Raw genomic sequence first — 57,671 nt, 5'->3', positions numbered from 1 at the left:
CCAAAGCATCGCGATTCTGTTCGATGAAGCGCTGCCGCGCTTCGTTCGCTTCGATCGCGATCGCGCGACACGTGGGATGCGCGCGCATCCATTCGATTCCGATCGAACCGCTGCCCGCGCCGACGTCCCACAGCAACTCGCCGGGCGCGGGCGCGAGGCGCGCGAGCGTGATGACGCGCACGTCGCGCTTGGTCAACTGGCCGTCGTGGATAAAGGCGTCGTCGGGCAAGCCGCAGGTCAGCGGCAGACGCGGCGCATGCGCCGACGCGCGGCACGCGAGCGCGATCAGATTGAGCGCGGCCATCTCGCCGGCCGGCCATTGATCCGCGCGGCCATCGACACGCCGTTCGCGTGCACCGCCCAGATGTTCGAGCACGGTCATGGCAGTCGCGCCGAAACCGCGCGCATCGAGCGAGGCCGCCAGTGCCGCGGGCGTGCGCCCGTCCGCGCTCAGCACGAACAGGCGCGCGCCGTCACGCAGATGCGCATTCAGCGCGGCAAGCGGTCGGCCGACCAGCGAGACGGTCGCGACATCCTGCAACGGCCAGCCGAGCCGCGCGGCCGCGAGCGACAACGACGACGGCGCCGGCAGCACGCGCAACTCGCCGGCCGGCAACTGCCGCGCGAGCGTCGCGCCGACGCCGAACAGCATCGGGTCGCCGCTCGCGAGCACGCACACCGGGTGCGGACGCTCGGCGAGCAACGGCGCGAGATCGAACGGACGCGGCCACGCGGCACGGCGCGCGGCGAGCCGCGCGGGCAGCATCGCCAGATGGCGCTCGCCGCCGTACACGACCGACGCGCCCAGCAACGCACGCCGCGCGGGCCGCCCCAAACCGGCGAAGCCGTCGTCGCCAATGCCCACTACGGTCAGCCATGCCGGCATGCATCCATCCTCATCAGTTGCGTCGATTCTTTAGCGATTGCACCGGCTCACGCATGCGGCTTTGCACAGGCTCGGAGCGCGGGTTGCGAAAGTCCGCATGATACCGCCGCCATGCGGCCCGCGGCTTCGCGGCGGAGCGCCATGCTGCCGGGATCACCGGCATCGCGCGATGGCCGGCAAACAGGCGCTGCGGCCACAGCGTAAAGATATAATGGCCGCTTTCATTGCCCACGGTCGGCCCGAAGCGCCTTTCGGCCGCACAGTTCACGCCGGCCCTCGTCGGGCAGCATGCAGCGAGGCCGCAGCCATGCCGTCGCGCGACGCTAAACCCGGTGCCCCTTTGAATCGAGCTTCGCCTCCCACCGTTTCGTCCCACGCGGTCACGACACCGCGGTCGTCGGCATGTCCGGGGTTGCTGCGCATCGTCCCCGCGCGCGACGGCGGCATCTGCCGCATCAAACTGCCCGGCGGCGTGCTGAGCGCGGCGCAGGCACGCGCGATCGCCGATGCCAGCACGCGGCACGCGAACGGCGTCGCCGAGCTGACCAATCGCGCGAATCTGCAACTGCGCGGCGTGCGTAACGGACACGAAGCGGCGCTGAGCGCGGCGCTGATCGGCGCGGGGCTTGGACCGGCCGGCGCGCTCAGTTCCGCCGACGACGTCCGCAACGTGATGATCAGCCCCGCCGCCGGCCGCGATCCGCACGCGCTGATCGACACGACGCCGCTGTGCGGAGAACTGCTGACGCTGCTGCAAGGCGATGCGCGCTTGGTAGCGTTGTCGCCGAAATTCGCGCTGCTGCTCGACGGCGGCGAACAGCTTGCGCGGGTCGATCATCCGCATGACGTGTGGCTCGCGGCGTCGGCTGACGAAGAAGGCGTGCGCTTCGTGTTCGGCCTCGCGGGGTGCCCGGCTCCGGCAGGCGAGAACTCGAACCGGCGCGACCATCGCGATTCCAACGGCACGGGCGCGCTCGCGGCGGTGCCGGCGTCGCGCGTGCCCGCGCTCCTGCGCGCCTTGCTGCACACGTTCCTCGACCTCGCCGCAGCCGACGCGACCCGCATGCGCGACCTGCTCGCCACGCATTGCGCCGACGCGCTGCTGCGGCACGCGCAGCGCTACGTCGATTTCCCGCTCGCGCGCGACGCATCGCTGAGCCACTGGCAACGACACATCGCCGCCGACCCATCGCTGCGGCTCGGCGCGCACGCGCAGCGCGGCGACGGCACGTCGCATGTCGGCGGCCAACCACCGCTCGGCCGGATCGATGCGGCCACGCTGCGCGCCCTGGCTGCGCTCGCGCAAAAACACGGCAACGGCAGGTTGCACGCGACGCCATGGCAAAGCGTGCTGCTGCCCGACATCGCGACGGCGGCGGTGCCCGCCGTGCTCGCGAAGCTGATCGCACTCGGTCTCGCGTGCGATCCCGCGCAGGCCATCACGCACGTGATCGCCTGCACCGGTTCGGCCGGCTGCGCGAAGGGCCTCGCCGACACCAAGACCGACGCGCTACAACTCGCCGAGCGCTTACCCGCCGGCGTCGACGTGCATCTGACGGGCTGTCCGCGCTCCTGCGCGGCCGCCCATCGCGCGCCTTACACGCTGCTCGCCGCCGCGCCCGGCCTCTACGACCTTTATCGACGCGACGGCCGCCCCGGCTTCGGCCAATGCGTCGCGCCCCAACTGACGATCGACGAGGCCGCCGCGCTGCTCGCGCGCCTCGCCCGGAGTACTCCACATGCTTGATTACATTCGCGACGCTCAGGAGATCTATCGCCAATCGTTCGCGACGATCCGCGCGGAGGCCGACCTCGCGCGCATCCCCGCCGACCTCGAAAAGCTCGCGGTGCGCGTGATCCACGCGTGCGGCATGGTCGACGTGATCGACGACCTCGCGTTCTCCGACGGCGCCGGCAGCGCGGGCCGCCTCGCGCTCGCGCAAGGCGCGCCGATCCTGTGCGATGCGGGCATGGTCGCGCAAGGCATCACGCGCGCGCGGCTGGCCGCGAACAACGAAGTGATCTGCACGCTCACGCACCCGGACGTGCCCGCGCTCGCGCGCGAAATCGGCAACACGCGCTCGGCCGCCGCGCTCGAATTGTGGCGCCCGCATCTGGCGGGCAGCGTCGTCGTGATCGGCAATGCACCGACCGCGCTGTTTCATCTGCTCGACATGCTCGATGCCGGCGCGCAGAAGCCGGCGCTGATTCTCGGCTTTCCGGTCGGCTTCGTCGGCGCGGCGGAATCGAAAGCGGCACTCGCGCAAAACAGCCGCGGCGTCCCCTATGTGGTCGTGCACGGACGGCGCGGCGGCAGCGCGATGGCCGCCGCCGCGGTCAACGCGCTTGCGACGGAGGTCGAATAAATGGCGAGCCAGCTAACGAGTCGCGGACGGCTGTACGGCATCGGCGTCGGTCCCGGTGACCCGGAATTGCTGACGTTGAAGGCACTGCGGCTGCTCAAAGCGGCGCCGGTGGTCGCGTATTTCGTCGCGAAGGGCAAGAAGGGCAACGCGTTCGGCATCATCGAGGCGCATCTGCACGACGCGCAGCAGCATCTGCCGCTCGTCTATCCGGTCACCACCGAAGCACTCGAACCGCCGCTGTCGTACGAAGCGATCATCGCGGACTTCTATGACACCGCCGCCGAAATCGTCGCGGGCCATCTCGACGCGGGCCGCGACGTCGCGGTGATCTGCGAAGGCGATCCGTTCTTCTATGGCTCGTACATGTATCTGCACGACCGGCTCGCGGCGCGCTACGACAGTGAGGTAGTGCCCGGCGTGTGCTCGATGCTCGGCGGCGCGGCGGTGCTCGGCGTGCCGCTCGTCTATCGCAACCAGAGCTTGTCGGTGCTGTCGGGCGTGCTGCCCGAAGATGAATTGCGCCGCCGTCTGGCCGACGCCGACGCGGCGGTCATCATGAAACTCGGCCGCAATTTCGACAAGGTACGGCGCGTGCTCGACGAACTCGGACTCGCGCAGCGCGCGCTGTACGTCGAACGCGCGACGATGCGAAATCAGCGCATCGTGCCGCTCGCGGAAGTCGATCCGATGGCGTCGCCGTATTTCTCACTGCTGGTCGTGCCGGGGCAAAAATGGCAAGGATGAACGCGCCCGCCATCGTGATTCTCGGTACGGGCGCGCTTGCGACCGCGCGGCGGATTCAGGCGTCGTATGTCGAGCGTGGCGCGCATGCCGCGGCCGGCGTTGCCACGGACTGCCAGGTCCATGCGCTGCAAGGGCGCGTCGACGCCGACGTCTCGTACAGCGAACTCGGCGCGCATCTGCGCGAGCTGTATGCGCGCGGCACGCCGATCGTCGCGCTGTGCGCGGCCGGCATCGTGATTCGCTGCCTCGCGCCGCTGCTGTCGAACAAAGGCGCCGAGCCGCCGGTCCTCGCGGTCGCCGAGGACGGCAGCGCGGTCGTGCCGCTGCTCGGCGGCCTCGCGGGCGTCAACGTGATGGCGCGCGACATCGCCGCGGCGTTGGCCGTGCAGCCCGCGATCACGACGAGCGGCGAGCTGCGCTTCGGCACCTGCGTGCTCAATCCGCCCGATGGCTATGCGCTCGCCGACCTGGGCCTCGGCAAGCGCTTCGTGTCGGATCTGCTCGCGGGCGAAAGCACGCGCATCGAAGGCGACGCGCCGTGGCTCGACGACGCGCAACTGCCGCGCTCGGCGTCGGCGCGTCTCGCGATTCGCGTGACGCCGCGCGCGTGGGATGGGCGTGAAGACGAGCTCGTGATTCATCCGCGCAGTGTGGTGGCGGCTGTCGCCAGCGACGATGCCGATGCCGCCGACGCGATCGTCGCACGCGTGCGCGCGGCACTGAACGCGCAGGGTCTCGCGATGCTTTCGCTTGCGGCCTTGCTCGCGCCATCGACGAGCATGGCCGACCCGGCGCTCGCGCAAGCGGCAAGGCTTCTCGAGGTGCCGCTGCGCTTCGCCGATGCCAGCGCCGAACCGGGCGAATCGAGTGCCGCAAGGTTGCTGCATACCGCACTACGCGTCCCCCACGAAACGCTGCACGACGACGCACACCCCGACGTTGCGCTCGCCCTCTCCCCGCTCGCTATCGACCCCGCGACGCTCGGCCGTGCCCGAGGCCGTCTGACCGTGATCGGCCTCGGCCCCGGCCGGGCCGAGCTGATGGTCCCGGCCGCGCGCACCGCGTTGAACGAAGCGACCGACATCCTCGGCTACGACACCTACGTGAAAATGGCCGGCCCGCTGCGCGCCGGTCAGCGCGTGCACGGCACCGACAATCGCGAGGAAATGCAGCGCGCGCGGCACGCGTTCGAGCTCGCGAGCGAAGGCCGCTCGGTCGTGATGGTGTCGTCGGGCGACCCCGGCGTGTTCGCGATGGCCGCCGCCGTGCTCGAAGCGCTCGAAGCTTCGCGGAACGACGCATGGGCGGCCGTCGAACTATCGATCGTGCCGGGCGTGTCGGCCGCGCTCGCGACCGCCGCGCAGGCCGGCGCGCCGCTCGGCCACGACTTCTGCATGCTGTCGCTGTCGGACAACCTGAAGCCGTGGACGATCATCGAAACCCGCCTGCGCCATGCGGCGCAAGCCGATCTCGTGATGGCGTTCTACAACCCGATTTCGCGCGCGCGTCCGTGGCAACTCGACAAGGCACTCGACATCGTGCGGGAGTATCGCGTGCCATCGACCCAGGTGGTGCTGGGTCGCGATATCGGCCGGCCCGGCGGCACGCTGCGCACGCTGACGCTCGGCGAGCTTCGCTCGGCCGATGTGGATATGCGCACGATGGTGATCGTCGGGTCGTCGCTGACGAGAAGATTCGCTTGCGGTCGTCACGGCGCGCAGTGGGTGTACACGCCGCGGTGGTACGAGTAAGCGGACCGTACCGGGTGGTACCGGCCCGCCCCGCTCACGCCACCTTCAGATCCTGCACCGCCCGCTGCCTGACGCCCAGGTCGTCCCACAACTCCGGATGGCACGTGAACACCAGAATCTGATGCCGCGTCGCCGCGTCGATCAACGCGCGTTTGAGCGCGTCGCGGCGCGCGGCATCGGTGTGTACCGCGGCATCGTCGAGCATCAGCAGAGTCGGCCGGCCTGAGGCCTGCAAGAGATCCGCATACGCGAGCCGCGTCAGGATGCCGAGTTGTTCGCGCGTGCCGAAGCTGAGCGCATCGAGCAGTTCCGCGCGGCCGTCGCGATCGAGCATCGCCGGAATCAGATCGTCGCCGAGCGCGAGGCTCGACTGCGGAAAAAGCCGCTTCAGGTAGTGACCGACCCGCTCGGTCAACGGCGCACGCAGTTGGGCGAGCGCGGCGTCGCGTTCGTCGACCAGCACTTCGTCGAGCAGACTCAGCGCGCTCGCGCGCAGGCGCAGTTCGTCGTTGCGACGCGTGGCCTGCTCAACCTGGGCTTCGAGCGCGGCAAGCCGTTCGCCGAGGCCCGATGCGCCCATCGTTTCGAGCTGGCTACGCAGCTCCGCGATCCGCAGTTGACGCTCGTGCTGCTCGTTGCGCGCGAGGTCCGCCGATGCGCGATAGCGCTTCGCCTCCGCCACGGGGTCGTCCAGACGCGCCGCATCGAGTTCGCGCTCGCGCTCGCCGCGCTGGTTCTTCAGCGCATCGACCTTGATGCGTTGCTCGACGATATGCGCCTGCCATTGCGCGCGGTTGCGCCGAAACGCCTCGTCGTGCAGCTGCGCTTCTTTGCGCTGCAACTGCGCCGTGAGCGAATCGGCCTTCGCAACGCCGCTGGATTGCGCGCCCGCCGCCTGCGCGAGCACCTTGCGCGCGATCTCCAACGCGTCGCGCGCGATGTCGGCGTTGCGGCGCGCGTCGTCGAGCGGTGGCGCCGCGGACACGTCGGGCAGACTGGCAAGGCGCTCGCTCGACGCCTGCAAGCGCGCCGCCGTCGATGCCAGCGCCGCACGCAACGCATCGATGCCTTGCGGCGCATGGACCTCGAGAATCCTCGCCTGGCTCTTCTGTTGCGCGACCAGCGTTTTCCATTGCTCGTGACGCGCCTGCGCATCGCCCACCGACGCGACGCCGAGCGAGCGCAGCAACTGCGCGTGCTTCGCCTCGAGCGACGCCAGCTCCGACAACCGCGCCGACAGATCGGACACGCCCGGAATCACGCGCAATTCGCCGAGCTTGCCGAGGCCGATGCGCTTTTCATCGTCGACATGCAGCACTCCCGTGCCGCTGATCGTCTGATCGCCGACGCTCAACTCGCCATTCAAGCTGTACTCGATGCGCGTCATCGCCGCTTCGGTCCGCGCGCGCAACACGGTCAATTCGCCGTCGAGCGCGACGAGGCGCTTGAACTGCGCGTCGTCGAGTTCGAGCGCCGCCGCCTCGCGCGCGGCCTGCAACACCGCCGCGTTCGCCTTGTCCGCCTCGCCGATCGACGCTTCGAGCCGCTGGCCCTCCGCCCGATAGAAATCGACCTGGCTGCGCAGATCGGCGGCGGTCACGGCCGCGTTCGCGAGTTCGAGCGCGCGGTTCGCCTCGGCCGATGCCTGCTCGAATTGCGCCACACGGCTTTGCGCCTGTATATGCGCGGTTTGCGCGGCCGCGACCTCGACGCGCGCCGCGTCGAGCTGCTCGCGTTCGCGCGCGATGGCCGCCTCCAGTTCGAGCGCGCCCTGCTCCTGCTGCACCGACAACGCGAGTTCGGCCTCGCCGATCTTCAGCGACTGCGCGAGCCCTTCGAGACCGCGTTCGAGTTGTTCGACCGCCGCGGCACGTTGCTGCGCGAGCGCGGCCTTCTGCTCGTGAAGCTCCCACGGACGCCTGCGCTCGGCGTCGTCGAATGCCTGCTGTTGGGCGGCGAGGCGCGCGATGTTGTCGTCGAACTGCTGGCGCTGCTGTTGCAGCTCGTCGCGGCTCGCGATCAGCGAGGCGAGCTTCTGCTCCGCCTCGGCGAGCGGCCCGGTCGACTTCTGCGTGCGCGCGGTCAGCAGTTGCCGCAGCTCGCGCTGCACGGCCGCGATCAGCGCGTCCTCGCCGCCCGCTTCGCGGCCGCCCGACAGTTGCGTGAGCGCGTCGCGCAGATACTGTGCCGCGTGCCCGGTCGAATCGCGCACCTCCTGCGTGCCGCCTTGCTGCACCCACAACAGACCCGGCACGCCGGCATTTTCGGCTTTCATCGGACCGCGCGCCGCGCGCGAGAAGCCGAGCAGCGCGGCGAGCTTGTCTTCGGCTTCGTCCTCGCTATACACGGCCTGGCCGATCCTCAGCTCGCAACGCTGACGCGACACGAACTGCTTCGACAGACGGCACGCCACACCATCGAGCTCGAAGCTGACCTCGACCGACGGCTGCCCGCTCGCGAGCCCCCACGGCAACAGGTCTTTCAGATGCGACGCCTTGTAGCGTTCGAGGAACACCGTGCGCACCGCCTCGGCAATCGTGCTTTTGCCGGCCTCGTTCGGGCCGATGAACAGATTGAGACCGGGCTGCAGATCGTCGATCACGATCTGCCCGCCGAACTGCCTGAATTCCTGAATCGCGATACGTTGCAGCTTCATGCGGGGGCTCCTTCACGCGGCGCTTCAGGTTGCTGCCGCTCGCGCGTCTGCGCGGGTGGTGCGGCCTGCGAATCGCGTTGCCGCTGGTCGCGCTGAAAACGCGCCAGCAGCAGCAACGCCTCGGCCGCGCGCCGCGCCTCTTGCGGATCGGCCTGCGCGTCTTCCTGCAGGCCGCGCAGCCGCGCCACCACCTTCGCGAGATAGCCGCTTTGCGCGCCGAGTTCGGCGAGATCGTCGGCGGTCGGCAGCACGTGCAGACTGCCCAGATCGGCACGCAACGCGCGCACACGCGCGCGCGCCTGTTCGACCGCGACATGCAGCGCCTCCGCATCGGCGAGCGCCGCGGTGCCGCCGACCTCGATGCGCAGCACGTCATTCGCGCCGAGTTCGGCGAGGCGGGTTTTCAATGCATCGACATCGGTCGGCACCGAAATCGTCTCGTCCCAGCGATGCCACTGGTATTGCCCGACCCGCACCGCGTCGACCTGCGGCACCGCGCCGGGATCGCTGACGGTAACGTCGAGCACGAAGCCCGGCTCGTTCGCGCGGAAACGGTCCTGCTCGTGCGTGCCCGCGTACCACGTGCGTTCGTCGACGCGCAGATGGCCGTGCCAGTCGCCGAGCGCCAGATAGTCGAGCCGCGCACTGGCGGCGCGCGTCGGCGCGATCGGATTCGACGAATCGATGCCGTCTTGCAGAATGCCGCCGACGCTGCCATGCGCAAGCCCCACGCGGTGATAGCCGGGCGGAGTAGCGGTGGAATCGAACAACGCGGTGGTGTCGTCGTAGGTGATGCGCTGCGTGAGCGGCGCGCACAGCAGCGCGCAACGGCACGCGTCGAGCAGCACGACGCCGGCTTCGAGCACGAGGCGCACGTTCGGCGGCACGCAATCGAGCCGCTGCGCGCGGGTCCACACGCTTTCGACGAGCGCCGCGTCGTGATTGCCCGGCAGCATGATCCACGCTCCGGAAAACGCTTGCAGCGCGGCGAACAAACGTCGGATCACGGTGTCCGACACCGTCTGCAGATCGAACACGTCGCCCGCGACGAGCACCGCGTCGACGTTGCGCGCGGCCGCTTCTTCGGCGATGCGGCGCACCGTGTCGAAGCGCGCCTGGGCGAGATGCGCGGCCTCGTCCGGTTCGAACTGACCGAATTGCGTGCCGATCTGCCAGTCCGCGGTGTGCAGAAACCTGATCACTGTGCCTCCATTGCGATTGCGATTGCGTTGCGTCCTCTTGCGTTGATTTCGCCGAGGAGCCCGATCGCGAATGTTACCTTGCCGAAGCGCCGGCGCGTATTGCGCGCGCGTATCCAGGCTGGACGCGCGCGCGGGCCGTACCGCATCATTGCAACCGAACCGGCTGAGCCCGCCGACTTTCCAGCCCCCGCCCGACACGATCAACCGCGCCCGATGGACAAGATCACCGAACTGAAGAAGGCCAAGCGCACGCCTTTACTGCTGCTGCTCGCGGCCGCCTGCGTTTTCGTCGTCGCCGCATTCCTGCCGCGCGGCCTGTGGGTCGACGGCATCAAGGCCGTCGCCGAAGCGGCGATGGTCGGCGCGCTCGCCGACTGGTTCGCGGTCGCGGCGCTGTTTCGCCGTGTGCCGATTCCCCTCGTGTCCGCGCACACCGCGATCATCCCGCGCAACAAGCACAAGATCGCCGACAACCTCGCGCACTTCGTGCAGGACAAGTTTCTCGACGTGCCGTCGCTGGTCGGTCTGATCCGCCGGCATGATCCGGCGCAGACCATCACCGCGTGGCTCAGCGAATCGGCCAACTCCGCGCGCCTCGGCGACTACGTGGTGCGGCTCACCGGCGGCATCCTCGACGTGGCCGACGACGCGCGCATTCAGAACTTCATCAGGGACGGGTTGCGCGACGTGCTCGCGAAGGTCGATCTGTCGCAATCGCTCGGCGCGATTCTCGACACGCTGACGCGCGACGGCCGCCATCAGGAACTGCTCGACACCGCGATCGATCAGGTGATCGCGGTGCTGCGCGAGGCGCCGGCGCGCGAATTCATTGCCGCGCGCATCGTCGATTGGGTGAAAAGCGAGTATCCGACGATGGAGAAGTTTCTGCCGTCGGTATGGCTCGGCGACAAGGGAGCGGAGGCGATCGCGAGCGCCGCGAACCGTATGCTCGAACAGATCGCGCAGAACCCCACGCACGAGCTGCGCGACAAGTTCGACCACGCGGTGCAGAAGCTGATCGTGCGGCTGAAGACCGATCCCGTGTTCCTGCAGCAAGGCGAAGCACTGAAGCGCTATCTGGTCGAAGGCGAGGCTTTCGGCAGCTACGTGAAGGACATGTGGGGCGAGCTGCGTGCGTGGCTCAAGCGCGATCTGCAAAGCGCCGATTCGGCACTGCATGCGCGTGTCGCCGCGATGGGCGCGTGGGTCGGCCGCGAACTCGCGCGCGATCCAGCGCTGCGGCAATCGCTGAACGATCACCTCGAGGAAGCGGCGCGCGCGATGGCGCCGGACTTCGCGCGGTTCCTCACGCGCCATATCAGCGATACGGTGAAGAACTGGCCCGCGCACGAGATGTCGCACCAGGTCGAGATGAATATCGGCAAGGATCTGCAGTACATCCGCATCAATGGGACGATCGTCGGCGGATTTATCGGCTTGTTGCTGTATGTGAGTTCGCTGTGGCTGGAGATGCTGCGGGTGCATGTCGGCTAGCATGCGGATTGGCGGCCCCTACCGGTAGTCTTCCATGCCGTCGATCGGCCGAAGGACGTCGCACTTTTTGACTGATGCGGTTTCGATCGCAGTTTTGATCAAGGAGTGCGCGTCGAGCAATTCTCTGACTCGTGCATGCCGCGTTCGCCAATCACTTCGCATTTCGTCACGCGCAAATCGGACAATGGTCTGTACAAAACGGAAAGTCGAACCAACCGGCGTCCATGTATTCGGGGCCACGTTCCCTCGCCGCTTGCCCGATGTATTATTAGCCATCCTACTTACGTCGACTGGCTATGTCCGAGAAGCTGACACGCAGTGTCGAGGGGAGAGTTGGAGCCACCGGGCTCCTCTTCGTCGTCGCGTATGCGGCGCTTTCGTTGACAGCGATAGCGCTGGTCGGCCCTTATGGCTGGGACGACGGCGCCATCACTATTGCCTATGCGCATACACTCGGGCGACACGGGGTATTCGCGTTGACATCAGCTTCGGCGCCGGCCGAAGGTACGTCAACTTTGCTCATGACGGCAATGTTGGCGATAGGGCAGTGGATGATGCATCCAGGCTTTCTGGATGCGATCATGACGGCGCAGTTGCTCTCCTTCATCGCACTGAGCGCTACTCTGGTGCTCGTGTGGCGCGCACTTGAACCGTGCCTGCCGAGCCCAACGCATCGCCTCATTGTGGTGTGCTTGCTGGGGCTGCTGCCAGCCTGCCAGGCCGAGATCATCAATGGCGTGGAAATGCCGGTCTTTGCGTTGCTGCTGTTTGCGTTCGTGCTCTCCTGGCGCGCGCGATCGACACTCGCCTATGCACTGTTGCCGCTTCTGATGCTGACTCGCTTCGAGGCGGTGTTCTATCTGGGATTCGCGCTTGGCTGGATGGTCGTGTTTTGCCCGCAGGATAGGCCGCATGCCATTCGAATGTGCGTCTGGCTCATGCTTTGCTTTCTGCTGATGACAATCTGGAGGTATCGTGTCTTCGGCACGCTATTGCCGAATACCATCCTGGCCAAGCTGCAAATGCCCTACAGTAAAAAAGGCTGGGACGGCGTATTGGTAAAGCTGCGCGGTCTCAAGGATTTCCTTTTCGTGAATGCCGCGTTTCTGGCTGGCATGTACCTGAGCCGGAAGGGAGAGAAAAAGCGGCGTCTGGATCCGATGCCTGTACTTCTAATATTTTCTTTTGCCGTATTCGCGCTCGTATCGGGAAAAAATTGGGGGTATACCGGGCGGATGTTCATGGCCGTGGTTCCCCTTTTCGTCCTTTCTCTCGCAGAACGTTTTGCGAATATGCGTCAACCATATGTATTTCGTGGGCTTTTGCTGTGCCTTTCTGGAACTTTCCTGTTCAACATTGCGTTGCTGCGCGACAACGTCGACACGGTAATCCTTGGTGCGGCGATGCGTGGCGTGCTGCCCGCTGCGCTGAATGCGGCGGGAGACGCGGCCCGAAAAAGAGCGTGGCACGATTTCCCCGGTGACTGGCGCGGAATTACGCCAGCGAACTACGCGATGACGGGTGCTTCGGTTGATCATCTGCGCGAGTATCTGGGGCAACCGACACTCAAGTTCATGACGCCAGACGTTGGTGGCGCCGCACTGTGCTGCGAACATCTGGACATTCTGGATTCGGCGCTGTTGACCAACCCATCGCTGGCGCGTCGCGGGTATGCAGGGTTTGCGGACTATCTGAGCAAGGAACGTCCGGAAGTCATCGAAACACATGGCCTTTGGAGCAGCAACAGCGGGATATACTCCGTCGCCGAATTCCAGACGGACTATCTGCCCGCGATTTACAATGGGACGCTTTTCTGGCTGCGTCATGACGTTTTGGAGCGTCTGGTTGCTCGCGGCGTGGCGGCCGATCCTGTTCGCCCGGGGAGGTTGCTTGATATTCGCTATGTGGGAGACAGTCGAGACGCCTGGTATCTGATGCGATTTCCCGCTGTGACGGTACTCAGTCGGTGAACTTCTGTCGGCTTGGAAGCTGTTGCGAGCGCCCCCACGGGTAGCAACGGTTCGACGAGGGACCACAGTTCGTCGGGTATGCATTCTCTGAGCTTCGCCTCATATCGCAACAAACCGAGACAGAATAGTACGGAAGGTCTGCTGAACCCGTTTCCTGACCACTCGGATGCTGTTCAGCAGCTTCCCGCCAATGCGCGCTCTACACAACTAGAGGCTCGGTTATCAATAAAGTGAGCGCACCGGACCTATCTGTCTCTTGATAGCGATCTCATGCGATTCGCCTGATTGATTTCCTGAAGCGTGAGCGATCGAGCGGTCGCGACCTTTACCTGTGCACGGCAGGCGATCAACGCTTTGCAGAACAGATCGCTTCGCATTTCGGCTTCTTCAAAGGCGTGATGGCGAGCAACGAGCTCCGAAATCTATCAGGCGCTAGCAAAGCCGGCGCCTTGACGGCCGAGTTCGGCGTACAGGGTTTCGACTATTGCGGCGATTCCCGCGCTGACGTGCCCGTGTGGAAGCAGGCCCGCAAGGCAATCGTCGTTGGAGGAAAAAGCATCCAGGCTGCGGCCTCCAAAGGCAATCACGCAACGGTCGTGTTTGATAGCAAAAAACCGCTCCTTTGGCTCGTCATCAAAGAGATGCGCGTCTATCAATGGGTGAAGAATCTCCTTATCTTCGTGCCGCTTCTCGCCTCGCACCGGTTTGCCAATGTCGAGGCACTGAGCGCCGACGCAATAGCCTTTGTTTCTTTCTCTTTCTGTGCGTCGTCCGTGTACCTGCTAAATGACATGCTCGACCTCGATGCAGACCGGCGTCATAGCCGAAAGCGCGAGCGCCCCTTCGCATCCGGTGAACTGCCGCTTGCCGCGGGCATCTTTCTGATGTTCGTTCTGATGCTGGCATCGGCAGCCCTTGCCGCCCTGCTGCCGGTAGCGTTTCAACTCGTGCTGGTCGGCTATGTGGCGATGACGCTCGCGTATTCATTCCGCCTCAAGCGGATCATGCTGGTAGACGTGTTCGTGCTGGCTGCACTGTACACCACCCGTATCGTGGCTGGAGGAGCTGCCGTTGATGTCGTACTCTCCGACTGGTTGATCATGTTTTCGGTCATGATTTTCCTCAGTCTCGCCATGGTGAAGCGTTGTACAGAGTTCGACAAGATGCAGCGAGAGGGCAAGGGCTCCGCAGCGGGCCGGGGCTATCTGACTGCTGACATGAACATTCTTCGCTCATTCGGATCGGCCTCGGGCTATGTTGCAGTGCTAGTCCTTGCGCTTTACATGAAATCCACCGACGTGACGGTGCTGTACAGCCATCCCCATCGGCTGTGGATACTGTTTTGCCTGCTCCTGTACTGGATCAGCCGCGTCTGGATGGTTGCATTTCGCGGTGAGATGCACGACGACCCGATCGCCTACGCAATAAAAAACCGCTCCAGCCTTCTGACCATTGTGCTGTGCGTAGTTGCAGTGCTCATTGCGATCTAGCCCGCGACGCATGTTGCGTGACCGGCGCACGCGTTCATCGTGTCGCATGTCGGAATGTGTCGATAAGTTCGACAGCCGCTGACGCCATGTTGCCTTTGGTGACCCTGGCATGCGTCGCCCTTCGCTCACGGTCTCGCCGTTGGGTGTTGGCGTTCTCGAGTTCGAGCGTCAAACGGTAGCCAATCCTACTGTGCAGGCGGCGTACGTCGTACCAGCCCTCCTGGAACCAGACGATGCGCGGCCGGCGATCTGAATCGGCCTCTTACCGGTCGCCGCGACGTGGCAAAGCACCCCCACCCCATCAAACCACCTACAATTCGGGCATCTGTCTTGCTGAGGACCAGTGCTCCGCTCGGTCGTCAACGCGTCCCAACCGGAATTCTGCTTACATGAAAATATCGCTACCGCCACCGCAGGGGCGGCCCAACCGCGTTTACCCGCCGGGCACGCCGGGCCTGCATGGCCTCGTGTCGCTGATCACCGGCGTGGTGGTCGTGTGCGGGCTGTACTTCGGGCGGGAGGTACTGATTCCGATCACGTTATCGGTGCTGCTGAGCTTCCTGCTCGCGCCGCTCGTGCAGATGCTGCGGCGTCTGCACATGGGCCAGTTGCCGTCGATCTTCATCGCGGTGCTGTTCGCTCTCGCCTCGCTGCTCGCGATCGGCGCGCTGATCGGCGCGCAGCTCGTGCAGCTCGCGGACGCGCTGCCGCAGTACCAGGAAGCGATCGAGCAGAAGATCGAAACCGTGCAGGAAAAGACCGTGGGCCGCGCCGACGCCCTGATGAGCAGCGCTGCCAGCGCGCTGCAGCGCGTGGCGCCATCGCGCCCCGCGCCGCCGCGCCCGACCGGCCGCGCCGCGCGCAACGCGCCGCAGGTGCCGCAACAGGTCGAGGTGCACGAGCCCGCGCCGACGCCGGTGCAACTCGCGCAGCGCGCGCTGACGCCGGCCATCGCGCCGATCGAGACGACCTTCATCGTGCTCGTCGTGACCATCTTCATCCTGTTGCAGCGCGAGGATTTGCGCGACCGTCTGATCAGCCTGTTCGGTTCGCGCGACCTGCACCGCACGACTACCGCGATCAACGACGCCGCCGGGCGCCTGTCACGCTATTTCGTCGCGCAGCTCGGCGTGAATCTGAGCGCGGGCGGCATCATCGCGATCGGGCTCGCGATCATCGGCGTACCGGGGGCGCTGCTGTTCGGCGTGATCGCCGCGCTGCTGCGCTTCGTGCCGTACATCGGCATCTGGATCGCGGCGATCCTCGCATTCTTTCTCGCGGCCGCGATCCAGCCGCAATGGACGATGGCGGTCCTCACGCTGATCCTGTTCATCGTCGTCGACGTGGTCGCCGGGCAGATCGCCGAGCCGCTGCTGTACGGTCATCGCTCGGGCCTGTCGCCCCTCGCGGTGGTGGTCGCGGCGATTTTCTGGAGCTGGCTGTGGGGGCCGATCGGCCTCGTGCTGTCGACGCCGCTCACGCTGTGCGTCGTCACGCTCGGGCGCTACGCGGACCGGCTGAATTTCCTGACCGTGCTGCTCGGCGATCAGCCCGCGCTGACGCCCGCGCAGAACTTCTATCAGCGCCTGCTCGCCGACGATCCGCACGAGGCGATCGTGCAGGCCGAACGGCTGCTGCGCGAGATGTCGCTGATCGACTACTACGACAAGGTCGCGCTCGAAGGCCTGCGGCTCGCGCGCAACGACGCGCAGCGCGGCGTGCTGATGCCCGACCAGTTGCAGCGGATCAACGACGCGCTCGTCGATATCGTCGAGAACCTCGATATTGCCGAAGGGCTGCGCGATTCGCTGTCGCCCGCCGAACCGGCGGACGCGGGTAACGCGCTGCTTGCCGGGACGCCGGACCTGGCGTCGCCGGGCGCGGGTGCCACGGAGCGATACCGCAGCGATCTGCTCACGCGCTCGCAACAGCCGGACGGAGCGGGCAAGGCCGCGGTGTTGTGCGTGCCCGGCCGCGGCGCGTTCGACGAAGTGACGACCGCGATCGCTGTGCAACTGCTGAACCGCCAGGGCTTCGCGCCGCTGATGGCGACGCACTCGGGCTATCGCAGCGCACGCGCCGATGAGCCGAGCTTCAAGGACACGTCGATCATCTGCATCGTGTCGCTCGACGCGCCCGAGTCGCCGCTGTACCTGCGCAACATGCTGCGGCGCACGCGCGAATGGCGGCCACGCGCGACGCTGGTGGTCGGCGTCGGCGTCGGCGACGCGCCGGACGGCAGCGTCGAACTCGATGCGGGCGGGGAACTGCATGCGTCGCCGACGTTCCGCGCGATGATCGAGGCATGTCACGCGGCGACGGCTGGGCAGCCCGTGCGGCAGCCGTCGCAGACGGCCAGCGCCGGCTGAGGCTGGGTAGGCTGACGCCGTGACCGCAGTGGTGAAAATCTGCGTCGTGATCGCCATTTGCCGGTCACTGCGCTCGACGCTGATAACCGCTCTTCAATGCGTCCACCACAAGCTCGACTGCCCGGGATGATTTGCGGCGACTTGGATAATAGACGTGATGTCCGACGAACGTGGGAAACCAGTCTTCCAGCACCCAATTCAAGCGCCCGGCCCGGACATGCACCTCGGCCAGGTCTTTTGGCACGTACGCGAGCCCAAACCCGCCAAGCGCTGCGTCCATCATCTGGTAGACACTATTGAAGGTGAGCTGCCCTTCGACCCGCACCTGCAGTTCTCGCCGCCCCTTCCGTAGCTCCCACGGCAGCAGTGAATCTCGCGTTGGCAATCGGAGATTGATGCAGTTGTGCAGCGTTAGATCCTGCGGCGTCTTCGCCGGTGCGGTCGATTGCAGGTAGCCTGGAGAGCCCGCGATTGCCATCGTCATATCAGGCGCGATTCGCACCGCGATCATGTCTTTGGCCACCTGGTCGCCTAGCCGCACGCCGATGTCGTACCGATCCGCGACGATGTCGGCTAACCCGTAGTCATTGAGCAATTCAATCTTCAGGTCCGGATACTGGCGCAGCAACGGTTGCAGACGCGGCCAGACGTACGAGTTTGCCGCGTAGTCGGTGGTCGTGATCCGGACAGTTCCGCCTGGGCGGCTCGTCATCGCGCGCAAAGAATCGACCTCCGCTTCGATTTCCTGAAAGCGCGGTGCAATCGCCGCCAGTAGCCGTTCGCCTGCCGCCGTCAACGAGACACTCCGGGTAGTGCGCATCAGTAACTGAAGGCCCATCCGCTTTTCAAGGCCGGCAACCGTCCGGCTCAAGGCCGACTGCGAGACTCCCAGTTGCGCGGCCGCCCGCGTGAAGTTGCGCTCACGCGCGACGTTCATGAAGCCGACCAGATCGTTGAAATCCTCTTTCAATTAATGCTCCACAGCATAAGGGCATCCCGATATTGCGATCTAGTCGCATCAATTGCCAGGAGTTAGATTAACAGCAGTGGCATATCGCCCCGACGATACCGACGAGGAACAGTCATGGAATTGAAACGCGCGGGCTCCCAGCCCTCGAAGAAAGGCCCTGAAGAATGGTTGACGGGCACGGTGCGGCTCGACCCGCTGAACGCTCCGCCTCCGCCGGCACGCGTTTCGTGCGCGAGCGTCACTTTTGAGCCGGGAGCGCGGACTAACTGGCATACCCACCCGCTCGGCCAGACTTTGATCGTTACGGCCGGCTGTGGCTGGACCCAGTGCGAAGGCGAGCCGCGCGTCGAAATCCGGGCTGGTGACGTGATCTGGTGCCCGCCTGGCCACACGCATTGGCATGGCGCAACTTCGACGACCGCGATGACACATATCGCCATTCAGGAAGCGCTCGACGGCAAGAACGTCGAATGGCTGGAGAAGGTCACGGACGAGCAGTATGAAAAGGACTGGAAACATGCAAGATCCATTGTCACAAGTTGATCTCACTCCCGTTTCTCCGGCATTCGCGCGTTATACGAACCAGACCGTGCTCGGCGGCCTCTGGAAGAGGCCGCGACTGTCACCGCGAGACCGGAGCATCGTGACGCTGTCGGTGCTCATCGCCCGCAACCAGACCATCGAGATGCCTTTCTATCTCCGGTTAGCGCTGGATAGCGGTGTGAAGCCTGCCGAGATTTCGGAAATGATCACGCACCTCGCCTTCTATTCCGGCTGGGGAAATGCGACCGCGGCGGCTGTCGTCACGAAGCGTATCTTCGATGAACGTGACATCGGTATCGATCAGGTCCCTCGGGCCGACGTCGAGCCGCTACCACTGAACGAAGTCGCAGAGCAACAGCGTGCGCAGGCGGTCGAGCAAAGCTTCGGGTCGGTCGCTCCCGGCGTTGTTCAGTACACGACCGATGTGCTTTTCCGCGACCTTTGGCTGCGTCCAGGACTCGCTCCACGCGACCGGAGCCTGGTCACGGTGAGCGCCCTGGTTGCCAGCGGTCAGGTTGCGCAGATTCCGTATCACCTCGGCCGTGCCATGGACAACGGTCTGACGAAGGACGAGGCGTCCGAAATGCTGACGCAGCTCGCCTTTTACGCAGGCTGGCCGAACGTCTTTTCGGCGATGCCCGTGTTCAAGGATGTATTCGCGAAGCGAGCGGCATAAACGTCGATGCAGGATCGTCCACCGGTTGGGAAGCCGCGTTTTTCCAACCGAGGTGGAAGCTCGTCGGCCCGGATGCTGCACTGGCACCGCGGAAGCTCGAACAAACATCAGTTAGGGACCGCGTCTTCACTTCATACCGGTTCTCGAACATATTCGCAGACATGCTGATTCTGCTTTCGCATCGACCTGAAATCACCCCTTTTCAGTTTGCAGTTTGCGCCAGCCACTGGTCCAGGCTCACGCGGCCGATTCGCGCCTCGCCGAGCGGTACGAGTGACTGTTCCTCGACGCGGCCGCCGTAATAGCGCGCACCCTGATCCGTCACAACAGGGCGCGGGTCGCTGACGGACTTCAGATAACGTCTGATGATGGCGGCAAACGGTTCACGGTCCGGGCCCGCGATATCGACTGTGCCGTTCAGTGGCGTGGCGAGAGCGACCTGCGCGAGGATCGCTGCGACGTCGTCCGCGGCTATCGGCTGGAACAGTCCGTCCCCAACGCGCACCGTCCCGCCTTCTGCGCCGGAATCAGCAATCGCGCCGATGAATTCCATGAACTGGGTCGCGCGCACGATCGTATAGGGCACGCCCGCCGCTTCAATCGCCTCTTCCTGCGCGACCTTGGCAACGAAATACGCATTTTCCGGCGTGCGGTCGCAGCCGACGATGGAAAGCGCGACGTGATGGCGTACCCCTGCAGCCACTTCGGCTTTGCCGAGGTTGCGCGTCGAGGTGCGGAAAAAGTCGAGCACCGCCTGAGGCTCCCAGGAAGGGGCGTTCGCCACATCCACTACGACGTCCGCGCCCGCTAGCGCGTTGCTCAGACCTTCCCCCGTCACGGCGTTCACACCGGTACGCGGCGACGCAGCAAGGGCCTCATGACCCGCCTCGCCGAGCAGCGTGACGAGGCGCGAGCCGATCAGGCCGGAACCACCGATTACGACGATCTTCATGGCACATTCTCCAGATGAGAGTCAGTTGACACGGGCAGGCGGCTGGCGGCCGTTGCATCGCGGGAAAGAACTCGCCGCCGTCGCATCGTGTGAGGCTATTGTGAGAAGATCATGAACTATCGAAAAGTGCCAAGAATTGTCGATCGGACCAGGACATCGTGATTCCGGTCTGCTTGCCGGCAAGACCGTGATGACCGTATCGCCTACCGCATTCACCGTCGATATCGATCGGCAGCTCCAGTTGCCGATCTACCTGCAGATCTGCGCGCGCTTCAGAACCGCGATCGCCGCAGGGCATCTGCGTCCAGGCGATCGCGTGCCCGCGCTGCGCAGCCTCGCTACGCAACTGAACACGGCGCGCGGCACGGTTGAACTGGCATATACGGTCCTCGTCGACGAAGGCTACCTCCAGATGCGCGGTGCGGCTGGCACGTTCGTGTCGCCCTCGCTGCCCGCTTCAGTGACGCGCTCGCGTACGCAAAGCACAAAGAGTTCGAACGGCACGCAGAGCGTTAAACCGGCTACCGCAGCTCAGACGCCAGGCGAATCGCACGGCGCTCAACCGGCGCCGCGCCAGCTTGCCATTGCCGCCGCCATGAGCGGCGAGCCCCGGCCGTTGCAACCCGGGCTGCCCGCGCTTGACGCGTTTCCGCTCAAGGTTTGGAATCGTCTCGTTTCGCATCGCGCGCGCAGCGGCGAGCGCGCGATGCTCGCGTACCCGGATCCTGTCGGCTACCGGCCGCTTCGCGAACACATCGCCACGTATCTTGGGCTGTCGCGCGGGGTGACCTGCCTGCCGGACCAGGTGTTCGTGACGGGCGGCTACCGTGCGACGCTCGAGCTCGTGTTGCGCAGTCTCGCCCGCCCGAACGACAGCGTGTGGTACGAAGATCCGGGCTATCTGCTCGCGCGCGGTTTTCTCGCCGAAACCGGCGTGCAGCTCGTCGCAGTGCCGGTGGACGAAGAAGGGATCGACGTCGAACACGGCATACGGCTGGATGCGCAGGCGCGCTTCGCGCTGGTCACGCCGTCGCACCAGAGCCCGCTCGGGCACACGTTATCGCTCCGCCGACGCATGGCGTTGCTGGGCTGGGCAGAGCAAGCGTCCAGCTGGATCGTCGAAGACGATTACGACAGCGAGTTCCGCTATCTGGGCCGGCCATTGCCGGCATTGAAGAGCCTCGATCGTCGCGATCACGTGATCTACTGCGGCACATTCAGCAAGGTGATGTTTCCCGGCTTGCGGCTCGCGTATGCGGTGGTGCCGGAGCGGGCCGTCGAGCGCGTCGGGCGGGTGGCGCGCAGCATGAACGCCGGATCGCCAACCGTGTTGCAGGCCGCTTTGGCCGACTTCATCGAGCGGGGGCATTTTGCGCGACATCTGAAGCGCATGCGTGCGTTATACGCCGAGCGGCGCGTGCTGATCGTGCGCGCGTTGGAGCAGGCGTTCGGCGAACGGCTGATCGTCGAACTGCCGCCAGGGGGAATCCAGTTCGCGGCACAGTTCGTCGAGGGCCCTGATGGCCCGGTCGACGACGTCGCGGTTGCGGCGCGCGCCCGCGAAGCGGGGCTCGCCGTTCTGCCGCTCTCGGTCTGGTACGCGAATGCTCGCACGCGTAGCACGCCGCGTGGCGTTGTGATGGGCTTCGCAAACATCGCCAACGCAGGTGAAGCGGGCCACCTCGCGCGGAGCTTGCGCGCCTGTCTGGACGGCTAACGAGCGGCGAAGGTCCAGGTCTCTACCACTCCTCACGCTCGCGCGCGGCGCTGTACCCAAAATGAGGACAGCCGCGCGCGAACGCCGACGCATACTGCACCGATAACGCAAGCAAACTGGAGACACGCATGACCCGCCCGTTCAAGCCCTATCCGTTCGCCCCGCGCCGCTATCCGGCCGTGGTGCCGCCGCTCATCGACGGACGCGATCCACAAACGCGCGCCGTCGCGATCGTCGGCGGCGGTCCGGTCGGCATGACGCTCGCGCTTGCACTCGCGCGCCAGGGCGTGCGCTCGGTGCTGATCGAGGCGGACGACAGCGTGTGCACCGGCAGCCGCGCGATCTGCATCTCGCGACGCAGCCTCGAAATCTTCAAGCGGCTCGGCGTCGTCGACGGTTTTCTGCAAAAGGGGCTGGCGTGGACCGGCGGGCGCAGTTTCTATCGCGACACCGAGGTGTTCCGCTTCGCGATGCATCAGGACGACGAGCAGTCGCTGCCGCCGATGATCAACATCGCGCAGTATCAGATCGAGCAGTTGCTGCTCGATGAGATCGAACGGCACGCCGATCTGATCGACGTGCGCTGGCAAACGCGTGTGACGGGCCTCGAGCAACGGCCGCAGGGCGGCGCGAGCTTGACCTTGCGCAGCGCCGATCCTGCCGATCCGCAAGGCAAAAGCTGGCAGATGGACGCTGCGTGGGTCGTCGCCTGCGACGGCGGACGCAGCACGATCCGCGACCTGCTCGGGCTGAAGCTCACAGGCACGACCTACGAAGGCCGCTACGTGATCGTCGATATCGAACTCGACAGCACGCGCGCGACCGAACGGCTCGCGTACTTCGATCCGCCGTCGAATCCGGGCTCGACGGTGCTCGTGCACAAGCAGCCTGACAACGTGTGGCGCATCGACTATCAGTTACGCGACGACGAAGACCCCGACGCCGCCGTGCTGCCCGGGAACGTGATACCGCGCGTGCAAAACTTGCTCGACTCGATGGGCGAAGCCGGCGCGTGGTCGCCGATCTGGATCACGATCTACAAGGCCAATGCGCTGACGCTCGAACGCTATCGGCATGGCAGCGTGCTATTCGCGGGCGACGCCGCGCATCTGGTGCCGATCTTCGGCGTGCGCGGCGCGAACTCCGGCATCGACGACGCCGACAATCTCGGCTGGAAGCTCGGCTGCGTGATCAATCGGAGCGCGTCGCCAGCGCTGCTCGATAGCTATAGCGACGAACGTGTGTACGCGGCGCGCGAGAACCTGAGCTACGGCATGAAAAGTACCGAATTCATGGCGCCGCCGACCTTCGCGTTCGACTTGCTGCGCACGGCCGTGCTCGGGCTCGCCGAGCGCCATGCGGCGGTGCGGCCGCTGATCAATCCGCGCCAGACGCATGCGATCGCGTATCGGCAATCGCCGCTGAACTTCGCAGGCGACGGAGCCGATGCGTTCGATCGCGGCCCCGCGCCGGGTACCGTGCTGCCCGAGGGCAGGCTGCTCAAACAATCGCAAGATGGCGCACGGCTCGGCATTCATCTAACCGATCTGCTCGGACCGTGCTTCACGGCGCTGCGCTTCGACGCAGACCTCGCGAACGATGATGACGCGTGGCGGCAACTGCAAAGCACGCTAGCCAGCCGGGGCATTCCGTTCAACGTGATCGATATCGTCACGGCCGAAGCGCAATCGGCAAACAGCCCGCGAGCGATCGACCCAACCGGCCGCCTGCACGACATGCTCGACGCACGGCCCGGCACCGTCTATCTGATCCGCCCCGACGGCCACGTACTCGCGCGCTGGCGCAACGGCAGCGCGGCGGCCGTTCTGCGCGCGCTCGATGCCACGCTGGCACAGCAGAACTAACGCGCAAGGACCTTCGACATCATGACCGATTCCGATCTCGACCTCGTCTATACGACGCTGTGCAACACGCTGACCCACGAAGGCGAGGCGCAGGCGTCGCTGTATCTCGCGCGTCTCGCGCTCTTGTGCCTGACCGAACTCGACGACTCGCGGCGCGCGTTGTCGTTGATCGAAGCGGCGAAGCTGCCGGTTGCCGCCACGGCCTGGCGCGGGTAAAAAAACCGCCTCCCTGGAGGCGGTTCGCTAGAGGCGGTAACGGCAATGCCGCAGCAGTGCGAGGGAATTACAGCCATCACAACAAAACGGGCGCTGGCAGACCGACCTCACTGCCTCGGATACAAGCCCAACGTACTCGCATGCAGCCGCGCGAGTCCGAGCAACGCATCCGTATAGGGCGTCGGCACGCGCGTCAGTTGCCCGAGTTCGCGCACCGCGCCGACCAGCGCATCGAGTTCGACCGCCTTGCCGGCCTGCACGTCCTGCAACATCGATGTCTTCATCGCGCCGAGTTTCAGCGTGACCGCGTGACGGTCGTCGGGCGCCTGGTCGATCGGGATGCCGAAGCGCGCGCCGATTTCCTTCGCCTCCAGCATGATGTGCGTGACGAAACCGCGCACGAGTTCGTCGCCGAGGATCCGGTCGGTCGTTGCGCCGGTGATAGCGCTGACCGGGTTCATCGTCATGTTGCCCCATAGCTTGAACCACACGTCGCGCTGGATCTGCGCCGAAGCCGTTGCATGGAAGCCCGCCGCCTGCAACAGCGCGGCGAGCAGCTCGACACGCTCGCTCGGCTTGCCCGACGCCTCGCCGACGATCAGCCCGTTGCCCTGGTGATGCCGGACCACGCCGGGCGCGTCGATCAGGCAACTGGCATGCACGACGCAGCCGACCGTCTGCGCGGCCGGGATCGCGGCGGTGATCGCGCCGTCGGGATCGATCGTCTTCAGGCGCTGGCCGGCGAGTTCGCCGCCCAGGCCGTCGCAGAACCACCACGGCACACCGTTCATCGCCGTCAGCACGATCGTCTCGGGGCCGAGCAGCGGTTTGATATGCGCGGCCACAGTCGCTATCGCCGGGCCCTTCACCGCGATCACGACGAGTTCCTGCACGCCGAGATCGGCCGGCTTGTCGCTCGCCTTCACCTGCTCGGCGTAGATCACGCCGCCTTCGATCAGCCGCAGACCATGCTGGCGCACCGCGTCGAGCGTCGCGCCGCGCGCGACCACGCTGACCCGATGGCCCGCCTGCGCGAGCTTCACTCCCATCCAGCCGCCGATCGAGCCGGCGCCGTAGATCGCTACTTTCATCGCCTGAGTCCTTGCCTGTTGCTGTGATTATTGCAGCGTTGATTGTCGCGCTCTTTTACGCGTGGCTTCAATCATTGCCGGAAACTCGCATCGATCCGGTCGACCCGCCGCACCAGCGCATCGAACACGTCCTGCCCGGCGCCGTGGCGCGGATCGAACTGCAGCGCGTCGCGCGAGCAGCGAATCGCGACCTCCTCCGGCACCGGCCGAGCGCGGCCCATCGAGAACGTCGCCACCTGGACTTCGCACGCGCGATTCAGCGTCCACAGAATCGCGAAGGTCTGCGGCAACGTCCGGCCCCACGATAGCAGACCGTGGTTGCGCAGGATCACCGCCTGCCTGTCGCCGATATGCGCGAGTAGCCGCGGCCCCTCTTCCGCATGAATCGTGATGCCTTCAAAGTTGTGATACGCGATCCGGTCGTGCAACTGCGCGCTATAGAAGTTGGTCTGCTGCAGGCCCTCTTCGAGGCAGGCGACCGCGACGCCCGCCGTCGTATGCGTATGCATCACACAGTGCGCGTCGGGCAAGCCCCCGTGAATCGCCGCATGCACCACGAAGCCAGCCGGATTCACCGGATACGGCGAGCCGTCGAGCACGCGCCCCTGCGCGTCGATCTTCACCAGATTGCTTGCGGTCACTTCGCTGTAGTGCAGCCCGAACGGATTGATCAGGAACTGGCGCTCCGGGCCGCTGACGCTTTCGGGCACGCGCAGCGTGATGTGGTTGTAGATCATCTCGGTCCAACCGAGCAGATCGAAAATCCGGTAGCAGGCGGCGAGTTGCACGCGCGCCTGCCATTCGTCCGGATGCATCGCGGCCGATCTGGGCGGGCTCGCCGGTTGCGCTTCGAGGGTCGTGGCCATCGTCGGTGTCTCCAAGTTTGTCGTTGTGACGGCGCGCCCGTGCGCGCCGCCCATCATATTCACGCGTGCCGCAACAGCGGCCCGAGCGCCGGAGCGCTTCAGGCGCCCGACACCACCGCCGCGATCGACGACGCGACATAGTCCGCGTTGCGCGCGTTCAGCCCGGCGACGCACATGCGGCCCGAGCGCAGCACGTACACCGCGTATTCGTTGCGCAGACGCTCGACCTGGCTTTCGGACAGGCCCGTATACGTGAACATGCCGCGCTGCGCGACATAGCGCGCGCGCATCACTTCATCGACGCGTCCGTCGAGCCCCGCGTGGATCACCTTGCGCATCGCCAGAATGCGCTCGCGCATCGCGCCGAGCTCGGCTTCCCACGACGCGCGCAGCGTCGCATCGGCGAGCACGTTGGCGACGAGGCGCGCGCCGTGCGTCGGCGGATTGCTGTAGTTCGCGCGCACCGCCGACATCAGTTGGCCCGCCACGCGCGCCGCTTCGTCGGCGCTCTTGCAGACCACGCTCAACGCGCCGACGCGCTCGCCGTAAAGCGAGAAATTCTTCGAGAACGAGTTCGCGACGATCAGCGGCACGTTCGCGTCGGCGAGCAGGCGCACCGGCGCGGCGTCTTCTTCGAGGCCCGCGCCGAAACCCTGGTAGGCCATGTCGACGAATGCGATCAGCTTGCGGCGCTCCAAAACCGGCACCAGTTCCGCCCATTGCGACGGGCTCAGATCGACGCCCGTCGGGTTATGGCAGCACGCGTGCAGCAGCACGATGCTCTTTTCCGGCAGCGCGTCGATTGCGGCGAGCATTTCGGCAAAACGCAGGCCGCCCGTTTGCGCGTCGTAGTACGGATAGGTGTTGACCGTGAGGCCCGCGCCTTCGAACACCACGCGATGGTTTTCCCAGCTCGGATCGCTGATCCACATTTGCGAGCCGGGGAAATAGCGCCTCAGGAAATCGGCGCCGACCTTCAGCGCGCCCGAGCCGCCGAGCGTTTGCAGCGTCGCGATCCGGCCTTCGGCGCGCGCGGCGCTGTGGGCGCCGAACACGAGCGCCTGCGCAGTGTCGCGATAGAGCGGCAGACCCGCCATCGGCAGATACGAGCGCGGGCCGATCGCGTCGAGCAGCGCGGTTTCGGCGCGGCGCACCGCGTCGATCACCGGCAGCTTGCCGGCGTCGTCGAAATAGATGCCGATGCTGAGGTTGACCTTGTTCGGCCGGGGGTCCAGCTGAAAGTCTTCGTTCAGGCTCAGAATCGGGTCGCCCGGATAGGCGGGAATATGGTCGAACATGACGGGTCCTTGAAGACGGCCTCTGCAGGCCTGTTGTAGCGGTCGTCCGCGCGCCGCGGGACGACAGGGCAAATCTTTAGTCTAAGCGGGTTTGCCGGGCCAAGTCGACCCGCACGAGTGTCGGTCGTCGACGCGCCGCGCACAATCAATCGATTTTTTCATGATTCGTAAGTTTTTCTTTAGAATCGATCGTATGCCTCTTACCCGCGTCACGATCCGTCAATTCGAAGCGTTCCTCGCCATCGTCGATCTGCACAGCATCGGCGCGGCGGCGCAGCGGCTCGGGCTGACCTCGTCGGCGGTCAGCCAGTTGCTTGCCGAACTCGAAACGGAGCTCGGCTTCCGGCTGTTCGATCGCACCACGCGGCGCGTCGCGCTGTCCAGCGCGGGGCAGGACTTTCTGGCGTCGGCCGAATCGGTGCTGCGCCACGTGCGCGCAGCCGCCCAATCCGCCGACGATATCCGCAACCGCGCGGCCGGCATCGTGCGGGTCGGCGCGCCGCTCGTCATCGCGTCGACGGCGCTGCCCGCGGCGATCGCCGAATACGCACGCGACAAGCCGAAGGTGGTCGTGCGCGTCTGCGATACCGTGGTCGAGCAACTGGTGGAGCGCGTCGAGAGCGGCGACATCGATCTCGCGATCGGCCCGGACCGGCAAAGCGGGCCGCGCGTGCGCTCCGAGCCCGCGTTCGCGAGTCCGTGGGTCATGTGGTGCTCGGCCGCGCATCCGCTCGCCGCGCGCCGCCGCGTGCAGTGGCAGCATCTGCGCGACGTGCCGATCGTCGCGACCGGCCGCGACCACGAGCGCGCGGTCGACCAGATGCTCGCCAATCTGCCGGTCGAGGCGCGCATCATTCCCGTCGATGTCGTCGACAACGTGACCACCGCGTTCGGCCTCGCCGCGCAAGGTCTGGCGGTCACGCTCGCGCCAGCCTATGTCGCACCGCTCGCGCGGACCTTCGGGCTCGTGATGAAGCGCATCGTCGAACCTGAAACGATTCGCGAGGTGTGCGTGTATCGATCGACCGAGCGTGCGCTGTCGCCATCGGCCGACGGCTTCGCGGATTTCGTGATGCCGTGGTTGAAACGCTGGGATCGGGAGGCGCAGGCCGAGGCGCGGGGTAAGCGGAGTTGAAGCGAACTCGAAGCGCGATGCGACGGGCGCTGCGGCGCGAGTTTCGACAGATGTGCAGCTAGGGCTGCATACACAACGCGAACAGTTGCCGCTGATTAGAAATCCCGAGCCGCGCGTACGCGCGCTTCTGGTACGTGACGACGCTCGCCGGCTTCACGCCCATCTGCCCGGCGATCTCAGCCGCGCTCGCGCCATCGAGCGTGCCACGCAACACATCGAGCTCGCGCGGCGTCAGCGTCGGACATGCGCGCCGCACGCGCGCGAGCATCGCCGCACCGGTGCCCTGCTGATGTTGCCCGTTCAGCGCGTATTGGCCCTTCGCCGCATGCGCGAACAGCGGCGCGACGCTTTCGATCCGCTCCAGTTCGCCCGGCGCGAACACGCCGTACGCGCGGTCGCGATACAGGTTGATCGACAGCCACACGCTATCCGCCGGCTGCACGAGCAACGACAGCCGGTCGGATACGTTCGGCTGCGCGTAGCAGGCCGCGCGATACGCTTCGTTTTCGATTTCGTCGCCGCGCTGCTGATGCAGCACCAGCGCATCGCGCAAAGCGGTGCGCCGGCTGTGGTTCGATTGACCGATGATCGCGCGATTGCCGTCGAGCGCATAGAAATGCGCGGCGTAGCGTTCGGCGATGTCGCGCAGAAAATGCCCGCCCCGATGGTCGGCCGCCGACACCGTACGGGGTCGCGCGTCGAACTCATACGCGAAGATCGTGCACTGTGAGACGGGCAGCGACAACGTTTCGCCAACCGTCAGCAGAATGCTCGCGGCGAGCGCGTCGGCATCCGGGTGGGAGATCGCCATGACGAGGTCGGTGGCGCGCGCGGTGCTGATCTGACCGCTGCGCTGCGGTGATGCGAGGCGCCAGGAACGCATGATGGGGATTCGTGCTTGCGCTGCGTGAATTGGGTTGCGGCAAGCGTAGCACAGCGGGCACGCGGTGGCCCACCGGCGTGATCGCCGGCCTGGCGATGCTTTATCGCCGGGTAAACGCCCCCCGCTGCAACGCGACCGTCCTCGGCAATTCGATCGTAAAGGTCGTGCCGGACTCGTCCGTGGATACGACGCTGACGTCGCCGCCATGCATGCGCGCGATCTCCTGCACGATATGCAGACCGAGCCCGAGCCCTTCGCGTGAGCGCGCGCCGTTGCCGTTCGACGCGAACGCCTTGAACAGATGCGGAAACAGCTCCGCCGGAATCGTGCCGCGATTGGACACCTTCAGGCGCACGCAATCCTCGGCGTCGCCATCGACCTCCACGCCGATATCGCCCTCCGGCGCCCCATGATGCAGCGCGTTGCTGACGAGATTCGACACCGCCTGCCACACGAGATCGGTATCCCACGCGCCGGCCGTATTGCCGGTGCAGGTGAACACGATCTGCTTGCCGCTCTTCTGCGATGCGAATTCGTCGATGACCGAGCGGCACAGCGTCGCGAGCTCGATCGAGCGCGGCTGCAACGGCAGACGTCCGCCTTGCAGGCGCGCGAGGTTCAGCAGCTGATCGACCATCCGCGCCATGCGCAGGGCGCTGTTCTTCACGCGCGCGGCGACGGTTGCGGCCTGCTCGTCGGCGGCCGTGCGCATCAGGTATTCCGCCGACGCCAGCACCGCGCCGAGCGGCGTGCGCAGATCATGGCTGAGCACCGCCATCAGCATTTCGTTCGCTTCGAGCATCTGGCGCGTCGTCACCAGTTGCGCGGCGAGCTCGCGCTTCTGCTGCTCCAGCTGCACGAACACGTCGACCTTCGACTGCAGGATGCGCGGATCGAACGGCTTGTACAGGAAGTCGACCGCGCCCGCCTCATAGCCACGGAACGTGCGCGACGCGTCCTGCGCGGTCGCGCTCAGGAAGATGATCGGCACGTGCGACGTGCGCGGGCTGCCGCGCATCAGCGCGGCCAGCTCAAAGCCGTTCATGCCGGGCATATTGACGTCGAGAATCGCCAGCGCGACTTCGTGCTTGAGCAGCAGATCGAGCGCGGCGGTGCCGCAGTCGGCGACCAGCACCGCGACGTCGGGCCGCGCGAGCAACGCTTCCAGCGCGGTGATGTTGTGGACGATGTCGTCGACGATCAGGATGTTCACAGGTGAGTTCGTCATGGCACCGGATCAGAGGGAAGTCGGCAGCGCGGCAAGGCGCTTCGCCAGGGTTGCGGGATTGTAGATCGCGTCGGCCGCGCCGCGCTCGATCGCCGCGCGCGGCATCTCCGATGCACCGGCGCTGCCGGGGTCCTGCACCCACGCGGTGCCGCCGAGCGCGCGCACGCGTTCGAGCCCCTGCGCGCCGTCGTCGTTGGCCCCGGACAGCAGGATCGCGAGCAGCCGCTCGCCGTACACCGCGGCGGCTGATTCGAACAGCACGTCGATCGACGGCCGCGAGAAGCGCACCGCCGCAGCGGTCGACAGCGCGACTGTGCGGTCCACTTCGACGAGCATGTGATAACCGGCCGGCGCGACGTACACGCGGCCCGGCAGGATCAGCTCCCCCGCATCGGGTTCGAGCACCGGCAGCGCGCAGCGATGCGCGATCGCCGGCACCAGATAGCTCGGCGAATCGGGCGGCAGATGCGCGACGATCATCACGGCTGCCGCGAAGCGCGCGGGCAGCGCGGCGAGCAGCACCTTGAGCACCTCGATGCCGCCCGCCGACCCGCCGATCACGACCAGTTGATAGCCGCGCCGCGCGTGCGCCCGCGCGGCGGTGCCGGCGTCGGCGGCCTGGGTGGGCGGGGGTTCACTGGTCGAGCGTGGCATCGCGACCTCGCTAACGCTTCTGATAAATGCGTTCGGCCGCGCGAAACTCGTCGAACGCCGGGTAGTGATGTGAAAACCGCAGGGTTTCCTTGCTGCCCAGGCCGAGAAAGCCGCGCCGCACCAGTGCGTTCTCGAACAGCCCCAACGCGCGATCCTGCAAGCCGCGATCGAAATAGATCAGCACGTTGCGGCACGACACCAGATGCGCTTCGAGGAACACTTCGTCGGTGGACAGGCTGTGATCGGCGAACACCACGCGCTCTTTGAGCGAGCCGGCAAAGCGCGCGCCGCCATACGCTGCATGATAGTAGTCCGACAGCGAACGCGTGCCGCCCGCCGCCAGATAGTTCTGCGTGAAGCCCTGGATGCGTTCGAGTGCGTAGATGCCCGCCTCCGCGCGCGCGAGCGCGTCGGGGTTGATGTCGGTCGCGTAGAACAGCGTGCGCTCGGTGAGACCCTCCTCGTCGAACAGGATCTTCAGCGACCACAGCTCCTCGCCGGTGCTGCATCCGGCGACCCACACCTTGATCGACGGGTAGGTGCGCAAACGCGGCAGCACGTGCTCGCGCAGCGCGAGGAAATACGACGGATCGCGAAACATGTCGCTGACCTGCACGGTCAGGTAGCGGAACAGCCGCGAAAACTCGTAGCCGTCGCGCATGATGCGGTCCTGCAATTGCGACAGCGTCTCCACGTTGAATTCATCGAGCGCCTGCGTGAGGCGGCGGCGCAGCGACGACATCGCGTAGTGGCGAAAGTCGTGCTGATACTTCAGATAGATCGCCTCGAGCAGCAGCCGCAGCTCGATGTCGAAATCGCTGATGCGGTGCGGTACCTCAGATGCGGACGGTTTCATCGCGTTGCTCGCTTGCGTGCCAACGCTCGCGCCGTCAGCGCTGCCGCAGCCACACGCGGCACAGCGCGACGAGCTTGTCGACGTCGATCGGTTTCGACACGTAGTCGTCGGCACCCGCTTCGAGGCAGCGCGTGCGATCGTTCGCCATCGCCTTCGCGGTCAGCGCGATGATCGGCAGATGCGCGAAGCGCGGATTGCGGCGAATCTCGCCCATCGCGGTCAGGCCGTCCATCTCGGGCATCATGATGTCCATCAGCACCAGATGCACTTCCGGCCCGTTCTCCAGTTCGTCGAGCGCCTCGCGGCCGTTGCGCGCGATCAGCAGTTTCGCGCCGAGCGGCTCCAGCACGTGCGACAGCGCGAAGATGTTGCGCACGTCGTCTTCGGCGAGCAGGATCGTGCGGCCCTCGAACGCATTGTCGCGTTGCCGCACGGTGCGCAGCATGCGCTGCTGCTCCGGCGCGAGCGACGACTCGACGCTATGCAGAAACAGCGTGACTTCATCGAGCAGACGCTCCGGCGATTTCGCGCCCTTGATGATGATCGACTTCGAGTAGCGGCGCAGCCGGTGCTCCTCTTCGTCGGACAGCATGCGGCCCGTGTAGACGATCACCGGCAGCGATGCATGCGCGCTGTTCGCGGCGAGGCGTTCGAGCAGATCGTAGCCGGTGCCGTCCGGCAGCGCGAGATCGGTGACGACGCAGTCGAACGTCAGCGCCGACAGTTGCTCGAATGCCTCGGCGAGCGTCGCGACCGCGACGATCTCGGTGTTCTCGCTTTGCAGCAGCGCGCGGATGCTTTCGCGCATCGGCCCGTCGTCCTCGATCACCAGCACGCGTTTCAGGCGCTGTTGCAGCCGCGCTTCGAGGCGGCGGATCGCGGCCTCCATCGTCGAGCGCGCGGTCGGCTTCAGCGTGTAGCCGATCGCGCCGAGGTGCAGCGCCTTGTCGGCGTGATCGGTGGCCGACACGATATGGATCGGAATATGGCGAGTCAGCGGATCGTTCTTCAGCCATTCGAGCACCGTGAGGCCCGAGCGGTCCGGCAGACCGACGTCGAGCAGCACCGCGGCCGGCCGCATGTCGCGCACCAGCGCGAGGCCGCTCGCGGCATCGCTCGCGTGCACGAAGTCGAAGTCGAGTTCGTGCACGAGATCGCGCAGAATCGCGGCGAACGGCGGATCGTCTTCGACCGCGACGATCAGACGGCCCGCGCGGGTGCGATTGTCGCGATCGTCGGCTATCGACGCGGCGGCGGGCTCGGCGGCGCCGGGCAGCAAGGCTTCGCGCGACGCGGTGGGCGGCGCCCGGCCTGCCAGACCATTCGCTGGCGGGATCACCGCGGGGGGTGCGGTGTCGAGCGGCGTGCGCAGCAACGGCGCTTGCGCCGTCGCCTGCGCGCCCATGCCCGCGTTCAGCGGGTTCAGCGTGGCGACGCTCGTCATCGCGCTGTCCGCGCTCACGCGCGCCTCGCGCGCATCGAGCGGCAGCCACAGCGAAAACACGCTGCCCTTGCCGACTTCGCTCGCCACCGTGATGCGCCCGCCCAGCAACCGCGAGAACTCGCGCGAAATCGACAGCCCGAGGCCGCTGCCCCCATATTGACGGCTCGTCGAGCCATCGGCCTGCTGGAACGCCTCGAAGATCAGGTCGAGCTTGTCGGCCGGAATACCGATGCCCGAATCGCGCACGTCGAAGCGCAGCACGTTGTCCTCGACCCTGGCGACCTCGAGCGTGACCTCGCCGCGCTCGGTGAACTTCACCGCGTTCGACAGCAGGTTGCGCAGGATCTGCGTGAGCCGCTGGCCATCGGTGACGAACGTATCGGGCGTGCCCGGCAACTTGTCGAAGGCGAGACGCAAGTGCTTGGTCGTCGCGATCGGACGAACCATTTCTTCGAGCGATTGCAGCGTCGCCTCGATCGACACCGTTTCGTGCTCGACCGTCAATTGACCCGCCTCGACCTTCGACAGGTCGAGAATGTCGTTGATCAGCACGAGCAGATCGCTGTTCGACGCGTGGATCGTCTCCGCGTAGCGCACCTGCTCGTCGGTCAGATTGCCGCTGCGATTCTGCTGCAGCAGCTTCGCGAGAATCAGCGAGCTGTTCAGCGGCGTGCGCAATTCGTGCGACATGTTCGCGAGGAACTCGGACTTGTAGCGGCTCGAATGTTCGAGGCGCTCCGCATTGGCCGCCAGATCGTTCTGCACGCGCAGCAGATCCGATTTTTGCCGCTCCAGACGCAGCGCGTATTCCTCGAGCCGCACGTTGGTCTGTTCGAGCTCGGCCTGCTGCGCTTCGAGGCGCCGTTGCGATTCCAACAGCGCGCGGCCGCGTTCCTCGAGCCCTTCGTTGGCGACCCGCAACTCCTCCTGCTGGACCTGCAACTCCTCGTTCAGCTGCTGCGTCTCGGCGAGCGCATCCTGCAGGCGTTCGCGATACAGCGCCGCCTCGAGAAAATTGCCCATGCTGTGGCGGATCAGCTCCATGAACTCTTCGTCGCGCGGCGTCACCTCGCGCAGGAAGCCCATTTCGACGACGCCGTTGACCTGGCCGTCGTTGTCGATCGGCAGAATCAGCAGATTGCGCGGCGCACCGCTGCCCGTCGCCGACACGACCCGCACGTAATCGGCCGGCACGTCGCGCAGCACCAGCGTGCGGCGCGAGCGCGCGGCCTGGCCGACCAGCGTTTCACCCTCCTCGAAACTCGGAGCGGCCGTCTGCTCGCTGTCACGGCTATAGCCGTACGCGGCGATGCGGCGCAGCGTGCCGCTCTGCCTGTCGCGCACGTACAGCGCGGCGACGAGCACATCGAGATATTGGGCGAGAAACTCGAGCATCGCGCGGCCGACGAGCGGCGCGCTCGTCTGGCCGACGACCTTGTCCGCGAGCAGGCGCTGGCCCGAGCGCAACCAGACCTGCTGCTCGAGCAGCGCGGTCTGTTCGGCCTGACGGCGCAGCACGTCGTCATAGGTCTCGGAGAGGTCCAGCAGTTCGCGACGGCCCCGCCATGCGAGCAGGCCGCTGACGACGAGGCTGAACAGCAGGAACACGCCGACCAGCGTCGCCGTCACGTTGCGCGTCGCTTCGACGCGCTGCTGGCGCAAGCGCAATTCGACGTCGAGAAAATCGCCGAATTCGCGGCGCGTTTCGTCGAATTCGAGCTTGCCGCGCCCCGCTGCGATCGCGCTCTCATAGTCCTGGTTGCGGCGGCGCGCGTCGATGATCTGTTCGGCGAAGCGGCTCCAACGCTCCTGCGAGGCCTCGATCTGCTTGAGCCGCTCGATTTGCGGCGGGTTGTCGGCGACCTGCTTTTTCAACGCTTCGAGCTGTGCCTTGAATTTCGGGCCGCCGTTTTCATACGGCGCGAGGAAACTCTCGTTACCGGTGATCAGAAAGCCGCGCATCGACGATTCGCGATCCACCGCGAGCCGCAGCATTTCGTTGGCGTCGCCGATCACGCGCCCGGAGTGCTCGGCCCAGTTCATCGTCGACACGAGATACGCGATCAAGCCGACGAACAGCGCCATCGTGACGAGGCCGACGCCCAAAGGCAGCGCGATATTGCGGCGAAGGATGCGGCGGAAACGGAGTTGATCGACGGCCGGCGATGCGGTCATTTTTTCTGTAAGTGGCATGGCGAATCGGGTCGATGCGGAATATCTTTCGGGTCTGCGCACGGTGTCGAGTGCCGCGATGCGACCGCTGTCATCATACAAGGACGACCCGCACGCGCGACGCGGAATGCAAAAAGAACCTGGCCGGCTAACACCGGCCAGGCTCCTGCATCGACGCGTATCGACGCGCCGCGTTTCAGCTACGCTCAGCACCGTTCAGCGGCTAACGCGGCAGCGCATCAGCGCAACCGGCTCGGCCCGCTCAGGCCGGCACCGATTCCGCCTGCGCCGCGCGCGACCACACGCGATGCTGTCCGGCGGCCTTGATGAACGCCTTCAACACATCGGCGGACTGCGAGTCCTCGCCGGTCGCGACGCCCTCCGGCTGCGCGGGCAACTGCGCGGCCGCGAGCAGGTCGCGCCCCGCGCCGAGCGCCGCGATCGCCTTCAGATGCTTGAACGCTTCGAGCACGAAGTGCCGCGCATCGCCCGATTGCGACAGTGCCTTCGCCCCCTCCTCGCCGCCGACGACGATCACCGCGTCGAACATCACCGATGGCAGCCCGGCGATCGTCGCGTCGGGCGCGAGGCCAGCGATCTCGGCGAGCGTCGGCGCGATCAGCATCGGCGTTGCGCCTTCACCCGTGAGCGCCTGCTGCAACTGTTTGATCGCCGCGCCATCGGAGCCGGGTGCGGCGAGCAGCGCGATCTTGCGGGTCTTGATGCCGGGCTTCACGCGATTGAGCAGACTCAACGCCGGCGACGTCTTCGGCCCGACGAGTTTCGCCGTGCCCTTTTTCGGCTCCGGCAAGCCGAGTCCTTCGGCGACCTTCGCGGCGAGATCGGCGTCGAAGTTCGCGAGAATCTCGTTGACCTGACGCGCGCGAATCTCGGCCTTCGTCACCTTGCCGAGCTCGAACTGATAGGCCGCCGCGATATGGTCTTTTTCCGGCTGCGACATGCTGTTGTAGAACAACGCGGCCTGCGAGAAATGATCGGCGAACGAGTCGCTGCGCACGCGAATCTTCGTGCCCTCGACGCGTTCCTGATAGCTGTCGAAGCCGCCATCTTCAGCGGCCGGATCGGTTTCCTTCGGCCAGCCGTCGTTCAGCGAGTTCGGCTCGTACGACGCCTGGCCGACATGGATCGCCTGCCGATGCATCGCATCGCGCTGATTGTTGACGGATGGACAGACCGGCCGGTTGATCGGAATCTCGTGAAAGTTCGGGCCACCGAGGCGGCTGATCTGAGTGTCCGTGTACGAGAACAAACGCCCCTGCAGCAACGGATCGTTGGTGAAATCGATGCCCGGCACGATATGCCCCGGATGGAACGCGGCCTGTTCGGTCTCGGCGAAGAAGTTGTCCGGATTGCGATTGAGCGTCATCTTGCCGATGATTTTCACCGGCACCAGCTCTTCCGGAATCAGCTTGGTCGGATCGAGCAGGTCGAAGTCGAACTTGTGCTCGTCGGCTTCCTCGACGATCTGCACCCCCAGTTCGTACTCCGGATAATCGCCGCGCTCGATCGCTTCCCATAGGTCGCGGCGGTGAAAGTCCGGGTCCTTGCCCGCGAGCTTCTGCGCTTCGTCCCACAGCAGCGAATACGAGCCGAGCACGGGACGCCAGTGGAACTTGACGAAACGAGCTTTGCCCTGCGCATTGACGAAGCGGAACGTGTGAACGCCGAAGCCTTCCATCGTCCGAAAGCTGCGCGGAATCGCGCGGTCCGACATCGTCCACAGCACCATGTGCGCCGATTCGGGCACGAGCGAGACGAAGTCCCAGAACGTGTCGTGCGCGGACCCGCCGGTCGGCATTTCGTTCGGTGCTTCCGGTTTCACCGCGTGCACGAAGTCAGGAAACTTGATCGCGTCCTGGATGAAGAACACCGGCATGTTGTTGCCGACCAGATCGAAATTGCCTTCCTGCGTGTAGAACTTCGTCGCGAAGCCGCGCACGTCGCGCACGGTGTCGGCAGAGCCGCGCGGACCTTGCACGGTCGAGAAACGCACATAGACCGGCGTTTCGGCGACCGGGTCCTGCAAAAACGCGGCCTTGGTGTACTCGCGCATCGATTCGTAGACCTTGAAGACACCATGCGCGGCCGAGCCACGCGCGTGCACGATCCGTTCGGGAATACGCTCGTGGTCGAAGTGCGTGATCTTTTCACGCATGATGAAATCTTCCAGCAGCGATGGACCGCGCGGTCCCGCCCGCAATGTGTTCTGGTTGTCGGCAATCTTGACGCCCTGATTGGTCCTCAGGGCCTCGCCTTGCGGCTTCACGCGATTGCGTTCGAGATCGTTCGATTTCGCGTCGTTCGACTGCGCTGCCCCGTTTGCCTGGGCCGCGGCCTTCTGGGTATTCGCTTTACCTGCCATGGGGATCGACTCCTTGTGTTCAGGCGCGCGGCGACGGAGGCGTCGCGGCGCGCGATCACAGAGTCAGCAAGGGCTATTCCCACCAAGTCACGGCGCATTGGCTGCGCGGCGGCGGTGCGTCAGAACCGGTAGTTGATCGACACGTCGGCGACGCCGGTCGCGCGGCTGCGCGTGATCGGACTGTTGCCCGCGCTGCCGACGAGCTGCTCGAACGCGCCGTCGGCGGTCGCGAACCAGTGCTTGCTGAACAGCCAGATCGCGCTGACGCCGAAACCCACCGACTTGAAGCCCGCGCTCGCGTGATACTGCGGATACTGCGAGTGCGCGGCCTGCTCCTGATTGACTCCGAACCAGCTGTTCATGTAATTGGAGTCCGCGAGCACCACGTTCGGGCCGGCGAACCAAATGAACTGCTTCGTGCTGCCGGGCATCGGCATATAGGCGCCGAGATCGCCGATCCAGCCGTTCGATCCGCCGAAATAGCGGCGGATATCGGCGCGCAGGACGAGCGGAAAATCCTTCGACACGACGTACTCGCCCGAAAGCTTCAGACCGGGCGCCGGGTTGATGTTGCCGAGCCCGTTGAGTTCCTGCGGATCGTCCTGGCCGCGTCGCCCGAGGTCGTAGACCGCGGCGAGACTCATGCGCCAGTTCTCGCCCTGTGCGAAATTCACGCCGAAGCCTTCGCCGCTCGACAGAAAGAACAGATCCTTGTAGCGCACGTCGATGCTCGGGCCGGTCACCAGGTGATAGCGGTCCGATCCTTCGAAGCGCGGCTGGAACGACGTGGCCACGCCGAAGCGCAGTTGCCAGTCGGGAATGTTCGGCTGCCACATCTTCTGCAGCGGAATGCCCACCGAATATTGCCATTCGCCGAGCGGCGACGGCGTCTGCGCGAAGACCACACCCGGCACGCAGGCCATCGCGCCCAAGGTCGCGGCGACGAGCGAGCCCGCCGCGATGCCGGTTTGTTTATGGCGAGGCATGGCGCCCCGCTTCTTTCTACGGCTGTTGACCACCGGAAGCCTCCAATTTCGCTCGTCGCGATGAGGTTAGGTTTGCGCCCGGGGTCCAGCGCGGACCCAAAAACGCGGACGACCGCCGCGCTGTTACTTACGGCGTGTAATTTTTCCAATCGATGAAGCGGGCAGCGCGATGTGCACGAGGCGCGGCGAGCCCGCATGACCCCCGCGCTCGTGTGGCCACTGCGCATAGTCCTTGCGCGCCGCGGTGACGTGGACAATGGCCAACGGAACATTGCTGCGCAAGATATGCGCCAACTCTGTGGAAGATTGGTGACGAGCGCGACCCAAGGCGTAACCCGAAGACGGTCCGGCGCTGCGGCGGCGCCGCTGGCGCCGCCGTTCAGAGGGATTATTGCCCTGCTTCGACGAGCACCGGCTTGTCGCGATACAGGTTGGGGAACAGGCGTTTCAGGTTGGCGATTTTCGGCATGTCATTGAACACGATGTAGGCCGAATCGGGATGCAAGGTCAGATAGTTCTGGTGATACGACTCGGCCGGATAGAAGCCCTTGTAGGGCTCCGTCTTCGTGACGATCGGCGCGGGGAACACGTGCGACTTGTCGAGCTGCGCAATGTAGCTTTGCGCGACGTGCCGTTGCGCGTCGTTCAGCGGAAAGATCGCGGAGCGGTATTGCGTGCCGCTGTCGGGCCCCTGACGATTCAGCTCGGTCGGGTCCTGAACCACCGAGAAATACACCTGCAGCAACTGGCCGTAGGTGACCTTGCCAGGATCGAACGTGACCTGCACCGATTCGGCGTGCCCCGTCTCGCCGCCGCTGACGGTCTCGTACTGCGCGGTGTCGCGTGAGCCGCCCGAGTAGCCGGACACCGCCCGCGTGACACCACGCACATGCTGGAACACCCCCTGGACGCCCCAGAAGCAGCCACCCGCGAACACCGCGGTTTCCTCGTGCGCGGTGCTGGCCGGGATCGGTTCGTCGAGCGCGGGCGGCGCGATCACGACGGCGCTCTCCGCCGCGAACGCGACGCGCTGCGCGAGCGGCAACGCGAGCGCGGCCGCGCCTAGCAGCAACGACAACACGGCCGCGCGCGTGCGTTTCGAGGTGCCGCCGAACGATGTAAGGAATTGCGGTCTGTTGCGAGTCATGATGGTCGCTCCGGAAAAGTGCCGGCGCCCGCCCGCGTTGGCACGGTGCTGCCACGGCCACATGCGGGTGCGCCGAAGCTTGGTCGCGCGGGCGCGGCGTTTATGACAGCATGCGCGCTTTCGCGGCCGGCGGCGCGGCCGCGCGACTCACAGCGGAAATTTCGTGGTCGACAGGATTTCCTTCAGCACCATGAATGAGCGGATCTGCCGTACGCCCGGCAGATACAGCAACTGCTCGGCGTGGAGTCGATTGAAGCTGTCGCTGTCGCGCGTGCGGATCACCATGAAATAGTCGAACTCGCCGGTCACCACGTGGCACTCCATGCAGCCGGCCACTTTCTGCGCGGCCTTCTCGAACTCGGCGAACGACTCGGGCGTCGAGCGATCCAGTACCACGCCGATGATCACGAGCATGCCCGCGCCGGCCGCCTTTGGATCGAGCAGCGCGACCACGCCGCGAATCAGCCCCGATTCCTTCAAGCGTTCGACGCGCCGCAAACACGCCGGCGCGCTCAGCTTCACTTTCGCGGCGAGCGCCACGTTCGAAATCGACGCGTCGGTTTGCAACTGCCGCAGGATCGCGCGATCGATGCGATCGAGCGGGTGGTGAATCGCGCCGATGCCCGAAGGTGGCGCTCCAGCACGAACTTTCGTTGCGCTCATGACCATATGTACGAAGTTTTATTAGGAGGTGGACATTCTTTGATTTCGAAAAATACGTCTAAGCGATTTTTTTCGCAAGCTCATTTCTGGCGGTTTTTCCTAACATGAACTCATGGAAATCACCCCACCACGGAGCCGCGATGAACCTGCAACGATTCCCCCGCTACCCGCTCACCTTCGGACCGACGCCAATTCAACCGCTCAAGCGTCTGAGCGAGCATCTCGGCGGCAAGGTCGAGCTGTATGCCAAGCGCGAGGACTGCAATAGCGGCCTCGCGTTCGGCGGCAACAAGACCCGCAAGCTCGAATATCTGATCCCCGACGCGCTCGCGCAGGGCTGCGACACGCTCGTGTCGATCGGCGGCATCCAGTCGAACCAGACGCGCCAGGTCGCGGCGGTTGCCGCGCATCTGGGCCTGAAGTGCGTGCTCGTGCAGGAGAACTGGGTCAACTACTCGGATGCGGTGTACGACCGCGTTGGCAACATCCAGATGTCGCGCATGATGGGTGCCGACGTGCGGCTCGTGCCGGACGGCTTCGACATCGGCTTTCGCAAGAGCTGGGAAGACGCGCTCGACAGCGTGCGCGCGGCCGGCGGCAAGCCGTACGCGATTCCGGCCGGCTGCTCGGACCATCCGCTCGGCGGCCTCGGCTTCGTCGGCTTTGCCGAAGAGGTGCGTCAGCAGGAAGCCGAACTGGGCTTCAAGTTCGACTACGTCGTCGTGTGCTCGGTGACGGGCAGCACGCAGGCTGGCATGGTCGTCGGTTTCGCCACCGACGGCCGCGCCGATCGGGTTATCGGCATCGACGCATCGGCGAAACCGGCGCAGACACGCGAGCAGATCACACGCATCGCGAAGCGGACCGCCGAGAGCGTCGAACTGGGCCGCGACATCACCGCGAAGGACATCGTCCTCGACGAGCGCTACGGCGGCCCGGAATACGGTCTGCCGAACGACGGCACGCTCGAGGCGATCCGTCTGTGCGCCCGGCTCGAAGGCATGCTGACCGACCCGGTGTACGAGGGAAAGTCGATGCACGGCATGATCGACAAGGTGCGCAACGGCGAATTTCCGGCCGGCTCGCGCGTGCTGTATGCGCACCTGGGCGGCGTGCCGGCGTTGAGCGCGTACAGCTTTATCTTCCGCAACGGTTGATAGGGTTTAGGCGATTAGCCGACGGGCGTCCGCGGTTCGGTCGCGAGCTTCTTCCTCAGATGCCTGCGCAGAAACTCGACGAATGCCCGGATCGTGACCGAGCTTTGCCGATGCTGCGGATACACGGCATAGACGCCCGTCGCCGCCGGCAGGAACGCTTCGAGCACGGGCACGAGTTGTCCGCTTGCGAGCGCATCGGCGACGATGAAATCCGGCAGCCGAACGATTCCAAGTCCCGCGACGGCCGCATCGCGAATCAGATCGCCGTTATTGGCGCGTAACGGCCCGCGCACCTCGACGCTCTTCACCACGCCCTCGACGCTGAAGTCCCAGCTCACCGCGCCGCCGTGGCCGTACAGCAGACATTCGTGGTTCGCGAGATCGCCAGGCACGGCCGGGCTGCCACGCCGGCGCAGATAACCGGGGCTGCAGCACGCCACCATCTTCACATCGATCAGCTTTTGCGCGATCAGCGACGAATCCGCCAGCGTGCCGATACGGATCGCCATATCGAAGCCTTCGCCGACCACATCGACGGCGCGGTCGCTCAGTTCCATGTCGAAGCGCACGTCGCGATGCTCGCGCAGAAACGCCGCGACGAGCGGCGACAGATGCATCATGCCGAACGACATCGGCGCGCTCACGCGTAGCAGCCCGCGCGGCCCGGCGCGGCGCAGCGACATGGCCTGCTCGGCGTCCTCGACCTCGCCGAGAATGCGCTTCGCGCGCTCGTAGAACTCCTGACCCAGATCGGTCACCGCCAGCTTGCGCGTGTTGCGGATCAGCAGTTGCACACCGAGTGCTTCCTCGAGCGCCATCACACGGCGGCTCACGAACTGTTTCGACAGCGACAGCCGGTTCGCCGCGGCGGTGAAATTGTGGGCGTCGACGGTCGCGACGAAGATGCGCATGTCATCGAGTTGCATCGTATTGTCCACTCCAATGCGACAGTGTTTCCAGTTTTATCATGATTATAGCCATCCTGATTGACCTACACTGTCGTTCATGGATCGCAGCCAAATATCTGGCCCGGATCGCACGACAAAACTCAAGGAGAAAGAGCATGCTCGAAATCAGACACGCCAACCAACGTGGCCGCGCGGAACACGGCTGGCTCAGCTCGCGTCATACGTTTTCGTTCGCGAACTATCACGATCCGAAGCAGAACGGCTTCTCCGACCTGCTCGTGATCAACGACGACCGTGTGGCGCCGGCGCAGGGCTTCGGCAAGCATCCCCATCGCGACATGGAGATCCTTTCGTACGTACTCGAAGGCGCGCTCGAACACAAGGACACGATGGGCACGGGCTCGGTGATCGTGCCGGGCGACATCCAGTTGATGAGCGCGGGCACCGGTGTGGCGCACAGCGAATACAACCATTCGAAGAGCGAGCCGGTGCACTTCCTGCAGATCTGGATCGCGCCGGCCCAGCAAGGCACGAAGCCGCGCTATCAGCAACAGCACTTCGGCGCGGCCGACAAGCGCGGTGTGCTGCGGCTCGTCCTGTCGCCGGACGGTGCGAACGGTTCGCTGCAGTTGCAACAGGATGCGCGGGTGTATGCCGGTCTGTTCGACGGCGAGGAAACCGCGCGGCTCGAACTCGCGAAGGACCGCTATGCATATGTTCAGGTGGCGCGCGGCAGCGTCACGGTGAATAGCGTCGAGCTTGGCGAGGGTGACGGCGCGCGGGTGCGGGGTGAAGAAGCGCTGACGTTCACGCAGGGCCGCGATGCGGAAGTGCTCGTTTTCGACCTGCGTAATATCGAAACCTCGGCGTTGTGGGCATAAGCGCTCCGCTTGCGCCGCTATTGACTCAAACCTGAACGCGGCTCGCTGGACGACGATTTCCAGCGAGCTTCATCCCTCTACCCTATCGGGAAAAATCATGCGCTACACACTGTTTGAAAACCAGAAAGACGTCGTCGTTCTCGTCGCTCGAATCCTGCTGATGGTGCTGTTCGTGATGTTCGGCTGGTCGAAGCTGACCGGCTTTGCCGGCACCGTCGCTTATATGACGTCAACCGGCGCGCCCGTGCCGGCGTTCTCGGCTGTTATCGCGGTGGTGATGGAGCTTGTGGTGGGCGTCGCGCTGTTAGTGGGATTTTTCACGCGACCGCTGGCGCTGCTGCTTGCGGTGTATACGCTCGGCACCGCGATCATCGGCCATCACTACTGGAACATGACGGGCGCGATGCAGTACGACAATATGATTCATTTCTACAAGAACATCGGCATCATCGGCGGGTTGCTGCTGTTGTGCGTGACCGGCCCCGGCAAGTATTCGTTCGACCGGCGGTGATACCGATTCCCGTGCTGTAACGACAAAGGCCCGCACGAATGCGGGCCTTTGTTGCATGCGCAAACTGAAACGGCGGCCCGCGGGCCGCCGTTTGCCTTCTCTGAGCTACCGAATCAAACCGCTGCTTCGGCTTCCGCTTCCGCTTCGCTGACCGCCGCGACTTCTTCGCTGTTGCGGATCAGGTGATCGAATGCGGACAGCGATGCCTTCGCACCCTCGCCCACCGCGATCACGATCTGCTTGAACGGCACCGTGGTCACGTCGCCGGCGGCGAACACGCCCGGCACCGACGTCGCGCCGCGCGCATCGACGACGATCTCGCCATGCTTCGACAGCTCGACCGTGCCCTTCAGCCATTCGGTGTTCGGCACGAGACCGATCTGCACGAACACGCCTTCGAGTTCGACGTTCTTCACTTCGCCCGAAGCGAGGTCCTTGTAGACCAGACCGTTGACCTTCTTGCCGTCGCCGGTGATTTCCGTGGTCTGCGCCTGCGTGAGCACCGTCACGTTCGGCAGGCTGCGCAGCTTGCGTTGCAGCACCTCGTCGGCACGCAGCGTCGCACCGAATTCGAGCAGCGTCACTTCGCGCACGAGACCCGCGAGGTCGATCGCGGCCTCGACGCCCGAGTTGCCGCCGCCGATCACCGCGACGCGCTTGCCCTTGAACAAGGGGCCATCGCAGTGCGGGCAGTACGCGACGCCATGATTGCGATACGCGCGCTCGCCCGGCACGTTGATTTCGCGCCAGCGCGCACCGGTCGCGAGGATGATCGTCTTCGCCTTCAGCACCGCGCCGTTGGCCAGACGTACTTCGATGATGCGCCCCGGAATCAGCGCTTCGGCGCGCTGCACGTCCATGATGTCGACGTCATAGGTCTTCACGTGCTGTTCGAGCGCGGTCGCGAACTTCGGTCCTTCGGTTTCGGTCACGGAGACGAAGTTCTCGATCGCCAGCGTGTCGAGCACCTGGCCACCGAAACGCTCGGCCACGACACCGGTCGCAATGCCCTTGCGCGCCGAGTAGATCGCCGCCGCCGCGCCCGCCGGGCCGCCGCCGACGATCAGCGTGTCGAACACCGGCTTGTTCTCCAGTTGCTTCGCGGCGCGCGCACCGGCGTTGGTGTCGAGCTTCGCGAGGATTTCCTTCACGCCGCTGCGGCCCTGGCCGAAGGTTTCGCCGTTCAGGAACATCGTCGGTACCGCCATGATCTGGCGCGCGTCGACTTCGTTCTGGAACAGCGCGCCGTCGATCGCGACGTGACGGATGCGCGGATTGATCAACGCCATCACGTTCAGCGCCTGCACGACTTCCGGGCAGTTCTGGCACGACAGCGAGAAATACGTTTCGAATTGATAGTCGCCGTCGAGGCTGCGGATCTGTTCAATCACCGCATCGTCGAGTTTGACCGGGTGGCCGCCGACCTGCAGCAGTGCGAGGACGAGCGACGTGAATTCATGCCCCATCGGAATGCCGGCGAAACGGATGCCGGTTTCCTTGCCCGCTTCGCCAATCGAGAACGACGGCTTGCGTTCGTCGTCGCCGCGACGCTCGATCACCGTGACGCGCTCCGACAAGGTCGCGATGTCGTTCAGCAGGGCCAGCAGCTCCTGGGACTTCGCGCTGTCATCGATCGACGCGACGAGCTCGATAGGCCTGCTAACTTTTTCGAGGTACGACTTCAGTTGAGTCTTGAGATTGACGTCAAGCATGGCGTTGCGATTCCGTGACGAGGGGTGTGGGTGTCCCGGCGCCGCACGCATCCGGATAGGACGTGTTGGGCCCGGGGACGCGCGAAGCGCCGTATCAGGCGATTCGCGCGGTGAAGCGCCGGGAAGATCCCGGCAGATGCAGACTGCGGGGTGCAGCGTGAGCTGCGCGGACCTTAGATCTTGCCAATCAGGTCGAGCGACGGGGTCAGCGTTTGCGCGCCCGGCGTCCACTTGGCGGGGCACACTTCGCCCGGGTGCTTGGCGATGTACTGAGCGGCCTGAACCTTGCGCAGCAGTTCGCCAGCGTCACGGCCGATGCCGTTGTCGTGGATTTCGCACAGCTTGATCTCGCCTTCCGGGTTGATCACGAACGTGCCACGCAGCGCGAGGCCTTCTTCTTCGATCAGCACGTCGAAGTTGCGCGAGATAGCGAGCGTCGGGTCAGCCAGCATCGGGTACTTGATCTTGCGGATCGTATCCGACGTGTCGTGCCAAGCCTTGTGCGTGAAGTGCGTATCGGTCGACACGCTGTAGATTTCCACGCCCAGCTTCTTGAAATCTTCATAACGATCGGCCAGGTCACCGAGTTCGGTCGGGCACACGAACGTGAAGTCGGCCGGGTAGAACACGAAAACCGACCACTTCCCCTTCAGGCTTTCTTCAGTGACGGTCTGGAAATCGCCGTTGTGAAAAGCCTGTGCTTTGAACGGTTTGACTTGACTGTTGATGATCGGCATTTGCTAAATCCTCTCTTTGAGGGGGTTGGAAAGTGGAGCCAGTATGTCAGAGCTGCGCTTAATAGGTAAAGTGGATTGTGTTAATGAGTTCGATAGTCACACACTATTTATGTCGTCGGTTGAAACTATCGGACGATTTGCCGGGCGTTTCAGCCCTTCAGAAGCCGCCACAGCGTGGTTCTGCCGATGCCGAGCGCTCGGCTCGCGGCGGCGCGATTGCCGCCCGATTGTTCGAGGGCGCGCAGCGCAGCCTCGCGGCTGGGGGTAGCGCGGGGCGCCGTACTGCCGGGCGCAGGGCCCGGAGGCGCCTGTGTGATCTGCTCGACCTCGACCGCCCTGATCCGGAAGAACTCGGGAAACACGGCCTGCCGGTCTGGCAAGGCGTCGGCAGTCAAGTTCCCGGACATCTCGTTGATTGGCTCACCGATATAAATCGCCGCGCGGGCCAGGAGATTTTCCAGTTCACGGACGTTACCGGGCCACGCGTAATCCGCAAAAAGCGGGGCGAGAAACAGGAGCACCCGCTCGAGCCCCGCCGCCGACAAGCCGTACTGCAGCGCGCTGCGCTCCAGCAGATGCCGCGCCAGCGGCGCGATGTCGGCACGGCGTTCGCGCAGCGGCGGCAATTTTATCTGAAGCAGATTTAATCTGAAATACAGGTCCGCGCGAAACGCGCCCTCCTCGACGAGCGCGTGCAGATCGCGGTGCGTCGCGGCGATCACCCTCACGTCGACCGGCGTCGCGCGGCCGGCGCCGAGCTTCATCACCTCGCGCTCCTGCAGCACGCGCAATAGCCGGCTTTGCAGCGCGGCCGGCATTTCGCCGATCTCATCGAGAAAAATAGTGCCGGTGTGCGCGATTTCAAACAACCCCGGCTTGCCGCCGCGCCGCGCACCCGTGAACGCCCCTTCCTCGTGTCCGAACAGTTCGCTTTCGATCAGCCCCTCGGGCACCGCGGCGCAGTTGAACGCGACGAACGGATTGCCGCGCCGCCGGCTCGCGTTGTGGATGCCCTGTGCGACCAGTTCCTTGCCGGTGCCGCTTTCGCCGCTCAGGAGCACGGTCGCGTCGTGCGCGGCGCCGGCGCGCGCGAGCCGGCGCACGCGCTCGAGCGCCGTCGAAGCGCCGATCAGATCGTCGAGCCGGTGCCGCGCGACCAGATGCCTCGGCCGCTGGCTGGTGCGCAGGGAACGGTCGATCCGCTGCGCAACGAGCGCGTCCTGCGCCGTCACGACGAAACCGGCGCGTGCGCCCTGCTCGACGATCGGCACACAGCCGACGATCAGTGCGCGGCCGCCGATCTGTTCGATGCGTTCGTCGACCGGCTGGTCGGCGGCGCGCGTCTCGCGCAGCAGCGGCGCGAGCGCGCGCGCGACTCGTGCGGGAGTGTCCTCGTCGTCGTTTGGGACCGCCTGCGCGGCGCCTAGACCGAGCAGTTCGAGCATTGCCGGGTTGACGGCTTCGAGCTGGGCGGCTTCGTCGAACGCGGCGACGCCGTCGCGCAGATGCGCGACGATCGTGTTCAGGCGCACCCGCTTCGATTCCTTCTGGCGGCTCACCCGCGCCAGTTCGACCGAGCGCTCGAACGCTTCCTCGACCGCGGCAAGCGAATACAGGAACACGCTTTCCATACCGGCCTGCTGCGCCAGATCGCAGGCCATGCCAGCGCCGACCACCACGCGGCAGCCCTGCGCGGCGAGTTCATCGACTGCGAGCCGCACTTCGTCGATCGACCGATACGCGCGCTGCCGCAGATCGACGTTCAAGAGCGGGCTCAGGTCGGCCAGCTCCTGTGCGATTGCTTCGTGCAGCACGAGCCCGATGCGCGCCTGCGGCCATGTGGCGGTCGCGCGCGTGATCGCGCTCAACACGTCGAAGCCATTCACCTTGACCATTACCACCGGCACGCTGAGGTTCTCGCGCAGGTACGCGCCGTTCGAGCCGGCGGACAGTACGACGTCGACCGAACCTGCGTCCACGTAAGCCTGCAACGCGGCGACGGCCGCGCCGTAGCCCTCCCGCACCGTGAAGAACTTCGCCCGGCCCGCGTAGCGCGGCGCCACCGCCTCGCAAAGCGACTGCAGTCGGCTGATACTGACGAGTGCGACACCGGGCCGCCCGGCATCGACGGCGGGGCCAGGATTGGCGACAAATGGGGTGAACGTGGACACGCGGCTCTCCTTGATTGAAACGTTCCTCGAAACGTTTCATGAAACGTTTCACCGATTGTGCCATGAACGTCCAGGCAGGAGGTCATATCGCGCAAACCCTTGTTCCAGCGGCACGACCGGCGAACTGCCGTTCAATGGCACGCTTCCTGCAGAATGTCGGCCGCGTTCCCTTACCGATTTCCCTTCTGGAGACCTCCATCATGACCACCACTTCCGCCACCCGCCGCGCCGCGTTCCGCGCCAAAGTCAATCAGCGTCAGGGCCTGCTCGTGCCCGGCGCGTTCAACGCGATGAGCGCGCGCGTGATCGAGGACGCCGGCTTCGAGGCGGTCTACATCACCGGCGCGGGCGTCACCAACATGTCGCTCGGTCTACCCGACCTGGGCTTCATCGGCCTTGCCGAAGTCGCAGAGCACACCGCGCGCATCCGCGACGCGGTCGCGCTGCCGCTGATCGTCGATGCCGACACCGGCTTCGGCAACGCGCTGAACGTGCGCCAGACCGTGCGCGTGCTCGAGCGCAGCGGCGCCGACGTGATCCAGTTCGAAGATCAGGTGATGCCGAAAAAATGCGGCCACTTCTCGGGCAAGGAAGTCGTCGCGGCGAGCGAGATGGTCGGCAAGATCCGCGCGGCTGTCGACGCGCGCGAAGACGCGAACCTGCAGATCATGGCGCGCACCGACGCGGCCGCAGTCCACGGCATCGAGGACGCGATCGAGCGCGGTCATCGCTTCATCGAGGCGGGCGCCGACATCCTGTTCATCGAGGCGACCGAATCGCTCGCCGACATCGAGCGTCTGCCGGGGCTGTTCAGTGTGCCGCAACTGATCAACATCGTGATCGGCGGCAAGACGCCGGTGCAGTCGCGCGACGCGCTCGCGAAGCTCGGCTACGGCATCGTGCTGTACGCGAATGCGGCGCTGCAGGGCGCGGTGCTCGGCATGCAGCGCGCGCTCGGCACGCTGCAAAGCAACGGCCGCCTCGACGAGGACGCGACGATCGTCGCGCCGTTCAGCGAGCGCCAGCGGCTCGTCAACAAGCCGCTGTATGACCGGCTGGACAAGGAGTACGCGGGGAAGGACTGACGCTCGGGCGGCGGCGCGGCGGTGCGACGCGCTGCATGCCTGCGCGATGTGGAACCCTTTATTGCGTTAGGATTCAGGGCTGGCAATCAGGCAAGCTGATGTTCGCGGCGCCGGCCTCGTCCGCGAGGCCGTTCTCCCGGCTGCCGGCAGAAGCACGAAAACGCAAACGAAAGGTAGTCGCAAGCACCATGAAGTCAAATTCTTCACGCGCCCCGCGCGGGCTCGTCAATTGTCTTTCAGCGCGCACGCGTGCAGCACGGGAGCTCGCCCGATGACCTGCAGCGGCACCCGCACCGCGCACGTCGGCTGGCTGCCGTACATCGTCGCGGCTACCTTCTTCATGGAGTACCTCGACACCACGGTGATCGCCACCGCGCTGCCGCAGATGGCGCGTTCGTTCGGCGTCGGCCCGAACAGCCTGAGTCTCGGCATGACCGCCTACATGCTCGCGCTCGCGATCTTCATCCCGGCGAGCGGCTGGGTCGCCGACCGCTGCGGCGCGCGCACCGTGTTCGTCAACGCGATCGGCGTGTTCACGGTCGCGTCGGTGCTGTGCGGACTGTCGCAGAACGTGCCCGAGTTCACGGCCGCGCGGCTGCTGCAAGGCATCGGCGGCGCGATGATGGTGCCGGTCGGCCGTCTCATCGTGGTCCGCAGCACCGAGAAAGCTCGCATGATGCAGGCAATCTCGACGATCACATGGCCGGCCATCGCGGCGCCGGTGGTCGGCCCGCCGATCGGCGGCTTCATCACGACCTACGCGTCGTGGCGCTGGATCTTCCTGCTGAACGTGCCGTTCGGCCTCGCGGCGATTGCCATCGCGCTCGCCATCGTGCCGAACCTGCGCGGCACTGAACGCAAGCCGCTCGACGTCGTCGGCCTGCTGCTGAGCGGCGTCGCGCTGACCGCGATTCTGTACGGCGCGGAACTCGCGAGCCAGCCGGCCACCAATCCGTGGCTCGCGGTCTCGATCGTGGCGGGCGGCCTGCTGGTCGGCGCGCTCGCGTTCCAGCATGCGAAGCGTCATCCGTATCCGCTCGTCGACGTATCGACGCTGAAGGTGCCGACGTTTTCCGTGACGGTCATCACCGGTTCGTTCACGCGCATTGGCATCGGCGCGGTGCCCTATCTGATGCCGCTGCTGTTCCAGGTCGGTTTCGGGCTGTCGGCGTTCCGCTCGGGGCTGCTGCTGCTCGCGAGCGCGCTCGGCAATCTCGGCATGAAGGCGCTGACCACGCGCATCCTGCAGCGCTATGGCTTCCGGATGGTGTCGATCGTCGACGTGGCGGTGGCCGGCATTTTCATCATCGCGTGCGGACTGCTGACGCCGGACGTGCCGCTCGTGTTCGTGCTGATCGTCGTGTTCGTGTACGGCGTCGCGCGCTCGATGCAGTTCTCGACGCTCGCGACGCTCGCCTACGCCGACATCCCGCAGCCGCAGATGAGCGCGGCGAGTACGCTGTGGAGCGCGGCCGCGCAGATGACGATCGGTCTCGGCATCGCATTCGGCGCGGTGTCGCTGCGCGTCGCGGCGCTGTTCAACGGCGAGACGACCGGCCACGTGTTCACGCTCGACGATTTCCGCCTCGCGTTCCTGTTCGCGGGCGTGCTGACGCTGCTGTCCGTGCTTGGATATATGCGGCTCGCCCGCAATGCCGGGCAGAGTATCGGTGGGGGTTCGCGCGGCGGTGAAACTCCGGCGAAGAGCTAGGGTCTGTTCACGCTAATAACGGGCTTGCGAACGTGCCTTTGCGCGCGTAGTGCAAGGAGAGAGGAGCGCCGTTTGGCCGAGCCAAACAAGCGACGACCGACGCCGCAATACGGGCGCAAAGGCACGTTCCCCTGTTTTAAAAAACCTTCAAGGGGCTGGCCGCCAGAAGGGCCCGTTATTAGCGTGAACAGACCCTATGGGACGCGCAAGCGCAGCGCGATCAAAAGGAGACGTGCCGTGCAAGCAGGCGAACTGACGATTTTCAGCCGCATCGACGATCTCGACCTCGACCTCGTCTACACATTCCTGTCGCAGGAAACGCCGTGGGCGCGAGGCATGCCACGCGCGACCTTCGAGCGCGCCGTCGCCGGGTCGCTGTGCTTCGGCGGGTTTGTCGATGGCAAGCAGATGGCGTTCGCGCGCCTCGTCACCGACGAGGCGACCTTCGCCTACCTATGCGACGTGTTCGTGCTGCCCGCGTATCGCGGCCAGGGCTATGCGTCGGCGTTGATGAAACATATCTTTGCGAGCCCTTCGCTCGTCACGCTGCGCAGAATCATGTTGGTCACGACCGACGCGCATCACGTCTATGCGCCGCATGGGTTCACGTCGATCGAGAACCCCGAGCGGTATATGGAGGTGCATCGACCGGATGTTTACAAAGCGGCCGAATAGGCCCCGCCTCGGCACGCCTCCCACTGATGTGACCCAGCCTCACCCGTACGCGCGCTCGCGCATCCACTTCGTCATGATCCACTTATCGCCGGCAAGCACCGGCGCGCCGCCGTGCTGAGTCGACGGATCGAGCTGGCGCTGGCCGTTCATGTAGCGGAAATACACCGCGCCGCCCGCGCGCGCCTAGTCGCGCGTCAACTGCCCGCGATAGTGCAGCAGCCCTCCGCGCGCCTGCTGCCTGAGCATCCGCTGCACGAACGGCGACCAGCCGAACAGCGTGCCGCGCACGCCCATCGCCTGGCGCATCCACAGCCACAGATCGAAGCGGTCGCGATGCTCGACGATGAGCCCATCGCGGAACACGAAACGCGCCTCGATCCGGTTCACGACGTCGCGCCCCGTCTGGACGAAACGGTAGCGCGCCACCCACTGCGCGCGGCCGGTATGGTCGTCCGCCTCGATGTCGCTGAAGGTCAGCGTGAAGTCTTGCGCATGCTTGACGAGCATGCGCCACATGTCGCGCGCTTCGTCGCCGACCAGCTCGCCGAAAGCGGGGTCGCTGAAGACGACGTCGTCGGCATAACAGGCGACCATGGTCTCGGCGTCGCGTTGCTGGAAGGCGGTGTAGAAACGTTCGATCAGCTCGGTGTTGGGATGGCTCATTGATGTCGTATGGTGTATTGCGGGAGCGCGTCATGCACGCGCAGCGTCGCGCCGCACTCCGGAAAAACAGCCCGCGCGCGGTAGGCGGCGGGGATGGCGCACACGATATCGGAAAACGGCGTGAAAGGGGGCCGGCGCGAGCCGACGACGGCTTTTACCCTTCCGATATCGCTCCCTTGAAGCGCACCACCTCGGCCCGCCCGGCGAGCTTCCACGCCACCGCCGCCACCGCGCCGCGACGAGCGCCGCTACCCCCAGGGCCGCCGCAAAACCCGCAGCGAAGGCACCTTCGAAGTCGCGCGGCGCGGGCGCTTCTCACCTCGGCTCGGACCGCGTCCGGGTACGCTCGCGGCCGTGCTCGCCTGCGTGTCGCTCGGCGGTTATGTGTCGGCCGTGCCGCATACGCTCGCCGATTGCATCGCGCTGCCGGGCGTCGTCTACCGTGACATAGCCGGTCAGGCGATTGCGTCCGAAATCGCGCTCGCGTTTCGTCGGCACGAGCGAGCGCCCGCCGTCAAGGCGTTCCTGCGCTTCGCGCGCGATGATAAAGATTCACGCTGACGGCAGCGTCGCTACGTTGATCGGGGTCGCCGTCCTGTCGGATATTGCGGTAGGTCTGCCCTTCATGCAGCACTGGGCGCTGATGACCCGCCCGCTCGTGACCATGCCGATGCGTCAGAAAGCTGGATCAACCTTCGTCCGCATAGGCGCGGCCTCGAATCTCGGCCAGCGACGTATCGACCAGCAAGCGGCCCGCATCGAACACCGTCTCGAGCGCTTCGTCCCACTCGCCCTCCACCGTGCTCCCGTCCCACGCGATCGGCAACGTGACCGTCCGGTACTCGCCGGTGCGGCGATGGCGCAGCAAGGTGAGCCGGCCTTTCATCGAGCGCTTGGCGTGATCCGTGACTGGATCCTTCGACACATCGTGCCACGTGTCGCCTAGCCGGATCGCCGAGCACTTCATCGCGAAGCGCTGCGTATCGCGGTTGATCTGCTGCAACAGCGCACCGCCCATGCCGAACACGATGTTGTCGGTGGCGAAGCCGGCCTCGTCCATCGCGGCCAGGATCGCGACGATCGAATCCGGGTTCACGCCGTCACCCTGAATCACGCGCACATGGTCGAGCACGCGCCGCCCCTTGCTGTTGGTCTGCGACCCGAACGAAGCCTCCAGCGAGCGCAGCGTGTGCAGGACGATCGTGCACGGATCGCCGGAGTCCGGGCGAATCACGAGCATGCCGCCGGAATCGAGCACGGCCTGCTTCAGCTCGCCGCCCCATGCGTTCAGCGCGGCGAACAGGTCGTAAGAGTCGGACACCACCGAAACGATCGCGCCCGGCTTGCCGAAGCGGGCGATCATGTTGCGATACGCGTCGACTTCGCGCTCGCGGCCCCACGACGTGATCGTGCTGTGCTCGGCCGCCGGCACCGAGAACGCGGCCATGCGGTCGCGGTAGTAGTGATTCGCCGCAACCACGCCGAGCACCGTATCCGAGCCCATGAAGCTGACGAGATGTGCCGCGCCGCCGATCGCCGCCGACTCCGCGCTCGACACGCCGCGCGCGCCGAAATCATGCAGCTTGAACGGTAGCTGCGAGAGATCGTCGCTGCTTTTCAGCAGATAGGCGCGGATCGTCTGGCGCAGATGCCAGCTTTGCGTCGCAACCGTGATCGGATACCACACGCGCATCAGCATCGTCTCCAGATACGACGTGAGCCAGAACACCTGCGGATCGTCGCATTCGACGGTGAGGAGCACGTTGTGCGTGGGCACGACCGAGCCTTCGGGCGCCGCGCGAATCCGCACCGGCAGATGGCCGCCGTATCGCTGCACGACGTAGCGCCAGCCCGCCTCGTTGAACGGCTCGCCGTGCGCGCTGAAGAAGGTCCGCGCCTGGTCGATCATCGCGCCGGTAACCGGCCGGCACAGGTACTCCTTCAGCAGCATCTGCAAGCCGAAGAACAGCGTGCGGCCGTAACGTCCGCCGCGCGATTCGATGTACGAGAACATCGCCGTCGCGTCGGGCGGATATTGCAGATAGTGCGATGCCTTGTACGAATCCGTATTCAGAATCGGATTGGACAGGATCGACGCGAGGTCGCTGAAACCCTGCGCGTTTTGCATGGACGGTGCTGCGCTCACGTGATTTTCTCGCTGGAGTAACCGGACGGCGCGAGCCTGCCCGACGCTTTCGAAACTCTGATGCCGCGGCTCTACGCCTACAGACTATGCCGGGGATGACTCTGTATCTCACCTTACTACGGTATGCGCGATAGCGCTCGTCGTCGGACTGTAGCTTCTCTTCGCGCAGGATGAGTCTGGCCCGCAGCGCCAACTGCAGCCGCAAACAATCATCCTCCGGATCTCGAGGTTCACCAGTAGAAGACCGAGCTAGAGCAGCGAGTAGATGTCGTCCTAGCCCCCCGGCTTCAATTGCGGCGGCAGATTCGGCCACGTCGCGAGCAACCTGCCGAGCATGCTCCTGCGGCGCTCCGCACCCCCGGGCCACAGCATGTTCGCGAGCAGCACGATACCTTGCGCGAGCCCGCTGTCGCGCGCGCACGCGACGAGCGGCACGCCGCGGCTGAGCGCATCGTTGACGTGCTGATCGTCGCGCGGCAGTTGATGCGCGACCCTCGCGCCGAGCGTGCGTTCGAGCATCGGCAGATTGATCTGCGCGTCCTTGTCGTACTGGTTGACGACGACCCGCACCTTGCTGGACGGATGCCCCAGTTCGCGAAAGATATCGAGCATGCGGCGCGCGCCATGCAGGTACAGCGGGTTCTGCCGCACCACCATGCAGATCGCGTCGCTATGCGCGAGCGCGCGGATCGTCGACGGATTCAGGCTCGGGCCGACGTCGATCAGCACCGCGTCGTAGCGCTCGCGCACCAGCGTCAGAATCCGGTCCAGCTGAGCGGGCAGCAGTTCGGCGGCCTTCAACGGATCGCCGGCGCCGGCGAGCAGATCCAGGTTCGGGCACACGTGCATCGCGCACGCGTCGAACAGCGCCGGGTCGAGTTGCTCGTTGCGCGAGCACAGATCGACGAGCGTCATGGGCGGGGGGCGATTCGCCATCAGCAGGCTCGCGTCGGCGAATTGCTGGCTCAGGTCGATCAGCAGCACGCGCCGCTCACGCCGCGCGGCGAGCGCGCACGCGAGGTTGACCGCGATCAGCGTGGTGCCGCTACCGCCCTTGCTCGACGCCAGGGTGACCACGCGCGCGTGGCGCCGCTCGGGCTCGCGGCGCCGCGCTTCGATCTGTGCAAACGCATCGACGACGGCCTGACGATCGAGCGGCCACGACAGCACCTGGCGAACGCCGACACGCAGCGCCGCGCCGATCAGCGCGGTGGACGGCGCCGGCGTCACCAGCATGCAATGGAGCGTCGGCGCGCAGGCGAGCGTTTCCTCGATGCCGTCTAGTCCGCGGACGCTCAGATTGGCGTCGTCGACGATCAGCAGGTCGGCGCCGCGGACCACGCGCGCGTGCATCGGCAGTTGCCGGGCCGGGCCGAACGCGGTGCGCAGCCGGTAACGCACGCCGCTCTCTTCGAGCCGCACGACGATTCGCTGCGCGTTTTCGATGCTCGCGGCAATCAGGAAGATGTCGATCATGGCAGCTCTGCGGCGCTTGGCGCGTCATGCGCGGGCTTTTATTCCACTCGTCTGTTCACGATTGACGACGCAGGCTTCGGCGCGAGTTCCTTACCGCGACGCTCCCCCGTGAAAACCATGAGCCGGCAAACGGTGTTATCGAATTCCTGCGCGGTCGCTGCGAGCCGACGAGCGGCAAGCGTCAGACGTCGGTTTCATCGTCGTCGCGCCGCTGCGCCGCGCTGCGTTCAGCGCGCACCGGCATGGCGTACAGCGCGTCGCGCAGCAGGTCGCGGCGGATCTCGGCTTGCGCTCGGCGCTCGAGCGCCTCGGCGACGACGAGCGTCAGCAGATCGACCGACGAGCCCGCCGCCTGCGCGAAAAAGCGCGCGCGCGATGCCGCGACATACCGCCGGTAAGTGCTTCTGGTTCCTCCCGAAGCGGCCGGCCTGCGAATCAGTTGTGGTTTCATGTCAGCCCCCGATGTCGAGCAGATTTGCGCCAGGTCACGCCGTCTGGTCTCAGCGCCCCGGCCGTTGGGCCAGGTCGCCGTGCCCGTGCCAACCCACGGACACGGCCCCTGGTTCACCTCGTACATTCGTCTCTCTGTGGAGACTAGCGTCTCTCCCCGCTTCATCGCGCCGGCCGATCCTGATCCGGCGCTGCCCCTTCCCTTTGCGGCGCGTCGCTCGCGAACGTTGCCAGCGCGTTGCCTGTCGTTATCGCCACCCTTTTCGCGTCGTGAGGACAAAAAGTCGAAAAGGAAAAACGGCGAAGTCGTTGCCCTTTTTTCGTCCGGTTTTGAATGGCCGCCAAACCGGTCCGCCACTCACCCGTTTGCTAACGTATTTAGAAGGCCCCGCCGCGCTCCCGCAAACACCTGATGGCTTCCCCGACCATGTCTGCGAGTGACTTTTTTACCGCCGGTCTTTTTTAATCCGGTTTTCCCCGTACCGTCGACCTGGCGGCAAAACATTTTTCTGTGCAGATCTTATTGCAATGGTTATGCCAACACGCATTCGAATTTGTAAGGCACCCGCCAAAGCTTCACTCTGGCGAGAAATCGGTTTGCTTTTGACGCAGTGCGAACCGGCCCGATTTTTGGCGTGGCGCGCATTGATTCGTTTCTGACACGCCAAAATCGCCGCACGCTGGCCGCAAAGCGCGCCTCCCGCTCCGTCTCGCC

45 protein-coding genes and 2 pseudogenes (1 of these 47 only partly in view) are annotated in these 57,671 nt (G+C 65.5%); 21 read left to right on the top strand and 26 right to left on the bottom strand.

Going from position 1 to position 57,671, the window contains the following annotated elements; translation table 11 throughout:
• Positions 1–886: the 5' portion of a precorrin-6y C5,15-methyltransferase (decarboxylating) subunit CbiE gene (gene cbiE / locus OKW35_RS27945; protein WP_429553715.1), read on the bottom strand. 338 nt of this gene lie to the left of the window's left edge; only the first 886 of its 1,224 coding nucleotides appear in the window; its start codon is at positions 884–886; the stop codon falls past the left edge of the window.
• Positions 887–1,193: 307 nt separating this feature from the next.
• Here cbiE and cobG point away from each other — a divergent pair, with 307 nt between their 5' ends.
• From cobG to cobJ, 4 genes are read left to right on the top strand one after another with little or no spacing between them, the layout of a single operon-like run.
• The gene (gene cobG / locus OKW35_RS27940; RefSeq protein WP_429553714.1) at positions 1,194–2,633 is read left to right on the top strand and encodes a precorrin-3B synthase; all 1,440 of its coding nucleotides are present in this window, start codon (positions 1,194–1,196) and stop codon (positions 2,631–2,633) included.
• A complete protein-coding gene (locus OKW35_RS27935) occupies positions 2,626–3,252 on the top strand; it encodes a precorrin-8X methylmutase (protein ID WP_429553713.1) in 627 nt (208 codons plus the stop codon). Before cobG ends, OKW35_RS27935 begins: the two co-directional genes overlap by 8 nt.
• Complete coding sequence (locus OKW35_RS27930) at positions 3,253–3,996, top strand: precorrin-2 C(20)-methyltransferase (protein ID WP_429553712.1); 744 nt, start codon at positions 3,253–3,255, stop codon at positions 3,994–3,996.
• Positions 3,993–5,747: a precorrin-3B C(17)-methyltransferase gene (gene cobJ / locus OKW35_RS27925; protein ID WP_429553868.1), complete on the top strand. Its 1,755-nt coding sequence runs from the start codon at positions 3,993–3,995 to the stop codon at positions 5,745–5,747. Before OKW35_RS27930 ends, cobJ begins: the two co-directional genes overlap by 4 nt.
• A 34-nt stretch (positions 5,748–5,781) precedes the next feature.
• On the opposite strand, the gene OKW35_RS27920 is transcribed toward cobJ, so the two are convergent.
• Together OKW35_RS27920 and OKW35_RS27915 are read right to left on the bottom strand one after the other, a co-directional pair.
• Positions 5,782–8,403, bottom strand: a complete 2,622-nt coding sequence (locus OKW35_RS27920; protein ID WP_429553711.1) for an AAA family ATPase — start codon at positions 8,401–8,403, stop codon at positions 5,782–5,784.
• Entirely contained in the window at positions 8,400–9,605 is a 1,206-nt protein-coding gene (locus OKW35_RS27915) for a metallophosphoesterase family protein (protein ID WP_429553710.1), read from the bottom strand. The genes OKW35_RS27920 and OKW35_RS27915 overlap by 4 nt, the downstream gene beginning before the upstream one ends.
• 213 nt (positions 9,606–9,818) lie before the next feature.
• On the opposite strand from OKW35_RS27915, the gene OKW35_RS27910 reads away from it, so the two are divergent.
• The 4 genes from OKW35_RS27910 to OKW35_RS27895 all read left to right on the top strand — a co-directional run bounded on the left by OKW35_RS27910 (position 9,819) and on the right by OKW35_RS27895 (position 16,928).
• Positions 9,819–11,099, top strand: coding sequence for a DUF445 domain-containing protein (locus OKW35_RS27910; RefSeq protein ID WP_429553709.1), 1,281 nt, complete (start codon positions 9,819–9,821; stop codon positions 11,097–11,099).
• Between the two features lie 296 nt (positions 11,100–11,395).
• Entirely contained in the window at positions 11,396–13,069 is a 1,674-nt protein-coding gene (locus OKW35_RS27905; protein WP_429553708.1) for a hypothetical protein, read from the top strand.
• Positions 13,070–13,344: 275 nt separating this feature from the next.
• Positions 13,345–14,559, top strand: a complete 1,215-nt coding sequence (locus OKW35_RS27900) for a UbiA family prenyltransferase (protein ID WP_429553867.1) — start codon at positions 13,345–13,347, stop codon at positions 14,557–14,559.
• A 389-nt stretch (positions 14,560–14,948) separates the two neighbouring features.
• Positions 14,949–16,928, top strand: coding sequence for an AI-2E family transporter (locus OKW35_RS27895; protein ID WP_429553707.1), 1,980 nt, complete (start codon positions 14,949–14,951; stop codon positions 16,926–16,928).
• Positions 16,929–16,992: 64 nt separating this feature from the next.
• On the opposite strand, the gene OKW35_RS27890 is transcribed toward OKW35_RS27895, so the two are convergent.
• Positions 16,993–17,898 carry a LysR family transcriptional regulator gene (locus OKW35_RS27890; RefSeq protein ID WP_429553706.1) on the bottom strand — a complete coding sequence of 302 codons (906 nt, stop codon included), beginning with the start codon at positions 17,896–17,898 and terminating at the stop codon, positions 16,993–16,995.
• 114 nt (positions 17,899–18,012) lie between these two features.
• Here OKW35_RS27890 and OKW35_RS27885 point away from each other — a divergent pair, with 114 nt between their 5' ends.
• Both OKW35_RS27885 and OKW35_RS27880 read left to right on the top strand, forming a co-directional pair.
• A complete protein-coding gene (locus tag OKW35_RS27885; RefSeq protein WP_429493935.1) occupies positions 18,013–18,441 on the top strand; it encodes a (R)-mandelonitrile lyase in 429 nt (142 codons plus the stop codon).
• Positions 18,398–19,117 (top strand): carboxymuconolactone decarboxylase family protein, encoded by a 720-nt coding sequence (locus tag OKW35_RS27880; protein ID WP_429553705.1) that lies wholly within the window; start codon positions 18,398–18,400, stop codon positions 19,115–19,117. The genes OKW35_RS27885 and OKW35_RS27880 overlap by 44 nt, the downstream gene beginning before the upstream one ends.
• Before the next feature lie 202 nt (positions 19,118–19,319).
• On the opposite strand, the gene OKW35_RS27875 is transcribed toward OKW35_RS27880, so the two are convergent.
• Positions 19,320–20,069: an SDR family oxidoreductase gene (locus OKW35_RS27875; protein ID WP_429403070.1), complete on the bottom strand. Its 750-nt coding sequence runs from the start codon at positions 20,067–20,069 to the stop codon at positions 19,320–19,322.
• 190 nt (positions 20,070–20,259) lie between these two features.
• Here OKW35_RS27875 and OKW35_RS27870 point away from each other — a divergent pair, with 190 nt between their 5' ends.
• The 3 genes from OKW35_RS27870 (at position 20,260) to OKW35_RS27860 (ending at position 23,867) form a co-directional block, all read left to right on the top strand.
• Positions 20,260–21,786, top strand: coding sequence for a PLP-dependent aminotransferase family protein (locus OKW35_RS27870; protein WP_184060032.1), 1,527 nt, complete (start codon positions 20,260–20,262; stop codon positions 21,784–21,786).
• A gap of 128 nt (positions 21,787–21,914) precedes the next feature.
• A complete protein-coding gene (locus OKW35_RS27865; RefSeq protein ID WP_429553704.1) occupies positions 21,915–23,651 on the top strand; it encodes an FAD-dependent oxidoreductase in 1,737 nt (578 codons plus the stop codon).
• Between the two features lie 21 nt (positions 23,652–23,672).
• A complete protein-coding gene (locus OKW35_RS27860) occupies positions 23,673–23,867 on the top strand; it encodes a hypothetical protein (protein ID WP_184060028.1) in 195 nt (64 codons plus the stop codon).
• A 107-nt stretch (positions 23,868–23,974) separates the two neighbouring features.
• On the opposite strand, the gene OKW35_RS27855 is transcribed toward OKW35_RS27860, so the two are convergent.
• From OKW35_RS27855 to OKW35_RS27845, 3 genes are all read right to left on the bottom strand, one after another.
• Entirely contained in the window at positions 23,975–24,958 is a 984-nt protein-coding gene (locus tag OKW35_RS27855; RefSeq protein WP_429553703.1) for a 2-dehydropantoate 2-reductase, read from the bottom strand.
• 71 nt (positions 24,959–25,029) lie between these two features.
• Positions 25,030–25,824, bottom strand: coding sequence for a class II aldolase/adducin family protein (locus tag OKW35_RS27850; RefSeq protein ID WP_429553702.1), 795 nt, complete (start codon positions 25,822–25,824; stop codon positions 25,030–25,032).
• 98 nt (positions 25,825–25,922) lie between these two features.
• Entirely contained in the window at positions 25,923–27,122 is a 1,200-nt protein-coding gene (locus OKW35_RS27845) for an aromatic amino acid transaminase (protein ID WP_429553701.1), read from the bottom strand.
• 193 nt (positions 27,123–27,315) lie between these two features.
• On the opposite strand from OKW35_RS27845, the gene OKW35_RS27840 reads away from it, so the two are divergent.
• Complete coding sequence (locus OKW35_RS27840; protein WP_429553700.1) at positions 27,316–28,257, top strand: LysR family transcriptional regulator; 942 nt, start codon at positions 27,316–27,318, stop codon at positions 28,255–28,257.
• Positions 28,258–28,315: 58 nt separating this feature from the next.
• Here OKW35_RS27840 and OKW35_RS27835 read toward each other — a convergent pair whose 3' ends face one another.
• The 9 genes from OKW35_RS27835 to OKW35_RS27795 form a co-directional block, all read right to left on the bottom strand.
• Positions 28,316–29,140, bottom strand: coding sequence for a helix-turn-helix transcriptional regulator (locus OKW35_RS27835; protein ID WP_429553699.1), 825 nt, complete (start codon positions 29,138–29,140; stop codon positions 28,316–28,318).
• A gap of 100 nt (positions 29,141–29,240) precedes the next feature.
• Positions 29,241–30,368 (bottom strand): hybrid sensor histidine kinase/response regulator, encoded by a 1,128-nt coding sequence (locus OKW35_RS27830; RefSeq protein ID WP_184060015.1) that lies wholly within the window; start codon positions 30,366–30,368, stop codon positions 29,241–29,243.
• 9 nt (positions 30,369–30,377) lie between these two features.
• A complete protein-coding gene (locus OKW35_RS27825) occupies positions 30,378–31,022 on the bottom strand; it encodes a chemotaxis protein CheB (protein ID WP_429553698.1) in 645 nt (214 codons plus the stop codon).
• Between the two features lie 10 nt (positions 31,023–31,032).
• A complete protein-coding gene (locus OKW35_RS27820) occupies positions 31,033–31,878 on the bottom strand; it encodes a CheR family methyltransferase (RefSeq protein WP_429553697.1) in 846 nt (281 codons plus the stop codon).
• Between the two features lie 34 nt (positions 31,879–31,912).
• A complete protein-coding gene (locus tag OKW35_RS27815; RefSeq protein WP_429553866.1) occupies positions 31,913–35,497 on the bottom strand; it encodes a response regulator in 3,585 nt (1,194 codons plus the stop codon).
• Between the two features lie 259 nt (positions 35,498–35,756).
• Entirely contained in the window at positions 35,757–37,877 is a 2,121-nt protein-coding gene (gene katE / locus OKW35_RS27810; RefSeq protein WP_429553696.1) for a catalase HPII, read from the bottom strand.
• Between the two features lie 119 nt (positions 37,878–37,996).
• Positions 37,997–38,896, bottom strand: coding sequence for a MipA/OmpV family protein (locus OKW35_RS27805; RefSeq protein WP_184060007.1), 900 nt, complete (start codon positions 38,894–38,896; stop codon positions 37,997–37,999).
• A 355-nt stretch (positions 38,897–39,251) separates the two neighbouring features.
• Positions 39,252–40,010: a peptide-methionine (S)-S-oxide reductase MsrA gene (gene msrA, locus OKW35_RS27800; protein WP_184060005.1), complete on the bottom strand. Its 759-nt coding sequence runs from the start codon at positions 40,008–40,010 to the stop codon at positions 39,252–39,254.
• A 147-nt stretch (positions 40,011–40,157) separates the two neighbouring features.
• On the bottom strand, positions 40,158–40,673 hold the full coding sequence (locus OKW35_RS27795) for an Lrp/AsnC family transcriptional regulator (RefSeq protein WP_026226668.1): 516 nt from the start codon (positions 40,671–40,673) through the stop codon (positions 40,158–40,160).
• A 140-nt stretch (positions 40,674–40,813) separates the two neighbouring features.
• Here OKW35_RS27795 and OKW35_RS27790 point away from each other — a divergent pair, with 140 nt between their 5' ends.
• Complete coding sequence (locus tag OKW35_RS27790; RefSeq protein ID WP_429553695.1) at positions 40,814–41,830, top strand: 1-aminocyclopropane-1-carboxylate deaminase; 1,017 nt, start codon at positions 40,814–40,816, stop codon at positions 41,828–41,830.
• A gap of 14 nt (positions 41,831–41,844) precedes the next feature.
• On the opposite strand, the gene OKW35_RS27785 is transcribed toward OKW35_RS27790, so the two are convergent.
• A complete protein-coding gene (locus OKW35_RS27785) occupies positions 41,845–42,756 on the bottom strand; it encodes a LysR family transcriptional regulator (RefSeq protein ID WP_429403056.1) in 912 nt (303 codons plus the stop codon).
• A gap of 137 nt (positions 42,757–42,893) precedes the next feature.
• On the opposite strand from OKW35_RS27785, the gene OKW35_RS27780 reads away from it, so the two are divergent.
• A complete protein-coding gene (locus OKW35_RS27780; RefSeq protein ID WP_429553694.1) occupies positions 42,894–43,619 on the top strand; it encodes a pirin family protein in 726 nt (241 codons plus the stop codon).
• A 97-nt stretch (positions 43,620–43,716) separates the two neighbouring features.
• Complete coding sequence (locus OKW35_RS27775; RefSeq protein WP_018425254.1) at positions 43,717–44,130, top strand: DoxX family protein; 414 nt, start codon at positions 43,717–43,719, stop codon at positions 44,128–44,130.
• A 113-nt stretch (positions 44,131–44,243) separates the two neighbouring features.
• Here the strand turns inward: OKW35_RS27775 and ahpF are convergent, their stop codons facing one another.
• The 3 genes from ahpF to prpR form a co-directional block, all read right to left on the bottom strand.
• Complete coding sequence (gene ahpF / locus OKW35_RS27770) at positions 44,244–45,842, bottom strand: alkyl hydroperoxide reductase subunit F (protein WP_184059997.1); 1,599 nt, start codon at positions 45,840–45,842, stop codon at positions 44,244–44,246.
• A 173-nt stretch (positions 45,843–46,015) separates the two neighbouring features.
• On the bottom strand, positions 46,016–46,579 hold the full coding sequence (gene ahpC / locus OKW35_RS27765) for an alkyl hydroperoxide reductase subunit C (protein ID WP_090809789.1): 564 nt from the start codon (positions 46,577–46,579) through the stop codon (positions 46,016–46,018).
• A 149-nt stretch (positions 46,580–46,728) separates the two neighbouring features.
• The gene (gene prpR / locus OKW35_RS27760) at positions 46,729–48,750 is read right to left on the bottom strand and encodes a propionate catabolism operon regulatory protein PrpR (protein WP_429553693.1); all 2,022 of its coding nucleotides are present in this window, start codon (positions 48,748–48,750) and stop codon (positions 46,729–46,731) included.
• Positions 48,751–48,950: 200 nt separating this feature from the next.
• Here prpR and OKW35_RS27755 point away from each other — a divergent pair, with 200 nt between their 5' ends.
• From OKW35_RS27755 to OKW35_RS27745, 3 genes are all read left to right on the top strand, one after another.
• Entirely contained in the window at positions 48,951–49,835 is an 885-nt protein-coding gene (locus OKW35_RS27755; protein ID WP_429553692.1) for an isocitrate lyase/PEP mutase family protein, read from the top strand.
• 271 nt (positions 49,836–50,106) lie between these two features.
• Entirely contained in the window at positions 50,107–51,546 is a 1,440-nt protein-coding gene (locus OKW35_RS27750; RefSeq protein WP_429553691.1) for an MFS transporter, read from the top strand.
• A gap of 237 nt (positions 51,547–51,783) precedes the next feature.
• Entirely contained in the window at positions 51,784–52,221 is a 438-nt protein-coding gene (locus OKW35_RS27745) for a GNAT family N-acetyltransferase (RefSeq protein ID WP_429553690.1), read from the top strand.
• A gap of 39 nt (positions 52,222–52,260) precedes the next feature.
• Here the strand turns inward: OKW35_RS27745 and OKW35_RS27740 are convergent.
• Both OKW35_RS27740 and OKW35_RS27735 read right to left on the bottom strand, forming a co-directional pair.
• A pseudogene (locus tag OKW35_RS27740) lies at positions 52,261–52,404 on the bottom strand (2-oxoglutarate-dependent dioxygenase); the annotation flags it as partial.
• On the bottom strand, positions 52,405–52,884 hold the full coding sequence (locus OKW35_RS27735) for a nuclear transport factor 2 family protein (protein ID WP_429553689.1): 480 nt from the start codon (positions 52,882–52,884) through the stop codon (positions 52,405–52,407).
• Positions 52,885–53,166: 282 nt separating this feature from the next.
• On the opposite strand from OKW35_RS27735, the pseudogene OKW35_RS27730 reads away from it, so the two are divergent.
• Positions 53,167–53,445 (top strand): annotated as a pseudogene (locus OKW35_RS27730) (LysR substrate-binding domain-containing protein); the annotation flags it as partial.
• Positions 53,446–53,572: 127 nt separating this feature from the next.
• Here the strand turns inward: OKW35_RS27730 and OKW35_RS27725 are convergent.
• The 3 genes from OKW35_RS27725 to OKW35_RS27715 all read right to left on the bottom strand — a co-directional run bounded on the left by OKW35_RS27725 (position 53,573) and on the right by OKW35_RS27715 (position 56,957).
• Entirely contained in the window at positions 53,573–55,012 is a 1,440-nt protein-coding gene (locus OKW35_RS27725) for a nicotinate phosphoribosyltransferase (RefSeq protein WP_184059984.1), read from the bottom strand.
• Positions 55,013–55,303: 291 nt separating this feature from the next.
• Positions 55,304–56,506, bottom strand: coding sequence for an AAA family ATPase (locus OKW35_RS27720; protein WP_429553688.1), 1,203 nt, complete (start codon positions 56,504–56,506; stop codon positions 55,304–55,306).
• A 181-nt stretch (positions 56,507–56,687) separates the two neighbouring features.
• Entirely contained in the window at positions 56,688–56,957 is a 270-nt protein-coding gene (locus OKW35_RS27715; RefSeq protein ID WP_184059979.1) for a hypothetical protein, read from the bottom strand.
• Between the last annotated feature and the right edge of the window lie 714 nt (positions 56,958–57,671).

Origin of the sequence: Paraburkholderia sp. MM5477-R1, from assembly GCF_050436385.1 — a bacterium.
Taxonomy (GTDB): domain Bacteria; phylum Pseudomonadota; class Gammaproteobacteria; order Burkholderiales; family Burkholderiaceae; genus Paraburkholderia; species Paraburkholderia tuberum.
The sequence above is the reverse complement of the archived record's forward strand: the minus strand, read 5'-3'. Positions and strand labels throughout refer to the sequence as shown.

Coding starts and splice junctions, on each gene's coding strand:
- cobG (WP_429553714.1), top strand. CDS start 1,194: ATGCCGTCGCGCGACGCTAAACCCGGTGCCCCTTTGAATCGAGCTTCG.
- OKW35_RS27935 (WP_429553713.1), top strand. CDS start 2,626: ATGCTTGATTACATTCGCGACGCTCAGGAGATCTATCGCCAATCGTTC.
- OKW35_RS27930 (WP_429553712.1), top strand. CDS start 3,253: ATGGCGAGCCAGCTAACGAGTCGCGGACGGCTGTACGGCATCGGCGTC.
- cobJ (WP_429553868.1), top strand. CDS start 3,993: ATGAACGCGCCCGCCATCGTGATTCTCGGTACGGGCGCGCTTGCGACC.
- OKW35_RS27920 (WP_429553711.1), bottom strand. CDS start 8,403: ATGAAGCTGCAACGTATCGCGATTCAGGAATTCAGGCAGTTCGGCGGG.
- OKW35_RS27910 (WP_429553709.1), top strand. CDS start 9,819: ATGGACAAGATCACCGAACTGAAGAAGGCCAAGCGCACGCCTTTACTG.
- OKW35_RS27905 (WP_429553708.1), top strand. CDS start 11,396: ATGTCCGAGAAGCTGACACGCAGTGTCGAGGGGAGAGTTGGAGCCACC.
- OKW35_RS27895 (WP_429553707.1), top strand. CDS start 14,949: ATGAAAATATCGCTACCGCCACCGCAGGGGCGGCCCAACCGCGTTTAC.
- OKW35_RS27885 (WP_429493935.1), top strand. CDS start 18,013: ATGGAATTGAAACGCGCGGGCTCCCAGCCCTCGAAGAAAGGCCCTGAA.
- OKW35_RS27880 (WP_429553705.1), top strand. CDS start 18,398: ATGAAAAGGACTGGAAACATGCAAGATCCATTGTCACAAGTTGATCTC.
- OKW35_RS27875 (WP_429403070.1), bottom strand. CDS start 20,069: ATGAAGATCGTCGTAATCGGTGGTTCCGGCCTGATCGGCTCGCGCCTC.
- OKW35_RS27870 (WP_184060032.1), top strand. CDS start 20,260: ATGACCGTATCGCCTACCGCATTCACCGTCGATATCGATCGGCAGCTC.
- OKW35_RS27865 (WP_429553704.1), top strand. CDS start 21,915: ATGACCCGCCCGTTCAAGCCCTATCCGTTCGCCCCGCGCCGCTATCCG.
- OKW35_RS27860 (WP_184060028.1), top strand. CDS start 23,673: ATGACCGATTCCGATCTCGACCTCGTCTATACGACGCTGTGCAACACG.
- OKW35_RS27855 (WP_429553703.1), bottom strand. CDS start 24,958: ATGAAAGTAGCGATCTACGGCGCCGGCTCGATCGGCGGCTGGATGGGA.
- OKW35_RS27850 (WP_429553702.1), bottom strand. CDS start 25,824: ATGGCCACGACCCTCGAAGCGCAACCGGCGAGCCCGCCCAGATCGGCC.
- OKW35_RS27845 (WP_429553701.1), bottom strand. CDS start 27,122: ATGTTCGACCATATTCCCGCCTATCCGGGCGACCCGATTCTGAGCCTG.
- OKW35_RS27840 (WP_429553700.1), top strand. CDS start 27,316: ATGCCTCTTACCCGCGTCACGATCCGTCAATTCGAAGCGTTCCTCGCC.
- OKW35_RS27835 (WP_429553699.1), bottom strand. CDS start 29,140: ATGCGTTCCTGGCGCCTCGCATCACCGCAGCGCAGCGGTCAGATCAGC.
- OKW35_RS27830 (WP_184060015.1), bottom strand. CDS start 30,368: ATGACGAACTCACCTGTGAACATCCTGATCGTCGACGACATCGTCCAC.
- OKW35_RS27825 (WP_429553698.1), bottom strand. CDS start 31,022: ATGCCACGCTCGACCAGTGAACCCCCGCCCACCCAGGCCGCCGACGCC.
- OKW35_RS27820 (WP_429553697.1), bottom strand. CDS start 31,878: ATGAAACCGTCCGCATCTGAGGTACCGCACCGCATCAGCGATTTCGAC.
- OKW35_RS27815 (WP_429553866.1), bottom strand. CDS start 35,497: ATGACCGCATCGCCGGCCGTCGATCAACTCCGTTTCCGCCGCATCCTT.
- katE (WP_429553696.1), bottom strand. CDS start 37,877: ATGGCAGGTAAAGCGAATACCCAGAAGGCCGCGGCCCAGGCAAACGGG.
- msrA (WP_184060005.1), bottom strand. CDS start 40,010: ATGACTCGCAACAGACCGCAATTCCTTACATCGTTCGGCGGCACCTCG.
- OKW35_RS27795 (WP_026226668.1), bottom strand. CDS start 40,673: ATGAGCGCAACGAAAGTTCGTGCTGGAGCGCCACCTTCGGGCATCGGC.
- OKW35_RS27790 (WP_429553695.1), top strand. CDS start 40,814: ATGAACCTGCAACGATTCCCCCGCTACCCGCTCACCTTCGGACCGACG.
- OKW35_RS27785 (WP_429403056.1), bottom strand. CDS start 42,756: ATGCAACTCGATGACATGCGCATCTTCGTCGCGACCGTCGACGCCCAC.
- OKW35_RS27780 (WP_429553694.1), top strand. CDS start 42,894: ATGCTCGAAATCAGACACGCCAACCAACGTGGCCGCGCGGAACACGGC.
- OKW35_RS27775 (WP_018425254.1), top strand. CDS start 43,717: ATGCGCTACACACTGTTTGAAAACCAGAAAGACGTCGTCGTTCTCGTC.
- ahpF (WP_184059997.1), bottom strand. CDS start 45,842: ATGCTTGACGTCAATCTCAAGACTCAACTGAAGTCGTACCTCGAAAAA.
- ahpC (WP_090809789.1), bottom strand. CDS start 46,579: ATGCCGATCATCAACAGTCAAGTCAAACCGTTCAAAGCACAGGCTTTT.
- OKW35_RS27755 (WP_429553692.1), top strand. CDS start 48,951: ATGACCACCACTTCCGCCACCCGCCGCGCCGCGTTCCGCGCCAAAGTC.
- OKW35_RS27750 (WP_429553691.1), top strand. CDS start 50,107: ATGACCTGCAGCGGCACCCGCACCGCGCACGTCGGCTGGCTGCCGTAC.
- OKW35_RS27735 (WP_429553689.1), bottom strand. CDS start 52,884: ATGAGCCATCCCAACACCGAGCTGATCGAACGTTTCTACACCGCCTTC.
- OKW35_RS27725 (WP_184059984.1), bottom strand. CDS start 55,012: ATGCAAAACGCGCAGGGTTTCAGCGACCTCGCGTCGATCCTGTCCAAT.
- OKW35_RS27720 (WP_429553688.1), bottom strand. CDS start 56,506: ATGATCGACATCTTCCTGATTGCCGCGAGCATCGAAAACGCGCAGCGA.
- OKW35_RS27715 (WP_184059979.1), bottom strand. CDS start 56,957: ATGAAACCACAACTGATTCGCAGGCCGGCCGCTTCGGGAGGAACCAGA.